57 protein-coding genes (1 of these 57 cut by a window edge) are annotated in these 57,671 nt (G+C 38.6%); 39 read left to right on the forward strand and 18 right to left on the reverse strand.

Annotation, left to right across the window (positions count from 1 at the left end; all coding sequences use genetic code 11):
* Positions 1 to 296: 296 nt before the first annotated feature.
* Complete coding sequence (locus ACWNMY_RS13305; RefSeq protein ID WP_449538747.1) at positions 297 to 1,436, reverse strand: coiled-coil domain-containing protein; 1,140 nt, start codon at positions 1,434 to 1,436, stop codon at positions 297 to 299.
* Between the two features lie 255 nt (positions 1,437 to 1,691).
* On the opposite strand from ACWNMY_RS13305, the gene ACWNMY_RS13310 reads away from it, so the two are divergent.
* On the forward strand, positions 1,692 to 2,186 hold the full coding sequence (locus ACWNMY_RS13310) for an N-acetyltransferase family protein (RefSeq protein ID WP_449538748.1): 495 nt from the start codon (positions 1,692 to 1,694) through the stop codon (positions 2,184 to 2,186).
* A gap of 140 nt (positions 2,187 to 2,326) precedes the next feature.
* Here ACWNMY_RS13310 and ACWNMY_RS13315 read toward each other — a convergent pair whose 3' ends face one another.
* Positions 2,327 to 2,749, reverse strand: coding sequence for an acyl-CoA thioesterase (locus tag ACWNMY_RS13315; protein WP_449538749.1), 423 nt, complete (start codon positions 2,747 to 2,749; stop codon positions 2,327 to 2,329).
* A 99-nt stretch (positions 2,750 to 2,848) separates the two neighbouring features.
* Between ACWNMY_RS13315 and ACWNMY_RS13320 the strand changes: the two genes are divergently transcribed.
* Positions 2,849 to 3,925, forward strand: coding sequence for an AbrB family transcriptional regulator (locus ACWNMY_RS13320; RefSeq protein WP_449538750.1), 1,077 nt, complete (start codon positions 2,849 to 2,851; stop codon positions 3,923 to 3,925).
* Positions 3,926 to 4,195: 270 nt separating this feature from the next.
* Here ACWNMY_RS13320 and ACWNMY_RS13325 read toward each other — a convergent pair whose 3' ends face one another.
* On the reverse strand, positions 4,196 to 4,672 hold the full coding sequence (locus tag ACWNMY_RS13325) for a DinB family protein (protein ID WP_449538751.1): 477 nt from the start codon (positions 4,670 to 4,672) through the stop codon (positions 4,196 to 4,198).
* Between the two features lie 164 nt (positions 4,673 to 4,836).
* Here ACWNMY_RS13325 and ACWNMY_RS13330 point away from each other — a divergent pair, with 164 nt between their 5' ends.
* The 3 genes from ACWNMY_RS13330 to ACWNMY_RS13340 all read left to right on the forward strand — a co-directional run bounded on the left by ACWNMY_RS13330 (position 4,837) and on the right by ACWNMY_RS13340 (position 7,579).
* Complete coding sequence (locus ACWNMY_RS13330) at positions 4,837 to 5,481, forward strand: LytTR family DNA-binding domain-containing protein (RefSeq protein WP_449538752.1); 645 nt, start codon at positions 4,837 to 4,839, stop codon at positions 5,479 to 5,481.
* A 153-nt stretch (positions 5,482 to 5,634) separates the two neighbouring features.
* A complete protein-coding gene (locus ACWNMY_RS13335; RefSeq protein ID WP_449538753.1) occupies positions 5,635 to 7,146 on the forward strand; it encodes an acetyl-CoA hydrolase/transferase family protein in 1,512 nt (503 codons plus the stop codon).
* A gap of 148 nt (positions 7,147 to 7,294) precedes the next feature.
* Positions 7,295 to 7,579, forward strand: a complete 285-nt coding sequence (locus ACWNMY_RS13340; RefSeq protein WP_449538754.1) for a hypothetical protein — start codon at positions 7,295 to 7,297, stop codon at positions 7,577 to 7,579.
* Between the two features lie 31 nt (positions 7,580 to 7,610).
* Here ACWNMY_RS13340 and ACWNMY_RS13345 read toward each other — a convergent pair whose 3' ends face one another.
* A complete protein-coding gene (locus ACWNMY_RS13345) occupies positions 7,611 to 8,066 on the reverse strand; it encodes a DUF2269 family protein (RefSeq protein ID WP_449538755.1) in 456 nt (151 codons plus the stop codon).
* A 186-nt stretch (positions 8,067 to 8,252) separates the two neighbouring features.
* Here ACWNMY_RS13345 and ACWNMY_RS13350 point away from each other — a divergent pair, with 186 nt between their 5' ends.
* Positions 8,253 to 8,678 carry a YbaN family protein gene (locus ACWNMY_RS13350; protein ID WP_449538756.1) on the forward strand — a complete coding sequence of 142 codons (426 nt, stop codon included), beginning with the start codon at positions 8,253 to 8,255 and terminating at the stop codon, positions 8,676 to 8,678.
* Between the two features lie 65 nt (positions 8,679 to 8,743).
* Here ACWNMY_RS13350 and ACWNMY_RS13355 read toward each other — a convergent pair whose 3' ends face one another.
* From ACWNMY_RS13355 to ACWNMY_RS13365, 3 genes are all read right to left on the reverse strand, one after another.
* Positions 8,744 to 9,088: an ASCH domain-containing protein gene (locus ACWNMY_RS13355; RefSeq protein WP_449538757.1), complete on the reverse strand. Its 345-nt coding sequence runs from the start codon at positions 9,086 to 9,088 to the stop codon at positions 8,744 to 8,746.
* 93 nt (positions 9,089 to 9,181) lie between these two features.
* Positions 9,182 to 10,075, reverse strand: a complete 894-nt coding sequence (locus tag ACWNMY_RS13360; protein ID WP_449538758.1) for an ABC transporter permease — start codon at positions 10,073 to 10,075, stop codon at positions 9,182 to 9,184.
* A gap of 13 nt (positions 10,076 to 10,088) precedes the next feature.
* A complete protein-coding gene (locus ACWNMY_RS13365) occupies positions 10,089 to 11,006 on the reverse strand; it encodes an ABC transporter permease subunit (protein WP_449538759.1) in 918 nt (305 codons plus the stop codon).
* 237 nt (positions 11,007 to 11,243) lie between these two features.
* Between ACWNMY_RS13365 and ACWNMY_RS13370 the strand changes: the two genes are divergently transcribed.
* The 5 genes from ACWNMY_RS13370 to ACWNMY_RS13390 all read left to right on the forward strand — a co-directional run bounded on the left by ACWNMY_RS13370 (position 11,244) and on the right by ACWNMY_RS13390 (position 16,151).
* Positions 11,244 to 12,068, forward strand: coding sequence for a basic amino acid ABC transporter substrate-binding protein (locus ACWNMY_RS13370; RefSeq protein ID WP_449538760.1), 825 nt, complete (start codon positions 11,244 to 11,246; stop codon positions 12,066 to 12,068).
* A gap of 268 nt (positions 12,069 to 12,336) precedes the next feature.
* A complete protein-coding gene (locus tag ACWNMY_RS13375; protein WP_449538761.1) occupies positions 12,337 to 12,993 on the forward strand; it encodes an amino acid ABC transporter permease in 657 nt (218 codons plus the stop codon).
* Entirely contained in the window at positions 12,990 to 13,712 is a 723-nt protein-coding gene (locus ACWNMY_RS13380; RefSeq protein ID WP_449538762.1) for an amino acid ABC transporter ATP-binding protein, read from the forward strand. The genes ACWNMY_RS13375 and ACWNMY_RS13380 overlap by 4 nt, the downstream gene beginning before the upstream one ends.
* 119 nt (positions 13,713 to 13,831) lie before the next feature.
* Complete coding sequence (locus tag ACWNMY_RS13385; RefSeq protein WP_449538763.1) at positions 13,832 to 14,377, forward strand: HD domain-containing protein; 546 nt, start codon at positions 13,832 to 13,834, stop codon at positions 14,375 to 14,377.
* A 361-nt stretch (positions 14,378 to 14,738) separates the two neighbouring features.
* Positions 14,739 to 16,151, forward strand: a complete 1,413-nt coding sequence (locus tag ACWNMY_RS13390; RefSeq protein ID WP_449538764.1) for an MFS transporter — start codon at positions 14,739 to 14,741, stop codon at positions 16,149 to 16,151.
* 63 nt (positions 16,152 to 16,214) lie between these two features.
* On the opposite strand, the gene ACWNMY_RS13395 is transcribed toward ACWNMY_RS13390, so the two are convergent.
* Entirely contained in the window at positions 16,215 to 17,390 is a 1,176-nt protein-coding gene (locus tag ACWNMY_RS13395) for an ROK family protein (protein WP_449538765.1), read from the reverse strand.
* A gap of 422 nt (positions 17,391 to 17,812) precedes the next feature.
* Here ACWNMY_RS13395 and tkt point away from each other — a divergent pair, with 422 nt between their 5' ends.
* The 3 genes from tkt (at position 17,813) to ACWNMY_RS13410 (ending at position 21,599) form a co-directional block, all read left to right on the forward strand.
* Positions 17,813 to 19,822, forward strand: coding sequence for a transketolase (gene tkt / locus ACWNMY_RS13400; protein WP_449538766.1), 2,010 nt, complete (start codon positions 17,813 to 17,815; stop codon positions 19,820 to 19,822).
* A 204-nt stretch (positions 19,823 to 20,026) separates the two neighbouring features.
* Positions 20,027 to 20,692: a fructose-6-phosphate aldolase gene (fsa, locus tag ACWNMY_RS13405; protein ID WP_077620530.1), complete on the forward strand. Its 666-nt coding sequence runs from the start codon at positions 20,027 to 20,029 to the stop codon at positions 20,690 to 20,692.
* 724 nt (positions 20,693 to 21,416) lie between these two features.
* Positions 21,417 to 21,599, forward strand: a complete 183-nt coding sequence (locus tag ACWNMY_RS13410) for a hypothetical protein (protein WP_449538767.1) — start codon at positions 21,417 to 21,419, stop codon at positions 21,597 to 21,599.
* An 83-nt stretch (positions 21,600 to 21,682) separates the two neighbouring features.
* On the opposite strand, the gene ACWNMY_RS13415 is transcribed toward ACWNMY_RS13410, so the two are convergent.
* From ACWNMY_RS13415 to ACWNMY_RS13425, 3 genes are all read right to left on the reverse strand, one after another.
* Positions 21,683 to 22,588: a nuclease-related domain-containing protein gene (locus ACWNMY_RS13415; protein WP_449538768.1), complete on the reverse strand. Its 906-nt coding sequence runs from the start codon at positions 22,586 to 22,588 to the stop codon at positions 21,683 to 21,685.
* 209 nt (positions 22,589 to 22,797) lie between these two features.
* Positions 22,798 to 23,904 carry a PAS domain-containing sensor histidine kinase gene (locus tag ACWNMY_RS13420; RefSeq protein ID WP_449538769.1) on the reverse strand — a complete coding sequence of 369 codons (1,107 nt, stop codon included), beginning with the start codon at positions 23,902 to 23,904 and terminating at the stop codon, positions 22,798 to 22,800.
* Complete coding sequence (locus tag ACWNMY_RS13425; RefSeq protein WP_449538770.1) at positions 23,897 to 24,550, reverse strand: response regulator; 654 nt, start codon at positions 24,548 to 24,550, stop codon at positions 23,897 to 23,899. The genes ACWNMY_RS13420 and ACWNMY_RS13425 overlap by 8 nt, the downstream gene beginning before the upstream one ends.
* A 201-nt stretch (positions 24,551 to 24,751) precedes the next feature.
* Here ACWNMY_RS13425 and ACWNMY_RS13430 point away from each other — a divergent pair, with 201 nt between their 5' ends.
* From ACWNMY_RS13430 to ACWNMY_RS13460, 7 genes are all read left to right on the forward strand, one after another.
* The gene (locus ACWNMY_RS13430; protein ID WP_449538771.1) at positions 24,752 to 25,837 is read left to right on the forward strand and encodes a hypothetical protein; all 1,086 of its coding nucleotides are present in this window, start codon (positions 24,752 to 24,754) and stop codon (positions 25,835 to 25,837) included.
* Complete coding sequence (locus ACWNMY_RS13435) at positions 25,824 to 27,992, forward strand: molybdopterin oxidoreductase family protein (protein ID WP_449538772.1); 2,169 nt, start codon at positions 25,824 to 25,826, stop codon at positions 27,990 to 27,992. The genes ACWNMY_RS13430 and ACWNMY_RS13435 overlap by 14 nt, the downstream gene beginning before the upstream one ends.
* Positions 27,993 to 28,550, forward strand: a complete 558-nt coding sequence (locus tag ACWNMY_RS13440) for a 4Fe-4S dicluster domain-containing protein (protein ID WP_449538773.1) — start codon at positions 27,993 to 27,995, stop codon at positions 28,548 to 28,550. It begins immediately after the preceding gene.
* A 36-nt stretch (positions 28,551 to 28,586) separates the two neighbouring features.
* Positions 28,587 to 29,114 carry a QcrA and Rieske domain-containing protein gene (locus ACWNMY_RS13445; RefSeq protein ID WP_449538774.1) on the forward strand — a complete coding sequence of 176 codons (528 nt, stop codon included), beginning with the start codon at positions 28,587 to 28,589 and terminating at the stop codon, positions 29,112 to 29,114.
* A gap of 180 nt (positions 29,115 to 29,294) precedes the next feature.
* Positions 29,295 to 29,606, forward strand: a complete 312-nt coding sequence (locus tag ACWNMY_RS13450; protein WP_449538775.1) for a hypothetical protein — start codon at positions 29,295 to 29,297, stop codon at positions 29,604 to 29,606.
* A complete protein-coding gene (locus tag ACWNMY_RS13455; RefSeq protein WP_449538776.1) occupies positions 29,593 to 29,880 on the forward strand; it encodes a hypothetical protein in 288 nt (95 codons plus the stop codon). Before ACWNMY_RS13450 ends, ACWNMY_RS13455 begins: the two co-directional genes overlap by 14 nt.
* Positions 29,873 to 31,378 (forward strand): nitrate/nitrite transporter, encoded by a 1,506-nt coding sequence (locus ACWNMY_RS13460; RefSeq protein WP_449538777.1) that lies wholly within the window; start codon positions 29,873 to 29,875, stop codon positions 31,376 to 31,378. Before ACWNMY_RS13455 ends, ACWNMY_RS13460 begins: the two co-directional genes overlap by 8 nt.
* A 33-nt stretch (positions 31,379 to 31,411) precedes the next feature.
* Here ACWNMY_RS13460 and ACWNMY_RS13465 read toward each other — a convergent pair whose 3' ends face one another.
* Positions 31,412 to 31,867: a GAF domain-containing protein gene (locus ACWNMY_RS13465; protein WP_449538778.1), complete on the reverse strand. Its 456-nt coding sequence runs from the start codon at positions 31,865 to 31,867 to the stop codon at positions 31,412 to 31,414.
* 295 nt (positions 31,868 to 32,162) lie between these two features.
* Here ACWNMY_RS13465 and ACWNMY_RS13470 point away from each other — a divergent pair, with 295 nt between their 5' ends.
* The 3 genes from ACWNMY_RS13470 (at position 32,163) to ACWNMY_RS13480 (ending at position 34,834) form a co-directional block, all read left to right on the forward strand.
* Complete coding sequence (locus tag ACWNMY_RS13470) at positions 32,163 to 32,894, forward strand: Crp/Fnr family transcriptional regulator (RefSeq protein WP_449538779.1); 732 nt, start codon at positions 32,163 to 32,165, stop codon at positions 32,892 to 32,894.
* A gap of 274 nt (positions 32,895 to 33,168) precedes the next feature.
* Positions 33,169 to 33,303: a hypothetical protein gene (locus tag ACWNMY_RS13475; RefSeq protein WP_449538780.1), complete on the forward strand. Its 135-nt coding sequence runs from the start codon at positions 33,169 to 33,171 to the stop codon at positions 33,301 to 33,303.
* A 19-nt stretch (positions 33,304 to 33,322) separates the two neighbouring features.
* A complete protein-coding gene (locus ACWNMY_RS13480) occupies positions 33,323 to 34,834 on the forward strand; it encodes a sodium:solute symporter family protein (protein ID WP_449538781.1) in 1,512 nt (503 codons plus the stop codon).
* Between the two features lie 77 nt (positions 34,835 to 34,911).
* Here ACWNMY_RS13480 and ACWNMY_RS13485 read toward each other — a convergent pair whose 3' ends face one another.
* The gene (locus tag ACWNMY_RS13485; protein ID WP_449538782.1) at positions 34,912 to 36,111 is read right to left on the reverse strand and encodes an MFS transporter; all 1,200 of its coding nucleotides are present in this window, start codon (positions 36,109 to 36,111) and stop codon (positions 34,912 to 34,914) included.
* Positions 36,112 to 36,321: 210 nt separating this feature from the next.
* Here ACWNMY_RS13485 and ACWNMY_RS13490 point away from each other — a divergent pair, with 210 nt between their 5' ends.
* Together ACWNMY_RS13490 and ACWNMY_RS13495 are read left to right on the forward strand one after the other, a co-directional pair.
* Entirely contained in the window at positions 36,322 to 37,758 is a 1,437-nt protein-coding gene (locus ACWNMY_RS13490; RefSeq protein WP_449538783.1) for a DEAD/DEAH box helicase, read from the forward strand.
* Between the two features lie 149 nt (positions 37,759 to 37,907).
* Positions 37,908 to 38,351 carry a YueI family protein gene (locus tag ACWNMY_RS13495; protein WP_449538784.1) on the forward strand — a complete coding sequence of 148 codons (444 nt, stop codon included), beginning with the start codon at positions 37,908 to 37,910 and terminating at the stop codon, positions 38,349 to 38,351.
* Between the two features lie 78 nt (positions 38,352 to 38,429).
* Here ACWNMY_RS13495 and ACWNMY_RS13500 read toward each other — a convergent pair whose 3' ends face one another.
* Genes ACWNMY_RS13500 through ACWNMY_RS13515 form a run of 4 tightly spaced genes read right to left on the reverse strand, consistent with a single transcriptional unit; the run spans position 38,430 to position 41,812 of the window.
* Complete coding sequence (locus ACWNMY_RS13500; RefSeq protein WP_449538785.1) at positions 38,430 to 39,032, reverse strand: response regulator; 603 nt, start codon at positions 39,030 to 39,032, stop codon at positions 38,430 to 38,432.
* Positions 39,029 to 40,165 (reverse strand): sensor histidine kinase, encoded by a 1,137-nt coding sequence (locus ACWNMY_RS13505; RefSeq protein WP_449538786.1) that lies wholly within the window; start codon positions 40,163 to 40,165, stop codon positions 39,029 to 39,031. The genes ACWNMY_RS13500 and ACWNMY_RS13505 overlap by 4 nt, the downstream gene beginning before the upstream one ends.
* A 5-nt stretch (positions 40,166 to 40,170) precedes the next feature.
* Positions 40,171 to 40,911, reverse strand: coding sequence for an ABC transporter permease (locus tag ACWNMY_RS13510; protein WP_449538787.1), 741 nt, complete (start codon positions 40,909 to 40,911; stop codon positions 40,171 to 40,173).
* Position 40,912: 1 nt separating this feature from the next.
* Positions 40,913 to 41,812 (reverse strand): ABC transporter ATP-binding protein, encoded by a 900-nt coding sequence (locus ACWNMY_RS13515; RefSeq protein WP_449538788.1) that lies wholly within the window; start codon positions 41,810 to 41,812, stop codon positions 40,913 to 40,915.
* Between the two features lie 303 nt (positions 41,813 to 42,115).
* On the opposite strand from ACWNMY_RS13515, the gene ACWNMY_RS13520 reads away from it, so the two are divergent.
* The 12 genes from ACWNMY_RS13520 to ACWNMY_RS13575 all read left to right on the forward strand — a co-directional run bounded on the left by ACWNMY_RS13520 (position 42,116) and on the right by ACWNMY_RS13575 (position 55,622).
* Entirely contained in the window at positions 42,116 to 43,630 is a 1,515-nt protein-coding gene (locus tag ACWNMY_RS13520; RefSeq protein ID WP_449538789.1) for a nitrate/nitrite transporter, read from the forward strand.
* Between the two features lie 273 nt (positions 43,631 to 43,903).
* On the forward strand, positions 43,904 to 44,353 hold the full coding sequence (locus ACWNMY_RS13525; protein WP_449538790.1) for a hemerythrin domain-containing protein: 450 nt from the start codon (positions 43,904 to 43,906) through the stop codon (positions 44,351 to 44,353).
* Positions 44,354 to 44,386: 33 nt separating this feature from the next.
* Complete coding sequence (locus ACWNMY_RS13530; protein ID WP_449538791.1) at positions 44,387 to 44,704, forward strand: hypothetical protein; 318 nt, start codon at positions 44,387 to 44,389, stop codon at positions 44,702 to 44,704.
* A 75-nt stretch (positions 44,705 to 44,779) separates the two neighbouring features.
* A complete protein-coding gene (locus ACWNMY_RS13535) occupies positions 44,780 to 45,073 on the forward strand; it encodes a hypothetical protein (RefSeq protein WP_449538792.1) in 294 nt (97 codons plus the stop codon).
* On the forward strand, positions 45,048 to 48,734 hold the full coding sequence (locus tag ACWNMY_RS13540) for a nitrate reductase subunit alpha (protein WP_449538793.1): 3,687 nt from the start codon (positions 45,048 to 45,050) through the stop codon (positions 48,732 to 48,734). The genes ACWNMY_RS13535 and ACWNMY_RS13540 overlap by 26 nt, the downstream gene beginning before the upstream one ends.
* Positions 48,724 to 50,226, forward strand: coding sequence for a nitrate reductase subunit beta (gene narH, locus ACWNMY_RS13545; protein ID WP_449538794.1), 1,503 nt, complete (start codon positions 48,724 to 48,726; stop codon positions 50,224 to 50,226). The genes ACWNMY_RS13540 and narH overlap by 11 nt, the downstream gene beginning before the upstream one ends.
* Entirely contained in the window at positions 50,223 to 50,825 is a 603-nt protein-coding gene (gene narJ, locus ACWNMY_RS13550; protein WP_449538795.1) for a nitrate reductase molybdenum cofactor assembly chaperone, read from the forward strand. Before narH ends, narJ begins: the two co-directional genes overlap by 4 nt.
* 377 nt (positions 50,826 to 51,202) lie before the next feature.
* On the forward strand, positions 51,203 to 51,910 hold the full coding sequence (narI, locus tag ACWNMY_RS13555) for a respiratory nitrate reductase subunit gamma (RefSeq protein ID WP_449538796.1): 708 nt from the start codon (positions 51,203 to 51,205) through the stop codon (positions 51,908 to 51,910).
* 231 nt (positions 51,911 to 52,141) lie between these two features.
* Positions 52,142 to 52,360 (forward strand): heavy-metal-associated domain-containing protein, encoded by a 219-nt coding sequence (locus ACWNMY_RS13560; RefSeq protein WP_449538797.1) that lies wholly within the window; start codon positions 52,142 to 52,144, stop codon positions 52,358 to 52,360.
* A 155-nt stretch (positions 52,361 to 52,515) separates the two neighbouring features.
* On the forward strand, positions 52,516 to 54,432 hold the full coding sequence (locus ACWNMY_RS13565) for a heavy metal translocating P-type ATPase (protein WP_449538798.1): 1,917 nt from the start codon (positions 52,516 to 52,518) through the stop codon (positions 54,430 to 54,432).
* 10 nt (positions 54,433 to 54,442) lie between these two features.
* On the forward strand, positions 54,443 to 55,159 hold the full coding sequence (locus ACWNMY_RS13570; protein ID WP_449538799.1) for a Crp/Fnr family transcriptional regulator: 717 nt from the start codon (positions 54,443 to 54,445) through the stop codon (positions 55,157 to 55,159).
* A 4-nt stretch (positions 55,160 to 55,163) separates the two neighbouring features.
* Positions 55,164 to 55,622 carry a flavodoxin gene (locus ACWNMY_RS13575; RefSeq protein ID WP_449538800.1) on the forward strand — a complete coding sequence of 153 codons (459 nt, stop codon included), beginning with the start codon at positions 55,164 to 55,166 and terminating at the stop codon, positions 55,620 to 55,622.
* Between the two features lie 22 nt (positions 55,623 to 55,644).
* Here the strand turns inward: ACWNMY_RS13575 and ACWNMY_RS13580 are convergent, their stop codons facing one another.
* Complete coding sequence (locus tag ACWNMY_RS13580) at positions 55,645 to 56,538, reverse strand: VanW family protein (RefSeq protein ID WP_449538801.1); 894 nt, start codon at positions 56,536 to 56,538, stop codon at positions 55,645 to 55,647.
* Positions 56,539 to 56,965: 427 nt separating this feature from the next.
* Here ACWNMY_RS13580 and qoxA point away from each other — a divergent pair, with 427 nt between their 5' ends.
* Positions 56,966 to 57,671, forward strand: the 5' portion of a protein-coding gene (qoxA, locus tag ACWNMY_RS13585; protein ID WP_449538802.1) for a cytochrome aa3 quinol oxidase subunit II. Its footprint extends 230 nt past the window's final position; 706 of the gene's 936 nt are visible here — the first part of the coding sequence; it begins with the start codon at positions 56,966 to 56,968; the stop codon falls past the right edge of the window.

The raw sequence follows: 57,671 nt of genomic DNA on the forward strand, positions 1-57,671 counted from the left end.
TTTATAAGGAAGACTTACCTGCATTAACTGGTACTAAGCCCTCTGTTAGGTTAACTACCAGTAAATTCTAAATAAGATGAACAAATAAAAACGCCATGTCTTACGGGAATGTCTTTGTGATTCACTTCCTATTGGCCTAAAATCTATGCACAAAACACCAAGGCGCATTTGATTAGCTTCCTTTTCTATAATAAATTAAATGAAACTATTTTGCGAGTTATCAGGGGAAGGAGATAAAAAATATTCAACAAAAAAAGCATCTTCAAATGAAGATGCTTTCTGTATAGGCTTGTCCGTTACATAATACGTCTTACATGACCGCTGAAATGATTTTTCCAATAGCCAGTAGTCATTGTAGCAATGCCAACGCCTGTAGATGATTGAGATCCAATAAATTTACCGCCACCAATATAAATCCCAACATGGCCATCTGTCTTATAGGTATTAAAGAATACTAAGTCACCAGGTTTCATGTCATTAACTGAAACAGCTGTTCCTTGAGTTCTCAGAGCACTTGTGCTAGAACCAACACTTACCCCAGCTTGTGAAAATGCCCAAGAAACAAAGCCTGAGCAGTCGAATCGTCCGTTTGCAATGTCAGATGCACTTCTTCCGCCACCAAATACGTACACAGAGTTTCCAATATACTTATAACCTGCATTAATAACCGTGCTGATTGATCCACTCACCTTTGGTGTGGATGTCGGGATTGAAGCAGCAGCAACAGAATTAGTTGATGAAGAAGCAGGAGTAGAAGCAGCAGCTACAGTTGGTGCAGGAGGCTCCAAGCTAGCAAGAATTTCGTCAATATTCGCTTTTGTATCTTTCTCTTTTTGCTCCAAGGCTGCCTTTAACGCATCATTATGTGCTTTTTGTTCCTCTATTTGACCCTGCATTAACACTAATTCGCCCTTTTTCTCTTCTAAAGAAGTAAGTGTTTCTTGAAGGGTATCTTGTTTTTCTTTTACTTGTTTAATATCTTTTGCCTGCGCATCAATTATATCTTGGTCAGCTTTGATAATCGTAGTTACTGCACTCACGCGATTAATAAGGTCAGTAAAGTTTGATGCACCAAAAATAACGTCCAAATAACTGATAGTTCCGCCGGATTCTTGCATCATACGAGCACGTTCTTTTAGTATATCGTTTCGAGCTTCTATTTGCTTTTCAACATGGTCGATCTCAGCTTGAAGGCTTTGAATCAATTCTTCAGTCTGTTTAATTTCTTCTTCAGTTTGAGAAATCATTTTTCGATTATCTTCAATCGCCTTATCAGCCTTTGTAATCTGTTCATTTAATTGTTGAAGTTTATTTTGAGTTTCTTGAAGCTCGCTTTTTAGTGAACTAATAGAAGTTTCAGCTTTAGTTGTTATTACATATGGTGAAAAGGCACTTATCATTAAAGTAGCACTTAAGGTTACAAGAGTCTTCTTCAATATTATTCCTACTTTCTTACTAGATTCTTCATTATAAACACTCGTCTTTTATTCTATCATATTATCATATATTTCTATCAAATTCCTCATTTGTCGCGAAATTGTTACATTTTGTCATAATTGTAATCTTTCAAAACTGAAGTAAATCAAGGTTACGAAATAAAGGAGTCTCGCATTTTCGTGTCGAAATAACGTTTTAATAGATTGATTAAATAGTAGGCAAGCTCCTACTAAAGTAGCATTGGAGGAAACATCGTGAATATAAGAGAAATCAAAGTAAGTGATGTTGAGGAGTTTCTTGATTTATGCAAAACTGTGGATGAATCAAATGTTATGCTTTATGAGCCAGGAGAACGAAAAACAACAACTGAACAGCAGAAAAAAATGATTGAAAGAGTGTTAAGTGAAGAAAATTCTACAATATTGGTAGCTGAATTTGACGGACAGCTTGTGGGTTATATGTGTGCGTTCGGGGGCGGGGCGAAACGAAATCGCCACTCGGCATACCTTGTATTAGGTGTACATGCTGGTTATCAGGGAAAAGGAATTGCGACAAAGCTGTTTGAGCAATTATTTATATGGGCGAAGAAAACAAGAATTTCAAGGCTTGAACTAACAGTTATAAAAAGTAATTTGAAAGCCTTCAATCTATATAGGAAAATGGGGTTTGTAATCGAGGGAGAGAAAGTGCACTCTTTGGTGATTGAGGGTGTGCCAACGAATGAATACTATCTTTATAGATTGGTATAGGAAAAGACAATTCGAATTACACATTACATTAAACAAACGTTTGGTTAATTTTTGCACCCCTTGGGAGAGTAAAGTAAAGGCGCTAAACAAACGTTTGATTGAAAATTATTATGTAAACTAGCGCCGTGGTAATCTTCTTTTTACAAGTTCTCAAACTCTCTAATTCTACGTTTTATTTCTTCAGGTATGGGTGCAGAAGACTTTGAAACATTATTGTAGTTAACTTGAATCGTTTCAGCTTCAAGTAGGACATCACCGTTACGCTTGATGAGGCTTTCAAGAGAAAGACTAGAATTACCTACTGTGTGGACTCGAACATATACTGTAACTAAGTCATCCAACATGGCTGGTTTTATATATTGCACTGTGCTTTTAACAAGTACTGGCTCAAAATTAGATGAATGCTGATTCTTTAGCCAATCAGGTCCAAGGATTTCACGCATATACTCTGTAAATGCGATATCTAAGTACGTCAAATAATGAGCATTAAATACAATTTTCTGTCCATCAATTTCCGAATATCTAACACGGATGGTATGAGAGAAATTAAATACTTTTTCCATGTAGTAACCCTCCTTTTTAAGAATATATTCTGCAAAGAGGGATCTTTTCCTGCATATACAGAAAGAGGAGTAAATACAATGAAGGGTTGTACATAAGAAATGGGAATTACACAGATTATAAAAATTTTTGAAACCTATGCGGTGGCAGGTATAGGAGGAGTATTGTTTTATTTTGGTCATTTTCCAATACCTTGGATATTAGGGCCGATGACATCCATCATTTTGTACAAGGCCCTTACAAACCGAAAAATGGTTGTAGCACCTCCTTTGTATAACGGGGGACTTATCACACTAGGAATCTACTTTGGATCATCGTTTACAAAAGAAACGTTTATCACAGTGTATCCATATATCATCCCGTTTTTAATCACGACCATTTTGTTACTAGCGGTTAGTGTGATCAATAGTATCTTTGTGACACGATTTATCAAAGTTGATCCTATGACAAGTGTATTTGGCTCAATTCCTGGCGGGTTATCTGAAATGGTGGCAGCAAGTCAGTCCCTACGTGCAAATTCTGCTATGGTAACTATTTTTCAAACTGTTCGTTTGTTAACTGTTGTATTTTTGGTGCCGTTTATTGTAACACACTTATTTTTAGTAGGTGACGTAAAACCATATGAACTAACAAATCGAGTGGCGAATGTACCATACTATGCATATATGTGGTTCGGGTTAGCTATTTTGGCTGGTTGGCTACTGAGGAATAAGGTTCCAGCTGCATATGTAATCGGCCCACTTGCTGTTACAGCACTGTTAGGTATACTAGGAGCAGAATTACCCAGTATTCAACCTTGGTTTCTACTACTAGCGCAAATCACTGTTGGTATGAGAATGGGAAATAATATTAACATAAGAGACTTAAAAATTGGTGGAAAGTATTGCGGAGTTTATTTTGTACTAAGCATTTTACTGATAGCCATTTCCTTCGGTTTTGGATATGTTTTTTCGTTGCTATCTGATTTGAATTTGGCGACCGCCATGCTAAGTTTATCACCTGGTGGATTGGTTGAGATGGTACTAACAGCCTCTGCAATTGGTGCTGACCCAGCGATAGTAAGTGCTTTGCAGCTTATTCGTCTCCTATTTATCATACTCTTTGTACCAAGCTTCTTGAAATGGATGTTTACTAGAAAAGAAAAAATAATAACGGCAGGCCAGGCGAAAGAGGGGTAACTCCTTTTTTAAATAAGTCTCTCAGGGTAAAGAGGCTTATTTCTCTTTTTTATGCCAAAATTGGCCGAGATAAGTTAGCATTTGTTTAATTTTGTAACACTACATGTTTTGTAAGCAAGAATTCAAACAAACGCTTGTATGATTTTAGAAAGCCTTATGTGTCAAGGGTTATATGTATAAACAAACGTATGATTGAAAAGTATTATGTAAACTAGAACCGATATTTTGAAAAAAGAAAAGGAGCCATTGACTGACTCCTTACTAAACTACTTACGCGCCCCATTCTTCCTTAGAAGGGCCATATATACCTGGTACCTTTAGATTAGCTTGGCGCATCAAAATTGTCATTTGACCACGGTGGTGTATTTGATGGGTATTGACCATTTTGAGTGTTGCACCAATTGGCATTTGTTGACCAAAGATATCTTTGACTTCATGTAATGTTTCATCTTTCCATTGGTCTTTAATAGCAGAAATCAAATTTTCATTTGTTTTACGATAACTCTCAGCAATTTCCTTTGCGGTAGCGGGCACTGTCTCTCCAGTAGAACCTTCAAATTGAAGACCAGTTAGTGAAATTATTTGATGAAGGGAAGTAGCGACATGCCAGGCTAATTCTCCTAATGTACGATGACCAGGGGCCACTGCTTGTGCTAATGACTCATCGGTTAACGCATCTAGTATTTTTTGAGTGGCACTTCCCTCATAATGCCAGTCTTGAACAAATTCTTCAATTGTACGGTACATGATATTCCTCCTAGTAATGATCTTTCTTTCATTATACTTCATACACAACTAATTTCCATTTTAAACACTTTCGCATTTGTTTTTTGTAAAGAGGTGTTTTCTCCTTGGATAACTTGTAAAATAAAGTAGAATACTAGATTTTTTACAACAAAGGATGTTGCAAGGTGAAAGATATAACAATTAGCTCACTCTTAGATGTAATAGGAGAATTATTCTCTGATGAAATCTCAATTGCTGTTTCAAATACGAAGGAGTATGTTTATTACCGACCGAGTAAACGCATTGACTTGAAGATTAAACCAGGTAATGAAGTGAAAGAAGGAACCATTGCATACAAGGCTCTTCATACAAGACAGAAAACCTCAGAATTTATCAATCGGGATGTGTTTGGAGTTCCTTATCATGGAATGGCTGTACCTTTTTTTCATAATGAAGAACTAGAAGGATGTGTGACAGCCATTTATCCTGCCTTAACAGATGGGAAAACTGTTGTAACTGTAAAATCTCCTGATGGATGGGTACCAATTCCTTTTTCGGAGGTCATTTGTGTCGAAGCTAAAGATAAAAAAACTAATGTGTATACAAGCGGATTCTCAGGAACACATAAATACTCGTTACAGCAATTCGAATATACATTGCCAAAAGACTTTTTCATACGGTGCCATCGATCATTTATCGTAAATGTGAATCATATTAAAGAGATACATCCTGATACCCATTCTACTTTTTTATTAGAGATGGACAATGGGACTCGGGTTCCTGTAAGCCAAAACTATTCGAGCTATTTTCGGAAATTACTGGGTTTTTGAAATCCTCTAAAGTAGGATAAATCTTCTGCTTTGGAGGCTTTTTTTTCTTTTTTGTCTAAATTCTTTGTTCTTTGCTCCAAAATTCCCTTTCCATGCTAGGAAAATAGGTAAAATTATCTTACTATTCAATATATCGTGAGAGGGATGAGAGATATGGATAACAAACTTGAACGTATTAAGGATACCCGTCTTCATAATCGTGTTGTGACACCAGAAGAAGCGGCAGAATGGATTCAAGACGGCATGACGCTAGGGTTAAGTGGGTTTACTCGTGCAGGTGATGTGAAAGCGGTACCATTTGCGCTTGTCAAACGTGCAGAAAAGGAACCACTAAAGGTGAACGTGTATACAGGTGCTTCATTGGGGTCTGATGTAGATAAATTATTTGCTGAAGCAGGAATTTTAGGTAAGCGCTTACCGTTTCAAGCTGATCCAACAATGAGAAAAGGCATTAACCAAGGGGACTTCTTGTTTGTTGATCAACACTTATCACATACTTCAGAGTTAATTCGGGGAAATGTAATGGATATAGATGTCGCTATTTTGGAAGCGATTGCAATAAATGAGGATGGCGTCATTATACCGACTACATCTATAGGGAATTCATTAACATTTGCACAGCACGCAAAAACAATTATTGTTGAAATTAACTTAGCGCAAACAACCGAGCTGGAGGGAATACATGATCTGTATGCACCTGGTAAGCAAGGGGAAAGGGAGCCGATTCCTTTAACAAAACCACATGATAGAATTGGTTCACCTGGAATTAAGGTGGATATTGAAAAAATCAAGGGAGTCGTGTACACAAACCAAACAGATTCTCCATCCACCATTGTACCACCAGACGAGGAAACACAAGTTATGGCACAACACCTACTAAGCTTTTTACGGACAGAAATTGAAGCAGGTCGCTTAACAGAAAAGCTTGCACCACTTCAATCCGGTATTGGATCAGTAGCAAATGCAGTTCTTCATGGAATGCTTGACTCAGAGTTTACAGACTTAGAGGTTTATTCTGAGGTATTACAGGATGCTGTGTTTGATCTAATGGATGCAGGGAAGGTGAACTTTGCTTCCTGTTGTTCGATTACCTTATCCGAAGAAAAAATGAAAAAGGTATTTTCTAATTTTGACGAGTATCGAGATCGTTTACTTATGAGACCACAGGAAATTTCAAATCATCCAGAAATCATTCGGCGTTTAGGACTCATTTCTATTAATACAGCTCTTGAGCTAGATATTTACGGAAACGTAAATTCTACTCATGTGCTTGGTACAAAGATGATGAATGGTATTGGTGGCTCTGGGGACTTTGCGAGAAATGCACGTCTAGCGATTTTTGTAACAAAATCGATTGCTAAAGGTGGAAACATATCAAGTATTGTTCCATTTGTTTCCCATGTTGACCATACGGAACATGATGTGGATGTTATCGTGACTGAACAAGGATATGCGGATATAAGAGGACTTGCTCCAAGGGAACGTGTAGAGCTTATTATCGAGAATTGTGTGCACCCAATGTACAAGGGACAGCTTCGTGACTACTATCAGGAAGCACTAACAAGAGGTGGCCAAACACCACATGTTTTAGAAAAGGCCTTTTCATGGCACACAAATTTTGCAAAACATGGAACAATGCTTCAAAAAGAACTAGTGGAAGCATAACATTATCTGAAAGCCGCAAAAGGTTACTACTCTTTTTGCGGCTTTTTTTCTGTGAAAATTAACAGTATATAGGAACAAAGTAATATATATCACCATCTAAAATCATGGTACGATTAACGAAAAGTGTATCAAGAGAAGAGGGATTATAATGAAACAGATTCAAGCATTTGTTGGCTGCTTTTTTGTTGGTGTAGCAGCATTCTTGTATGCAACAAAGCACATTACAGCGGCTATTATTTCTTCTAACATAAATACCCCTAATGTAAATTATTATGAAGGTGCCTATCAATTAGTTGGTTTTGGTATGCGATTTTGGATGATTGCTGCTCTATGTATTGGAATCGTCCTAATTGGTAGGAGTTTGATTGGGAGTCGGCTTTCATTTATCAAGAAACAGGCTGCACAAAAAAATACCGACACCATTCAAGGGTAGGTATTGTAAAGTCTGGTCTTATCCAATTAAGTTAAAAAGGTTTTAAAATCATTAATGTAATAACAATCAAGAAGATTGTGTTTTCAATATGTTCTACACGAAAAAGGGCCTTAGCCAATGGGTAGTATTCCGCTGGTATATCTTCACCCTGGTGGGATGCCAATAATTCTTTTACAGGCTTTGATCTAGGTGTTAGAGCAAATGGTCCCATTGCTAATGCAAGTAAAAATAGGAGCAGACTTGTCACATACCAACCCATCTTAAATAAATACGGGTTTATAGCACCCATTAATAGTCCAGTTACGAGTAAAAGAATGCCACCAATCATGACAAATATATGAAGTCTATGCCTTATTGCATAGGAATGTCTAAGCTCTGTCATCGTATTCCCCGACTTCACAACTGTAGTTAAAATAAAGCCTGGCCCCATCCCAAGAATGGCTGAAAAAATATGTATGAAAACAAGTATCTTATATACTATATCCACTTGCTCGGAAACCTCCATTCAAGACATATCCTATTAAGAAGGATAACACGAACACGGAAATGGTAAGTGTGATAAAACTCACATTTCCGTCCCTATTATCTTACTATTTTGTGACAACATTTTTCTAGTTTAAAATAAATGATATAATGGAAAAGGTTCTCATACATCTGGAAAGGGGGCAATTTTGTGAAAAGTATCACGAAATTCTTATTTATTGTCTTGGGTTTTATTTTCTTAGGACTTGGAGTAGTAGGAATTGTTCTACCAATCATACCAACCACGCCCCTATTATTGCTTGCTTCGTTCTTTTTCGTAAAAGGATCGGAACGTTTTGATCACTGGTTTAAAGGGACAAAATTATATAAAAAACACCTAGAAGGCTTTGTGAAAAGACGGGAAATGACATTGAAGCAGAAGCTAACAATCTTACTAACAGCGGATGCGATGATTGCAATTCCTTTCTTTATTTTAGACGGTATTCCCATCAAAGTCATGTTACTTGTGATTGTCATCTATAAATACTATTATTTCATTACGAAAATAAAGACGGTATCACCTGAAGAGTATCACGTAAATGAACAAGCACTTGTGGGCAAAACAAGGTCTAAATAGATCGTAATAAAACAACCCCCTGTCACGATTTAAGACAAGGGGTTTTCTATTAAGTGAAGCAAGTATTATTCGCCTATCTTACTGAATTCATGGACCCAAACTTTCATATGAGGAAGCCAAGGCATGCCAGGGTGATAAGATAAGATCGATTCTTTGTATTCATCTACTGTAGCAAAACCTTCTTGTTTTGCATCATCGTCTGTTAATTCACCGAGAGATTGCTCGTATACACGGTCTACTTTAAATTGTTGTCCTTCCAGCGTCATAATCTCACCGACATCTGCGTATCTTCCATTTCGTCGAGTTGCTGTTTTTTTACCATCTAATACCTTTTGGATATCTGCAGGCATTGTAACTAGTCTTTCTATGGAACATGTTTTAGGCGGTAATTCATTATTTTGTGTAGTCATTTGATAGCTCCTTTCAATAGACAACTACCATTATGGGGTTGTCCGTCCTTTACTATACCCTACTTTACCATAGAAAATGATTCCATTAAAAACTTAACTAGTCTTTTTATCAAAATATCTTCGCAGGCCTTCACCTAAAATTGTAAAGGTAAACATCGTAAAGGATATTGCAATACAAGTCCAGAAAGGAATCCATATAGAGCTTAGCATGTCTTTTCTTGCCAGACCAAGTAAGGTAGGCCAATTAAGACTAGTGTTCACCATCTCGCCAACCCCATAGTTTAATTGAACGAATACTTGGGAAAGAAATACACCAAATATTCCTAGCTGTGCAATTAAGAGGCAGGTTCTGCCGATATCAATAAAGAAATTCACCATTATTGCTGGATATGTATTCGGTAGGATATTTCCTAATGCAAGTCTTAGGGGTGATATCCCAACGGTTATGCCTGCCTCAATATAAGGCTTCCTCACAATTCGCTGAGTCTCTTCGCGAATGACATGACTCACTTTTCCAACCTCAATCAAAGCCAATAGTAAAATCGACCACCATAAACGATTTTCATTCATAACTAGAGCGGGTATGGCAAGCAAGAGTAACGCAGAAAAGATAATAGGAATACTAGAAAATACATTGTTCCAGGTTGTAACAATCCAAGAGAAGGGATTGTTTTTTCGTGTAGCCAATAACCCCAGAGGTATTGCAATGAGATAACGAATGAAAACAATTCCCAAGATAATTTTCATCGTATCCTTCGCACCTACAATTAATACGCTAAATAGATCACGGCCTTCATGGTCAGACCCAAAGGGAGGTTGTTGCTCCGGGGTGAAAGGTGCTTTCAATAAACCACCACCCTCTAGAAAACGAATTCTACCTCCTTCAACGCCTTCTTTCACATACGGGATATGTGGACCAATGAACATAACAAGTAATAGGATTCCTAACATTGCTATCCCCGTAATTAAAAACCAATTTCGATTCAATGCAAACACCTCCTTATTTTGGATCTAATCTCACCTTAATGAGTTGACTTATGATATGTGCCCCCATAACAAGCATAAGAAAGCTTATACAGATTCCAATAATCAAGCCACGTTCATCGGCACCCTGGCCAGGAGGAATCGCATTTGTATAGCCGATAGCGGTAAATAACCGGTAGGCTGCACCGCGGTATCCTAGCAAATATTCCACAACTAAAAGATTTGAAAGGATAAATACCATAATAGATTGCAAGTGGCTAGAAACAGTAATAAAACAAGTTCTCATCATATGATTAATCAGTACTTTGTTCTTCGTAAAGCCCTTCGCAAATGCAACTTGAATATACGGTTCTTTATCCTGGGTGAGGAGTGAAACAGACGTTATTCTTGCAACGTACAACATTGGTGCAATTGATATAAGAATACTAGGTGCAATGAACTTCCACCATGCCTCGGTACCCATAATGCTAAAGTCAGGAACATACATTAGTAAGAAGTAACTTAAACAAATAATGATAAAGAAGTCAGGAACACCTGAGAAGAACCAGGTTGCACCACTTCCTAAAAAGCTCTTTTTCGTATTGGTCAACCGATAATCCAAAATTCCTTTAAGAATCCCGAAAACAACACTAAGAATGAATCCAATTACAATAATTTTAAAGCTCTTTGGGAAAAGCTTCACTAACTCATCTTCAGCTGAAACTGTTGCGAATTTTGTTTCACCTAGACTCTTATTCTCATAAACATCCTTTAAAAAAGTGATGATACTCATTCCATAATCTTTCAAATTGAATTGATAAGAATATTCAACTGTAAGAGCTTTACCAGAATAATCAATACTGGGTTCGCGAGGGAAAAGTACAAATAAAATCACACAAAAGAACACACATAAATAAATCATTAAAATCTTTAAAAACTCCTTAACAACCCCCACAAAGGTCACCGCCTTTTCGAAAATATCAACTATTCTAAATATATTCTATATTGGTGAGCCTGTCACCACCCGAAATATGTCGATTGGAATAGTACTATTGTTCAGTATTGAATTCATAGAATGTATGAGAGGGTTGCTGTAGTCATGTTGATGTCGAAACTATATTTCTTTTGAACTATTATTGTGATAATATATTAAAAAGTTCAAATTTTATAAAAATGGGAAGGGGTTACATAAATGAAGAAGTTATCTATTTTTTCAATGATGCTCGTTTTGCTATTTTTAGCAGCCTGTGGAACGAGCGAAACAAATGGAACTGGTGAGAAAGAAGAGGGAGAAGACTCAAAGACACTTAAAGTAATGACAGATGCTGCATATGCACCGTTCGAATTTATGGAGGGTGACAAGATTGTCGGCTTTGAAATTGATGTAATTAACGCAGTAGCAAAAGAAGCAGGTTATGAATTGGATATCAAACATACAGGTTGGGATCCGATATTTGTTGAATTAAATAAGGGTTCATATGATCTAGCGATTTCATCTATTTCAATTACGGATGAGCGAAAAGAGGAATATGATTTTACGATTCCATTCTTCCTATCAACAAACAAAATTCTTGTTCCTGAGGATAGCGATATCCAAGGTGCAAATGATCTAGTCGGTAAGGTAGTCTCTGTCCAAGCATCGACAACAGGGCATTTTGCAGTAGAAAAGGTACTGGGTGAAAAACACCCAGACATTAAACCGTTTGAAAATAACAATCTAGCAATTCTTGAACTTGAAAGTGGAGGAGCAGATGCTGTTGTAGCGGACAATGGTGTTATTGAATATTATGCTGCTCAAAATCCGGATAAAAATCTAAAGGTTGTAGGAGATAAAGATACCTTTGATGCTGAATTTTACGGAATGATGTTCCCTAAAGGTAGCGAAGTAAAGGCCGATTTTGATAAGGCAATCGAGACGATTATTGAAAACGGGAAATACACAGATATCTATAAAGAGTGGTTTGGAGAAGAGCCGGATTTAGAAGCTCTTAAAGCAGAACAAGAAGCATCAAAATAATAAAATCAAATACGCTTGGGTATTTGCCGCCCGATTTTTAGGCCCACACGGGGTGGGTCATGAAGACGTTGCCACAGGATGTGGCGTTCTTAGTCTTCGGTCCTATGCTCGAAAGATTACCTTTGAAAAATCGTGGCATTCGTCTGAGGCTCTTTCTTTATTCGGGGGCTTAAACGCCCACTAGATAAAAAAACAAATTGCGTAACACCATCAATGTGTTACGCAATTTTTCACCTTAGGAGATCTAAAAAATACAGGGGGACGCGTGATGGATTTTAAGTTTGACATAATAATTGACTATGCACCTTATTTTTGGGAAGGGACGCTACTTACAATCGGCTTATCTATCGCTGGCATTTTACTGGGGACGATCTTAGGCTTATTTATCGGACTTGGGAAAATGATTCGTAATAAATGGTTGGCGTTTCCATTTGTGTGCTATGTTACATTTTTTCGGGGAACTCCACTACTTGTACAAATTTTTATAGTTCATTTTGGAGTAGTTCCTTTGTTTTTAGGTGGCACAAATGGGATTGTTGCAGGTATCATAGCACTTACTTTAAATGCGGCCGCGTACATAGCAGAGATCTTTCGTGCAGGTATCCAATCTCTTGATCGTGGACAGATGGAGGCTGCACGCTCATTAGGGATGACACATGTACAAGCCATGAGATATATCATTATTCCACAGGCTTTTAAACGAATGATTCCTCCGTTAGGAAATGAATTTGTCATTCTCATCAAAGATTCATCCCTCTTATCGGTAGTGGCAACACCTGAAATTATGCACTGGGGTCGAATGATGATGGGACAACATGCACGTGTTTGGGAGCCATATTTAATGGCAGCATTTATCTATTTAATACTGACTCTATCCCTAACGCTACTGCTAAACTATCTAGAAAAGAGGCTGAAAACTGAATGATTAAGATTGAAAATATAAAAAAATCGTTTGGGAAGAATGAAGTTCTGAAGGGAATCTCAGCTTTTATTCAGCCGCAAGAGGTTGTTGTGGTGATTGGTCCATCTGGTTCTGGAAAATCAACCTTTTTGCGCTGCATTAATCTACTAGAAACGATCAATGAGGGGCATGTATATATAGAGGGAATTGACATAACAGACAAAAAAACAAATATCAACCAAATTCGTACAGATGTAGGAATGGTGTTCCAACAGTTTAATTTATTCCCACATAAGACGGTGATGGAGAACATTACACTTGCTCCAATGAAGGTGAAAAATGTCACTCAAAAAGAGGCTAATGAAAAAGGAATGGAGCTTCTTAAAAAAGTAGGGTTAGCAGAAAAGGCAGACGCCTATCCAGATTCATTATCAGGGGGTCAAAAGCAACGTGTCGCAATTGCAAGAGCGCTCGCGATGGAACCAAAAATCATGCTTTTTGATGAACCGACATCCGCACTAGATCCTGAAATGGTCGGAGAGGTATTAGAGGTAATGAAACAGCTAGCACGTGAAGGAATGACCATGGTTGTTGTTACACATGAAATGGGCTTTGCTCGAGAGGTGGGAGACAGAGTGTTGTTCATGGATGATGGATATGTTGTAGAGGAAAACCAACCTAAGGAATTGTTCGAGAATCCGCAGCATGATCGAACAAAAGCATTCTTAAGTAAAATTTTATAAACAAAGAGTTTATAATAAAACTATCCGGTAGAATTCTAAATTAAAACAATCCTACACATGAAAGCCGAGAAAAGTTAGGATTCACATGCCTTAAATTGCATGACTTTTGGAGGGTAATGATGGATATTATCGAACAAGCAATCATTGTTGCAAGTAAGGCTCACGATGGGCAATATCGAAAGCTAACGAAGACTCCATATATCACTCATCCGCTGGGCGTTGGTCTTATACTGATGAAAGAAAACGCGCGTGCAGAATTGATTGCAGCGGGGATACTCCATGATACAGTGGAAGATACTGAGCTCACATTAGAGGAAATTGCGACTAGCTTTGGTCCAGAAATTGCGAAACTAGTGGAAGGGTGCTCTGAGCCAGATAAAACACTCTCATGGGAAGAAAGAAAAGAGCACACAATTTCGTTTCTGCGCACAGCTTCAGAGGATATACGTACTGTCGTATGTGCAGATAAGCTCCATAATATTCGTTCAATTCTCCGTGACTACAACGACCAAGGAGATGAGGTGTGGAGTCGCTTTAGTCGAGGAAAAGAAAAACAAGAGTGGTACTACCGAAATGTAGCCGAAAGCCTAGCTCAAGCTTCAATGTTTCCGCTAGTTAAAGAGTTAAAACAAGAGATCAATACACTGTTTGGCCCAAAAGAATAAGTACTGGTAATGTCTCAAAGAATAGCTTTGGGGCTTTTTTGGGGAACACAAAGGAAAGTCAGTATTTTTTAATTCGTAACCTACTAGTGTGAAAACAATCACGTGTAATTGATTGATAGACTCAAATGGACGAATTCCTCAAAATTGAGGAATTTTTTTTATGTGTATAAATAACAGGTTTCAACTTGGTAATAAGGTATGTAAACGTTGTCACGTTGGGATTTTCTACTTGTAAACGCATATAAAAATTGTTGACGTAATTCGACAGAAAGTGCTATCATTCAAATATAAATTTAATTAATTTGTTAAGCCAACTAACAAAATATATGAAATGTTAACTCTAATTATTGGGGGAATTAAAATGAACACAGCTAGGAAGTTGGAACCTACAGAATTTAATGAAAGCGGAAACGAAGCACGTCCTTTTGGGATAAAGGATAAACTTGGATATTTATTTGGTGACTTTGGAAACGATTTCTTCTTTATCCTTGTAGCAATATTCTTAATGGTATTTTATACAGATGTATTCCATATCCATCCTGCAACTGTTGGGGCTCTATTTGCTGCCGCTCGTCTCTGGGATGCTTTTGCTGATGTAGCCTGGGGACGTTTCATCGATTCAAGAAAGACAACACCTCAAGGAAAGTTCAAACCTTGGATTTTAAGAATGTCCGTCCCACTCGTTATTACTGGTGTGTTAATGTTTGTTAAAATTCCAGGAATGTCTGATGGGTTCTATCTTGCGTGGGCCTTTGTAACCTATATAGTCTGGGGTACTTTATATAGTACAGTTAACATCCCTTATGGATCAATGGCTTCTGTCATTACTGATGATCCTGTTGAACGTACTTCTCTTTCTGGTTGGAGAACAATGGGTGCTCAAGCAGCTGGCCTGATCATCGGTGTTGGCGGTCCAATGTTAATATTCGTTGATAATAAAATTGAACCTAACCGCATGTTAATGGCCTCGATTATTTTCGGTGTTCTTGCGCTTGCTTGTTATATTGCATGTTATAAATTGGTAACTGAACGAGTTGTGTCACCTGAGAGGCCAAAGCAAAAAGGTTCTTCAAAAGCAACAATGAAAGGGCTTGTAAAAAACAAACCATTAATCTGGATTCTTGTATCATCTTTAACTTTTATGGTATGTACGATGCTCATTCAGTCAGTAAATATCTTCTTATTTAAGGATTATTTTGCAAACGCTAAAGCAGTAAGTATGGTGAACTTAGTGACATCAGGTACAGTCTTTCTTCTTATGCCAGTCTTAAGTCCACTTGTGAAAAAATTTGGTAAGAAGGAATTAGCGGCAACTGGAATGCTACTTGCTGGGCTAGTTTACTTACTGTTATTCTTCTTAAAAGATATCAGCGCCATGCAATTTGTTGGTATTTTGACGATTGGAATGTTGGGTAATGCGATTTTCAATCTTGTTATTTGGGCTTTCGTAACAGATGTTATTGATTATCATGAATATCTAACTAATTTACGTGAGGATGCGACAGTCTACTCTATTTATTCAATGGCTCGTAAAATTGGACAAGCTGTTGCTGGTGGTCTTGGTGGCGTATTGATTGGAGTAGTTGGATATAATTCAGCTTTAGAAATTCAAACGCAAGAGACTTTAAATGGAATTCATGCTTTAGGTACGTTATTACCAGCCGTAATCTACTTGATTATTTTCTTAGTAATCGTTTTCTTCTATCCTTTAAATAAAAAGCGTACACTTCAGCTAGCGGCTGATTTAGCTGAAAAAAGACAGAATAACAAATAAAGTTTAATCAAAAACCCCTTCGGCTATTTGCCTGAAGGGGTTTTCAGTATCAAGATGAGTCACTTACTTCTGTGAGTCATCTTGATATGTTAAATTAAGCATTGGAACTCCTAAGAATCGTTTAATCGCGAGGGCGCATGCCCCCATTCTTACTGATCTTTCACCTAAGGTTGAGATTGATAATTCACGATAATGACTAATAGAAGAAGTTAGATGTTCCTCTATCTTTTTTATCGAATCCGGGTACAACCTAAGAATCTCACCGTCGAGGACAATTGTGTCAGGGTTGTACATATTAATCATATTATTTAAACCAATCGCGAGGTAATAAATATAATTTTCTAGGCGTTCGTAAATATCTTTATCACCAGCTGCAATTAATTTTTGTAAATCTCCGTAGGTAAAGGAATCAAGGTTCCTGTCAGTCTTTACGTTTTGTAAAAAGACTAATTCAGAAGCGTATTGCTCTAAACAGCCCTTATTTCCACATGAACATGGCTTTCCATTTGGAACCACAATCATATGTCCAACTTCACCAGCAAAGCCATCATTACCTTGAAAAAATTCATTATCCATTATGACCCCAAGACCAATCCCGGAATAAATCGTCGCACATAATAAATTGTCTGTATCATGATAACGGAAGACTCTTTCGGCAAAGGCAGACATATTTGCATTGTTTTCTATGTAAATAGGTAGATTACATAGTTTTTCTAAGTCCTGCTTGAGTTGAACAGATCGCCACTGAAAACGAGGGACAAAGAAAACTTCCTGATTCTTGCTAACAAGCCCATGAATGGCAATAACAATCCCAATAATACCATAACGACTATTCTTGTAGTCTTTTTCAAATAATTGAATTTGTTCTATTACTAATTGTAGGATGGAATCATAGTCTGTTGTTTTACTTTCAATTGTCTTTTCGGAAATAGGGCTACCTAGCAAGTCTGTTAATGTAAAGGAAATTTGCTCATATTCCACGTCGATTCCAAGCGCGTAGCCTGCCTCTGCATGTAAAGAAAGCATTATTGGTTTTCGACCAACAGTATTATGCTCCTGCTGAGTTTCAATGATTAAGCCATCTTCTAATAAATCGGCAACCTGAGCAGAAACAGTTGCCCTTGTAAGTTCCGTTGCTTTGGAAATGTCAGCTCTTGAAATCATACCTTTTTCTACTATTTTCTCTAAAATAAGCGAGCGATTTATTTTTTTTATATATGCTGCATCTCCAGTGATCATACAAATCCCCCATTTGTTAGTAGGTACATGTAGTTAAATTGTGACTTTGTATTTCTTAGCCTTTTGATATTTGTTCATTTTCATGTAAAAATAGCAGAAATTTGTATTATTTCATACTTGTCAGCAGTTACCTTTTTTTATCTTTAAGGTATGTCATTTTAAATAGGTAAGGAAAAATTGAAGTCAAGTAGGAGAAAAAACCATTTTGTTTCCGCTTTCACGAAAATAATTTTATATTTTGAATAATTGTTTCTAGTTAGCTAATTGACGAATAAAGCTAAGGGTGGTACATTATAAATGGTTATAATTTGTTTAGTGAACGAATTAATTATACAACTAATTTTAACGATTGAAAAGATTCGATTTTTTCGGTAGGGTAGAACAATAAGATTACTATTTTAATAGTTTAGGAGTGTGGTTACATGAAGACAGCTTTAAATAACCAAGAACTTGATTTATTAGCAATTAACACAATTAGAACATTATCTATTGATGGTGTTGAGAAAGCGAATTCTGGACATCCAGGAATGCCGATGGGCGCTGCTCCAATGGCTTATACTCTTTGGGCAAAAGAAATGAATCATAATCCTTCAAACCCGAACTGGTTCAATCGTGATCGTTTTGTTTTATCAGCTGGACACGGTTCCATGCTTTTATATAGCTTGTTACATTTATTCGGTTATGATGTAACGATTGAAGATTTGAAAAACTTCCGTCAGTGGGGAAGCAGAACTCCAGGACATCCTGAGTTTGGCCATACTCCAGGGGTTGAAGCAACTACTGGTCCATTAGGACAAGGTATTGCTATGGCTGTTGGTATGGCAATGGCTGAAAGACATCTTGCAGAAACATATAATAAAGATAAATATGAGCTAGTAAATCACTATACATATAGTATTTGTGGTGACGGAGATTTAATGGAAGGTGTATCTGCAGAAGCTGCTTCACTTGCTGGACACTTAAAATTAGGACGACTAATTGTTATGTATGATTCAAACGATATTTCATTAGATGGTGAACTAAATCTTTCTTTCTCAGAAAGTGTTGAAGATCGTTTCAAAGCATATGGTTGGCAAGTAATCCGTGTTGAAAACGGAAATGATACAGAAGAAATTCAAAAAGCGTTACAAGAAGCGAAGGCTGATTTGAATCGTCCTACTCTAATCGAAGTGAAAACAGTGATTGGTTTCGGTTCTCCTAATAAGTCAGGAAAATCTGCTTCACACGGTGCTCCACTAGGAAAAGACGAAGCAACTTTAACGAAGGCAGCATACGGCTGGAATTATGAAGAGCCATTCTTTGTTCCTCAAGAAGTAAGAGAACATTATAGCCAATTTGTTGAAGCTGGCAAGCAAAAGGAAAGTGCTTGGAATAGCTTATTTGCAGAATATAAGAATGAATATCCAGAATTAGCTAAGCAACTTGAAGCAGCTCTAAAAGGCGAGTTACCGGAAGGCTGGGAAGCTTCACTTCCAACATTTGAAGCAGGTTCTTCAGTAGCAACTCGTGATGCTTCAGGGAAAGCATTAAATGCTGCAGCTACTGCAATTCCACAGCTTATTGGTGGTTCTGCTGACTTAGCAGGTTCAAACAAAACGTTAATCACTTCTGAAAAGAACTATGCAATTGATAGCTTTGCTGCTCGTAATATTTGGTTTGGTGTAAGAGAATTTGCTATGGGTGCTGCTATCAATGGTATGGCACTACATGGTGGAGTAAAAGTATTCGGTGCAACATTCTTCGTTTTCTCTGATTACCTACGTCCAGCAATTCGTCTTGCAGCATTAATGAAGTTGCCAGTAACATATGTATTTACACATGATTCAATTGCAGTTGGTGAAGATGGTCCAACTCATGAACCAGTTGAACAGTTAGCAGCATTACGTGCAATGCCTGGACTTTCAATTCTACGTCCTGCAGATGCAAAAGAAACTGCTGCAGCTTGGCGCTTAGCTCTAGAAAGCACAGATACACCAACAGCACTAGTATTAACTCGTCAAGGCTTACCTACTCTTGATCTTGATGAAGCTACTGTATATGAAGGTGTTAAGAAAGGTGCATACGTTGTATCAGAAGCTAAAGGAGAAGTATCAGGTCTATTGCTTGCTACTGGTTCTGAAGTATCGTTAGCTATTGCTGCACAACAAGAATTAGAAAAAGAAGGCATCTTCGTATCAGTTGTAAGTATGCCAAGCTGGGATCGCTTTGAAAAGCAATCAGCTGAATACAAAGAAAGTGTTCTTCCAAAAGCTGTGAAAGCTCGTGTTGGTATCGAAATGGCTTCTCCACTTGGATGGAAAGAATTCGTTGGCGACGAAGGAAAAGTTCTAGCAGTTAACACATTCGGAGCATCAGCACCTGCTGGTAAATTATTAGCAGAATACGGATTTACTGTTGAAAATGTAGTAAAGAACTTTAAAGAATTAGTCTAATTTGATTTCGAAAACGAGTAAGAAATTGCGATAGCGCAATTGATTGAATAAATAATGCGGGGTACTATAAAGTAAAGGCTGTTTTCTTGTAGTTTTTACTAACGACATTTGACCACCTGTGTGAATAGGTAGGTCAAATGTTTCTAAAAATAGTACAAGCATGAAAATATCCAAAACCAATTAGATGCTGGAGGGAAAAAAGAAATGAAATTTTTTATCGATACAGCTAATTTAGATGATATTAAAAAAGCGTACAAAATGGGTGTACTTTCTGGTGTAACTACAAACCCATCACTTGTTGTTAAAGAAGGCGTAAAGTTTGAAGATCGTATTGCTGAAATTCTTCAATCTGTACCAGAAGTAGAAAGCGTATCTGCAGAAGTATCTCCAGATGCTGAAACTGCTGAACAAATGATTGCAGAAGCAGAAGAACTTCTAAAAATCAACGGTGGCGACAAAAACATCACTATCAAAGTACCTATGACTGTTGCTGGATTAGAAGCAACTCGTTACCTTTCTAAAAAAGGTGTTAAAACGAACGTAACATTAATCTTCACTATGAACCAAGCTCTATTAGCAGCTCGTGCTGGTGCAACATATGTATCTCCATTCTTAGGTCGTTTAGACGACATTTCTGAAGATGGCGTACAGCTTGTAGCAAAAATCGCTGAGCTATTCCGCGTTCATAACTTAGATTCTCAAATCATTGCTGCATCTGTAAGACACCCAGACCATGTTACTCGTGTAGCATTAGCTGGTGCTCACATTGCAACAATTCCATACTCTGTAATTGAGCAACTTACTAAGCACCCACTTACAGACCAAGGTCTTGAAAAGTTCGCTGCTGACTGGGTAAAAGCTGTAAAATAATATAGTAATAATATGTAAGGCCCCGATTCGCTTTATTGCGGATCGGGGTTTTTATTGTTATGGCGGTTATTGGTTTGAGGTTGCTGTGATAAGATCCCAATCGTAGCCTACTCAAGCTTGGAATGTCCTTCATCAAGTAGATGAAGGCCCGAGTGAGTCGAATGCACGCTCAGAAAGTCCTTCATCGGTATGATGAAGGACCGAACGAAGTCAGAGGTCTGTCGGAAAGTCCTTCATCGGTATGATGAAGGACCGAACGAAGTCAGAGGTCTGTCGGAAAGTCCTTCATCGGTATGATGAAGGACCGAACGAAGTCAGAGGTCTGTCGGAAAGTCCTTCATCGGTATGATGAAGGACCGAACGAAGCCAGAGCCCAGTCGGAAAGTCCTTCATCGGTATGATGAAGGACCGAACGAAGCCAGAGCCCAGTCGGAAAGTCCTTCATCGGTATGATGAAGGACTGAACGAAGCCGGAGCCCAGTCAGAAAGTCCTTCATCGGTATGATGAAGGACCGAACGAAGTCAGAGCCCAGTCGGAAAGTCCTTCATCGGTATGATGAAGGACCGAACGAAGCCAGAGCCCAGTCGGAAAGTCCTTCATCGGTATGATGAAGGACCGAACGAAGTCAGAGGTCAGTCGGAAAGTCCTTCATCGGTATGATGAAGGACCGAACGAAGCCAGAGCCCAGTCGGAAAGTCCTTCATAGGTATGATGAAGGACTGAATGAAGTCAGAGGTCTGCTGGAAAGTCCTTCATCAGTATGATGAAGGACCGAATGAAGTCAGAGAGGTCAGCTGGAAAGTCCTTCATCAGTATGATGAAGGACCGAATGAAGTCAGAGAGGTCTGCCGGAAAGTCCTTCATCGACCAGAAGAAGGATTGGATATGATAAGAGCACAAAAATAGTCATCCACCAATTAGTGAATGACAAAATCAAAACAAAGAAACAAGAATTCCAATAGCAACCATCTCGTTTAGTTACTAATTTATTATTCAAAATAAGCCCATTGGTGCACCCCCACAATTTTGAAATTTCTAGCCAGTATTTGGCGAATCCACTTTTTTGTAGGTACTACTCGACACCAATCATAAATTATATTGGTTGAAATTTTTTGCTCAGGGAATAATATCTGATACTCATTAACTGCTCTTAGTACAGCATTTGAAACCAATTCTTTATGCCTACATTCTTCGCATAGATACTTTCTACCTTCTATTAGTATGGAAAATGATTGGCACAATTCACAAGTAATTCCTTTTCGAAGTTGTTCATAAGTATATCTAGGAATTTTATTATAAGGGGATTTGGTGATGTGCAACGATAATAATAGGTTAGCGATTTTTTGATGTTTTTCATTTAGTTTTGAAGTTATTTTATTTTGTGTTTTTATGTAATTATTAATTTGTGTTGGTAAGATGGCTTGTAAATTTAGAGGTGCTTGGTAAAGGGTGAAATTAGGGTTGATAAAAACAACAGAAGCATCAATGGGGAGTTGACAACCGTGACTACGAAGTAACTGGTTTAATAAGGATTCGGCTCTACTTAATTGGAGTATAGGATTACTAACTTCATGCTTTGGTTTCTTGAATAACTTATTAGATTCATAATAGTAGTCACCTTCAAAATTTTTCACTTCATAAAAGTTTATCTTTCCATCGATAAGAATAAGTGTGTCAATTTGGAAGGTTGTATTATTAACCTCTAGTAACAAATCGTTCAATATAAGACATTCACACTGAAGTTTTTCTGTTAAAGAATCGAATAATAGCTCTCCTTCATAACCTTTTTTCAAATTAGTAAAGTACTGCCTGTCCTTGCTTGAGAAATCTGTTCGTGTGTTTAATATTTCAAAAACAATTAATTCGTCTGATTTAGTACGAGGTTTAAAAATCATAGTCCACATCCTTTTCTAGTATGTAAGTTAATTATATTTGAATATTTAGTAGATCCAAAGAAAAACTTCCCTAAGAATCCCAATTTATGTTGAGGGCATCACCGGCAATTCATCAGATTGATGAAAGGGCTGACCCTTAGTTCCTTGAAGCGATGAGGGTCAGCTTTAGGTTACTTATTTTCTTAACTCTTTCCTAAGGTTGTAACACCTTATTTCGGCACAACTAACGTCAACGTAGTACCTTCCCCAACCACAGATTGTAGGGTGATCGTACCTCCGATGCTTCTGGCTCGTTCTTCCATACTGAACAGTCCGACTCCATTTCCTTTTTCATCTGGAGCAAAGCCTTGGCCTTTGTCACTCACTTCGACAGTGACTGCTGACTCACTCTCGTCAATTTTCACAAGGGCTTCAGAGACATTTGCATATTTTGCGATATTTGTTAATGCCTCTTGTACGACACGATAGATTGTAGTCTCAGTTTGAATCGGTAGGCGTGTTTTCAGTGTGCATGTAAATTCAGCCTGTATTCCGTAATGTTGTGCATAATGTTCAATGTACTTTCGAAGAGCAGGAACGACACCAAGGTCATCCAATACAGAGGGACGAAGCTCCCATGCAAGCACGCGGATATCCTCCATTACAAAGGATACGTCTTGCCGTAACCGGTGCAGTCGTTCATCAGGTTTTTCACTAATTAGCTGGTCGAGCTGAATCAGTAACGAAAACATGCTTTGTCCAATTCCGTCATGAAGCTCACGTGAAAACCTTTTTCTCTCATCTTCTTGAATACTAATCACTCGGGTCATCATATTCTTTAGCTCTTCCTGTGTCTCCTTAAGTGCGGTGACCTCATGTCGGACGGCTAAATATTGATCTGGTCTCCCGGCGTCTGACATTAGAGGAACAATCGTTGTATCTACCCAATAAAAGGAGCCATCCTTTGCCTTGTTCTTGATCTCACCCTTCCAGACATGACCAGAACCAATTGTTCGCCACATGTCCTTCCAAAATTCCTTTTCATGATATCCAGAATTAATTATCCTATGGTCTTGTCCAATTAACTCTTCTTTTGTATATTTCGATATCTCACAGAACTTATTGTTGATATATTGAATTTTACCTTGGCGATCCGTAATGGCGACAATGGATGATTCATCCAAAGCAAATGTTAAATCAGCGAGATGGCGGAGGGATTTCTGAACATCGACACGAAAGGAGGGGTCCTCAATGTGATTTTCAAGCTCTGTAAGGAGCTTCGCAACATTTGGACCGCCAATTTCCGATTGATGTTTAAGTCGATCAACATTATTCAAAATGAAGCAATCCTTTCTTCATTGCGTATTTTACTAGTTCTGGGCGGGTTTTTATCCCTAGTTTCTCCATTAAGTTACTTTTATGAGATTCAACTGTTTTTACACTAATGATTAGACGCTCAGCGATTTCTTTATTTGAATACCCCTTTGCAATCCATTCAAGTACTTCTTTTTCACGCTCAGAAAGCAAAGCAAGTGTATCCGAGCTGTCCCCATTTTTCACTCGATCTAAATATCCGCTCATTAATACTTTTGTTGCAGATGGTGTTAAATAGGCATTCCCAGTAGAAACAGATTCAATCGCACCTAGCAAATCATCGTGGGGAGCGTTCTTTAATATATACCCAGACGCTCCAGCTTTAATGGCTCTAAATAAGTATTCTTCATCATCATGCATGGTCAAAATTAAAACCGCCACATCTGGTAAAAGGTCATGTAACTCTTGTGTAGCCGTTAATCCATCCTTCCCGTGTGGCATACTTAAATCCATAAGAACGACATCAGGACGTAGTTCCATAGCCATTTTAATTGCTTCGTCACCCTCAGATGCTTCACCAATTACTTCTATATTATTCTTGCCGTTGAGTAACATCATAAGTCCTGAACGCACAACAGCATGATCGTCAACAATCAGTAATTTAACCACAATACTCCCCCTTAAAAATAAATCCGGTTGCACAATAGTTTAATTATAACATGTTTACACTACGTCTTCGGAAGAATCAATCTTCAATAAATTGTTAGAAATAAGGACTTTTCCCCTCAAAGATAGGGGGGTTCCCTGATATGTTTAAAATCACACTTCTTCTACAATTAGTAGTAGTTAATCGATTGAGGAGGAGTTCGTATGCAGGTAAAAGCTGCTGCAATCCAAAAGAAGCAAATTCATTCTTATAACAATGCCTTTGCTTCAAAGTTTGCTAAGTCTATGTTTCTTTCAATTATGGGGCTGGCAGTCTTAACATTTATTGGAACGAGAATGTTTACACATGTTGATTTAAATCTTTATGGCTATATGGTTGGAACGATTGTTTTTCTAGGAGGTTTCTTTTACCGCTTTATTGCATGGGGAGAAAGGCCACCAACAAAAATTATTATTAAAAAGGGAATAAAGCTTTTATTTAGAAAATCAACACCGAAAACGTCGGTTGAACATTTGGCTACGTACAATTTTATCTGGAATCGGGGAATTTACCGATGGACTCAGCATATTTTGATTGGCTGGGGCTGTATCCTTTCTTGTTTCGTGACATTTCCACTCGTGTTTGGGTGGATGTATTTCACGATGGATGACAATGGCTATTACAACATTATCGCAATGGGAATGAAGGTCATGACTGTTCCAGCAGACGGTATAATCGCAAATCTGTCCTATAACGCGTTGAATATTACTGCCGTTATGGTAATTGCAGGTGTTTGTATGGCGCTTTATCGTCGATTGAAAAACTTTCAAGCAAAGGCAGAGCAAAAATTCATTTATGACTTACTGCCTTTATACATGCTGCTGCTAGTTAGCATAACAGGTTTACTTTTAACATTTATGAATATCTTTTTACATGGTGCAGGTCATCCCGTAATGTCACTTATTCATCAATGGTCTGTAATTATTACCTTAATTTATCTGCCATTTGGAAAGTTAGCACATATTCCATTCCGTCCAATGAGTGTGTTAGCTAGAAATTATCGTGAACATTATGCAGAGCAAGAAACGAAATCCTGCAAGGTTTGCGGAGAAGGATTTGTTTCAGTTGAGCAATCACAGGACGTAATCAATGTGCTTGGTGTGAACGATATTCATTTTAAAACTAAGGAAGGTCACCATTTAGCAGAAATGTGTCTTCCGTGTCGTAGAAAATACCGGATCGCTCAATTTTCCGGCTTCCCAACCCATGAGGTAAAAGTCAAGGAGGCAAATCAGAATGCAAAGGGATAAGTTTTTTAAAGAAGTGAAAAATGTGATACATCCAAATGAAAAACTGATAAAGACTCACTGTAGTTATTGTGGAATGCAATGTGGAATGAACTTACGAGTCAATACTGTAACAAATAAAATCGTCGGTGTTGAACCGCGCTACGACTGGCCAGTAACGGTTGGAAAGATGTGTCCAAAAGGAGTTACTGCATACCAGCAGACTAATCATAAGGACCGCATTCTAAAACCACTGATTCGTGATGACGCCTCACTAAAAGGGACAAAAGAAGGCTTTCGTGAAGCAAGCTGGGAAGAAGCTTACGACCTAATTGCAAAGAATTTTACTAAGCTCCAAGAGAATTATGGTAAGGATACATTATCTGTATTTAGTGGCGTTTCGATGACAAATGAAAAATGCTATTTAACAGGCAAGTTTGCTCGTGTGGCATTAGGAACACGTTATATTGACTACAATGGCCGATTCTGTATGTCAAGTGCAGCAGGCGGATTCCTTCGTTCATTTGGTGTTGATCGTGGCTCTACATTGCCTTGGACAGATATTCACGAAACAGACTGTTTGTTTATAGCAGGAAGTAACACAGCTGAGTGTCACCCAACGTCCATGTTCCGTGTGTGGAACGTACAGGAAAGAGGAGGATACATCATTGTTGTGGATCCGCGTGAGACACCTTTAGCAAGAAGAGCAGATCTCCACCTGGACCTTAAACCAGGAACAGATTTAGCTTTGGCAAATGGAATCTTACATCAGCTTATTGAAAATGGATATACAGACGAAGAATTCATTACTAAACATACAAATGGTTTTGAAGATACAAGGGAACTTGTGAAAGAATTCACACCTGAATATACGAGTCAGATCACAGGCGTTGCACCAGAAAAAATCATTCGTGCAGCAGAAATCTACGGGAAGGCTCCGAATGCAGTGGTCATGTTTGCACGTGGTATCGAACAACAGCACAAAGGGGTAGACAATGTTTCAGGTTATACCAACATGGCGCTTGTAACCGGAAAAATTGGCCGACCAAAGTCAGGAGTAGCCACTTTTACTGGTCAAGGTAACGGACAAGGCGGCCGTGAGCATGGTCAAAAGTCAGACCTACTACCAGGATACCGTAAGCTGACAAATCCAGAGCATGTAAAAGAAGTCTGCGAAGTATGGGGAATTACTCCAGAGGAAATGCCGCAGCCAGGAGTTTCTGCTTACGAAATGTTTGAATTAATGGAAGAAAAAACAATTCGTGGATTATATCTACTCTGTTCAAATCCTGCAGTATCAGCACCGAACCTGAATTTTGTCAGAAAAGCATTGAAGAATCTTGATTTCATGGTTTGCGCGGACTTCTACCTATCAGAATCAGCGGAGTTTGCAGATGTCGTACTTCCTTCTGTGACGTGGTCTGAGGATGAGGGGACTGTTACAAATCTTGAAGGCCGGATCATTAAAATTAATAAGGCTCAAGAACCGATTGGAGAATCAAAGCCTGATTGGCAAATGCAGGTAGAGCTTGCAGAGCGACTTGGAAGAGGGAAATATTTTTCACATCTAAAGACAGCAAGGGATGTTGCGGATGAATTCCGTCTTGCAAGTAAAGGCGGCTATGCGGACTACTATGGAGCGACATGGGATAAAATCGACAAGCAGGATGGAGTTTTCTGGCCTTGCCGTGATGAGGAGGACAAGGGAACACCACATATGTTTTTAGATAAAAAATTCTATCATCCAGATGGAAAGGCAAAGATTTGTGCACTTCCATACCGTCCACCAGCTGAGGAGCCGGATAAAGAATATCCATTGAGACTCACAACAGGACGTGTCGTGTACCACTACCTATCCGGTAATCAAACAAGGAGAATATCATTCCTACATGATATGTGCCCTGAACCATATGTAGAGGTTCATCCGGAAACGGCTGAAAAGTATGATATTCAACATGAAGACAGAGTTCGTCTTTATACAAGAAGAGGCGAAAGTATTTATAAAGTAAAAATTACAGAAGCAATTCGAAAAGATACAGTGTTTGTTCCATATCATTTTGGACATGAAGAATCTATCAATCTATTGACTATTGCAGCGCTAGACCCAATCTCTAAAATGCCAGAATTTAAGGCGTGTGCCGCACAGATTGAAAAACTTGTTGTAAAGAAGGTGCAGTAAATGCAAAAGAGGCTTTATTTAGAACTAGAAAATTGTATTGGTTGCCGTTCCTGTCTTGCGGCTTGTACACAGTGCGGAGGGCATGAGGAGCGAAATAGAAACTATGTATATGATGTAAATCCACTTGTGAATAGGCAGACAATGCCTCTTATGTGCCTTCATTGTGTCAATCCAGCATGTGCAAGGAGTTGTCCGGCTCAAGCGATTCAAATCCATGAGTCAGGTGCAGTACTCTCTGCTCTTGTTGAAAAATGTATTGGATGTCAAAACTGTACAATCGCCTGTCCATATGGAATTCCGAAATTTGATACAGAACAAAATCTCATGTACAAATGTGACTTATGTATTGATCGTTCAAAGGATGGCATTCCACCCATGTGTGCAAGTGTATGTCCTTCAAACACGATTCAATGGCTTTCAGATGATGAGATTGAGGCGAAGAAGCATCAACATAATCTCGATAATGGAAAATGGGTCACAAGCATGGAGCTTGAAAATGAAACAAATGTAAAAATTAATCTACCTGGTATTTTACAAGGCATTACGAAGTTATTTTAGAAACGAGTTTGTAGATCCACTTTAGGAGTGATTGGAATGCCGTCTGATAAAAATAATCAAATTCCGTTTAACGAAGACAATTATACGCACAATATCAATCGTAATAATGAACGAAGTCTCGACCGCCGAGGCTTTATGAAGACCTTGGTCGGAGCAGCTGGTGTTTTCGCCATCTCTTCTCTGCCGTGGGGGGCAGTTGCTGCGAAGGAATTGATGGGACTCGGAGATAAGGAGTATCCACATAAAAAGATTACGGATATAAGCAAGTTAGGGATTGGAGAGTCAATAGATTTTACATTCCCTGGTGACCATGATGATGCCATACTAATTAGATTGTCCGAAGACAGATATGTTGCATACCAAAATGCATGTACACATCTTCGTTGTCCCGTTTTCTGGGTGAAGGAAGAGGGAGAAATGGTTTGTCCATGCCATCATGGGAAGTTTGATGTTCAAACAGGTGCACCTACAGCGGGACCTCCTCGTCGTCCATTGCCTGAAATCCAAGTGAAAGTGGATAAAGGCACGATCTATGCGGTAAGGGTGAAACGATATGAAGCCTAAGTATCTGGGAGTAATCATCCTACTTGTCATCTTGTTTTTGAATATCGTGTTTACCCAAAAGATGGTTCATCAATTTTTTTATGAAAACTATGTAAATACGCTTATATTCTGTGGCCTAAATTTAGTTTTATTTCCTGTCGCATGGATAGCGTATAAAAAGGTAAAAAAGGCGTGATGGTTATGAACAGTGAAACCTATCTTGATTTTTGTTTCATAAGAGGAGCAACCGGTGAATTTGCAGAAGAGATTAACCAGTTGCTGACTAAGCTATTTAAAGGCATTCGTGTCGATTGGTATTTGGAAGAAAAGATGAAAGATGGAGCTGAAATTGTTATTGCTGAAATAAAGGGAATGAGCAAATGGCAGTCAGAGGATGAAGCCATTGAATTTATTGAAGCACATGCAGAGGAAGACTTTTGGTCCTATCTTCAAGGATATAAAATGTTCATCTATCCTGTTAAGAGAGGGTGCAATAGCTGTGGAGTTAACTGAGATTAAAAGCTTGGAATCTTTTATTTTAGAGGACGTGGAAGTCGCGATTTTGGATGAAAATGGCGAAGATTTAGCTCCCTTTATAAAAAAAGCGGTTTTCAAAACAGAACTTTGTCCAGATGGGACTCACCTTCGTATTTATTTTAATCTCAAGCAATTCTTTGCTGTTCCGTTAACAGCAAAGGTCGAAAATAGTGATGATACATGGTCCGCCTTTGACGAGCAAGCGGGGCTAACATATGTAATAAGAAGAGAGTGTGGTCCAGATGCATAGAAAAATTCAACTTCCCTTGCAAACGTTAAACCTTGTCGTTGGTTTTATGGTATGGGTATTGATTTCATCTTTATTGCCTTTTATGAAAGAGGACATATCCATTCCGAGTAATCAATTGGCGCTAGTAACAGCTGTACCCGTTATACTTGGCTCCATTTTACGGATACCATTAGGGTATTATGCAAACCAAATTGGGGCTAGAATAATTTTCCTAATTAGCTTTCTGCTATTATTGTTCCCAGTTTACTATATTAGTATAGCAAATTCGGTAGCGGACTTACTTATTGGGGGACTATTTCTAGGTATTGGTGGTGCGGTTTTCTCTGTAGGAGTTACGTCACTGCCGAAGTACTATCCAAAAGAAAAGCACGGGTTTGTTAATGGGATATATGGAGCAGGTAATCTCGGAACCGCTATATCCACCTTTGCGGCCCCAGTCATTGCGACAAAAATTGGCTGGACCTCAACTGTTCAGTTATATCTAATCATACTTGCTATTTTTGCTCTTGCGAATTTCTTTTTAGGAGACAAGAAGGAAGTTAAGGTAAAAACCCCTCTTATGGAGCAAATCAAGGGTGTTTATAAAAATGAAAAACTTTGGTTGTTCAGCTTATTTTACTTTATAACGTTCGGATCTTTTGTTGCGTTTACAATTTATCTTCCCAATTTCTTGGTTGAGAACTTTGGGCTAGATAAGGTGGATGCAGGGATAAGAACAGCTGGTTTTATTGTTCTTGCCACAGCGATGAGACCAATTGGTGGTTGGCTGGCAGATCGCTTTCATTCTCTTAAACTATTAATGTTTGTATTTGGATGCTATACCATATCAGCAATGATTCTTTCATTTGCACCTTCAATCGGGTGGTATACAATCGGGTGTCTAACAATTGCATTCTGTGCGGGAATGGGTAATGGCGTTATTTTTAAAATGGTACCTATGTACTTCCAAAAGCAAGCAGGTATTGTAAATGGTATTGTTTCAGCGATTGGAGGACTTGGAGGATTTTTCCCTCCTATCATTCTAGGTATTCTTTACAATGTGAATGGACATTACGCCATTGGATTTATGGCATTATCTGAAGTGGCGCTAGCAAGCTTAATCCTAGTGGTTTGGATGTATTTTCATGGCAAAATGGAGTTGTCCAAACAGGTCATTGATCATACAGCTGAAGGTATAATGGTAACCGATTTGAATGGGAAAATCATTTCCGTGAACCCTGCTTTTACTACTATTACTGGATATAGTGAAGAGGAGATTATTGGCAAGCAACCTAATGTTCTTAAGTCTGGAAAACAATCCAAAGAGTTTTATGAAGACTTGTGGAGAACAATCGAATCTGAAGGAAACTGGCAGGGCCAAATCTGGAACAAACGGAAAGATGGCTCAACTTACTTACAGTGGCTGACGATTAGTGCAATAAAAAATGATAGTGGTGATATCGTGCAAAATGCAGGAATGCTTAGTGATATGACAGGGAAAAATATGAAAGAAGTATAAGAGTAACGAAAAAATGAATCCTTTCAAAAGGATTCATTTTTTTATTTCCAACAGACCTTGGTTATAAAAGCTAGATATTTCAATTGAGATAGCCTTTAGCTGATTCATCTGTTCCATACAGTATTTTGTTTCGGTACGTGAACCGATCAGAAGCACTCCACTTACTTTGCCCATAAAATGAATCGGGACTGCTGCAGCTGAAACTAAGTTCTCAGCTAACATAATGGGATATTGAAGTCTTGTTTGTGTGTGATTGGGTGTATCTTGGTCGATAACCATGGGTGTACCAAACCGAACCACAGAGCCTGACAAACCCTTACCGGATCGTATCACCATATTTTTAAACCGATTATTTGTATATCCATACGCATATTCCCAGCGTATGGTCTGATTTCTTTGATCGACATTTGCAAATGCAGAGAAATCACTTGAGGTGTTTGTACATAATTCATGAAGTTTTTGTTCCATTTTGACTTGTATCGTTTCCATGAGTTTCTCTCCCCGAGAATGATAGTGATTTCATCTTTAGAATAAACATCTTCTTACATATTGTAATCCTTTTTTTAAAGTTTGTATCTCAGGGAATTCCCTTAACTTTTCACCAAGAAAATAGTAAATCTACATATTTTAGTACCTGAAAAAAGATGAACCACCACTTCGATAGGAAGAAAACGAATGAATAAATAGGGGAATTTACAGGGGAATATCAGGAATTCCCCCGATACCTAGTTTTTACTATTAGTCGTATGATTATAGTATAAAGTCAAGTCGGGGGGATTCAAAAATGGCAATGGTTATGGAAGAACTGAAAAGCGAGATTCCTCATTTAGAATCAATTAATGAAAGCATTGATCAATTTCTATCAAAAGATAATTTAAATAAATTGCACAATATCATGCATACGAAAAAGGTAATGGCTGGTTCTCATCTGTTTTGGGAGGGTGAAGAAGCTGAAAAAATGTACTATGTTGTCTCTGGAAGAGTGAAGCTGCGAGCTTCTTCAGAAAGAGGTAAGGACTATTTACTATCTATTAAAGACAAGGGAAGTTTTATCGGAGAGTTCGGTGGTTTTACAGATAAATTATATTTCAATTATCGTGCTGAAGTAGAGGAAGACTCTGAGATTGGAGTTATCCATATTAGTGATTTGAAAAAGCTGTTATATCAATTTGGAAACTTTGCTGTTGAATTTATGAGTTGGGTTGGGTGGACGCAACGTATTATGCAAAATAAATTATACGACCTTTTGTTCTTTGATAAAACAGGAGCATTAGCATCAACGTTAATCAAATTAACAACTACGCATGGAGTTAAATGTGCAGATGGTATTCTACTTGCGATTGAATTAACAAACAAGGACTTAGGTGATTTTATCGGTACCACTCGTGAAAGTGTAAATCGACTTTTAAATAGCTGGAAACGGGAAGGTATTGTTGAAATGTATGACCATAAAGTGGTCATCCTTCGCATTGAACGTTTATATGAAATCTGCGAATATACTGGTGGAATTCATTAAATCAGAATAATATTTTACAATATTTATTATTATCCTAGTAGGAGGGACAGTGGGCAAAGCTGTCCTTTTTTTATGTGTTGAGTAATCAGATATTTGCGATTGTTTGATAATTTTACATTGACAAATTATTTTAACAATAATAATATTACTTTTATTATTCTATTGTTTAAATAATAAATTTGGAGAATGGTATCTTGATCAAATCATATTCCTTGGTGGAGCCTGTTACTAGTAGATGGGCCACTGAATCATAATTCCGGAAGGGGGATTTCTTATGTTTATAGCAATGATGTTCTGGGTAGGAGTTATACTCTTTAGTACGGCATTAAATATATTTCTCTGTTACCGAGTCGAAAAATCAGGTGTTAAACGTTGGGGTGCAACCGGAAAATTATTTAAATATAAATAAAAGAAAGTGAGGGAAATGGATGGTTTGGTACATAGCAGTATTCGCTTTTTACATTGTATTTTTGATTTGGGCAAATCTAAAAGCACTAAAAGCTGCCGAATCTATTGATGATTTTGCGATTGGCGGCCATAGAATGGGCTTATTAATGAGTATCGGCACAACAACTGCCACCTGGGTGAGTGTAGCATCGGTAATTGGTATACCAGGTTATTTATATAGTACAGGGGTTGCAACGATAATAGGTTGGGTAGCTGGTTGGGCATTTGGTGGAGCACTACTACCAATTGTTGCGTACAAAGTTAGAAGGCCAAAAGTGCCTGCACGAACATTCCCGGAATTTGTTCGATTCCGCTTTGAACCATTTAAGAAGAAGAGTGGCCTTCAAGCATTAGTTGGTTTATTAATGTTTGTCGGTTATTTGCTTCTAGTTAATATCCAGGTTACTGGCTTCGGAATTGTGTTTTCACAGATTACAGGCATTAAATATGAAATTGCTATTTTTGGATTCTTACTTTTTATTCTTTTGACAAGCCTGGGAGGATTCTGGTCAGTTGCGATGACAGATACACTAAATACAATTTTAATTACAATCGGTGTTATCATAGCGGCTAGTGTTGTCTTAGTACTTACAGGTGGCATGTCTAATATTCTTGACACACTTGCAACAACGACAGCACCTACAATTGTAGGGGGGCCAGAACTTGAAAAGGGAATCCTTCTCTCACCAGTTGGATCGTTTGGTCTTGGAGCCCTGTTTTCTATATTTATTTCAAATTCACTAGGTACACCATCTTCTCCGCACTGGGTAGCAAGAATGGTAGCACCTAAAAATATCAAAATAGCTATCTTACAGATTATGGGTACTATTTTTCTGCTAATTTTTATTATGGGCCCACTCATTATAGTTGGCCTAGGGGCAAAAGTGTTAATCCCAAGTATGCCTGCAGGAAAAACAACAGATTATATCGTTCCGGTACTTATCCAAGAGTATATGCATCCATTTATTGGAGCGGTTATTTTAATCGCCATTTGTGCCGCAGCCATATCTACGGCTAATTCAATGCTTTTACACTGTGCAACGTCTCTTTACTATGACGTGTATTTAAATATCTTCACAAAAAAAGTATCTGACAAAGGCTTTCGAGTTTGGTTGCGTATAAGTATTTTCATCATTGCAATTGTTGCCGTTCTACTTGCGATTAAACCACCATGGTTTATTGCAATGGGATTCACGTATGTGTATGGTGGCTTTGGTGCTGCTTTCTTCTTAGTAGTTTTCTTAGGATTATATTGGAAGAGAATGAACAAGGCAGGAGCGTATGCAGGCATTCTAATTGGTGCTGTTGTGTATATGGCCGCTAAAGCCATGGGGGCAGTAAACCCGTTCGTCATCGCAGTAACAGTATCATTAGTTGGAGTATTAATCGCGGTGTTTACTACTAAAAAACCACCAATTGAAGCATACGAGCCTTATTTTAATGCAGAAGTCAGTGAATCTACAAACGAACTGTATGCGAAAATAAGAGAGTAAATAAAAAGTGCCTGTCATTGTGGCGGAAAAAATAAGAAGGTGACCAGACAAAAACTGTCTTGGTCACCTTCTTTGGTTTATTGATTTTGAACCTTTACCTGTGGTTTTGCTTTTGCGTTTCTTTGCCATAGTATTGTAATCAGTAACGTTACTATTAATAGTATAAGGCCTAAGACAAACGGGTAAGTGATTTGAACATCATACAATAGTCCGCCTAAAGTAGGTCCTAGTATATTACCAATACTCATATAAGCATTGTTCATACCCATTGCAAAGCCTTGTTCATTGCCAGCAAGCTTTGAGATTAACGTATTCAGCACAGGTCTTAAAATTGAGGTTGCAAGGAAAATGAGTAATGTAATTCCGAAAAAGAATGCGTAACTATCTGCAAACAATGTAAGTAAAAATCCTACTGCTGCTACAGAAATGAACACATTTAAAATCCAACCTTCACCAAATCGTGTAACAAGACGATCCACAACAAATAATTGAACAATTACACTTACGATTCCAGTTGAAGTGATCATTAGGGCTATATCTTGTGGTGTTGCTTGGTATTGATTATCAACAAATAAGCCAATAACAGACTCATAAGCCAATAGACCAAAACTCATGACAAGTGTAATCACCAATGGAATGAAAAATGGCATTCGCACTGAACGTACAATCTTTTTCGCCATTGATTCATCATCTGGAATAAATTCATCTGTGACGTTTTCTGGCTTGCTCTCTTTAAGGACGACAAGAGAGAAGAATACCGACACAAGTGAAACGAGTGCTGATACTAAAAACGGAAATTTTATACCGAAGTCAGCCAAAAACCCACCAATCCCAGGTCCTACAACAATTCCAAGAGACATAGCAGCTGAAACATAGCTATTACCCTTTGCACGTTGTTCAAATGTGGTTATATCTGCAACATACGCAAATATGGCAGGAACTAATAGTGCGGCACCAATTCCACCAATCACACGAGATGCATACAGCAGCCAAATCGAGTCTACAAAATAGAAGATAAACATAGAGAGTGTCAAACCTGACAGTCCATAAATGATCATTTTTCTACGTCCGTATTGATCAGTCCACTTTCCGGCAACTGGAGAGAATATAAACTGTGCCCCAGCGAATATCGCAATCATGAGTCCAGCTGCTTTCCCACCTTGGTCAATCGACTCTAAATAGGCAGGCAAAATGGGAATTATAATTCCAAAACTTCCAATAGCGATAAACATATTTATCATTAATATAATCATTTTTTTACGTTGGTCAACTGTCATCGCGACACCTCTTTTCATGTATGAGTAAAGATTTAATTTAGTAACCTATTTTTCTAGAACTATACTAAGTTATTACATAATCATGTGAAAGTCAAAGAGAAATAATAACATTTATTCGACATATTTCGAGTGGTGATAAATCAATTGCTATGGACTTTATGTATAAAGGTTATAATAAGGTACAAAAGAATGGAAAATGAGGTAAATGTTATGAATGGTTTTGATGCGTATCAATTAAGTGAGGAAATTGTTAGGGCACTTTCTGACTTACATTATAATACCCCAACAGATATCCAGGCAAAGGTTATACCAGTTGCTTTAGAAAAAAAGGACATAGTTGGTAAGTCACAAACGGGAAGCGGCAAGACAGCAGCTTTTTCGATTCCGATTTGTGAACTGATAAAATGGGAAGAAAACAAACCCCAAGCATTAGTCCTTACGCCTACGAGGGAACTAGCTGCACAGGTGACAAGTGATGTAATCAATATTGGCCGTTTTAAGCGGGTAAAGGCAACTGCAATATATGGAAAGCAGTCTTTTGAGCGTCAAAAGCTAGAACTAAAGCAAAAAACACATGTTGTTGTAGGGACACCTGGGAGGGTCCTAGATCACATTACAAAGGAAACTCTCGCAGTAGATCATATACAGTACCTCGTCATTGATGAAGCAGACGAGATGCTTAATATGGGATTCATTGATCAGGTCGAAGCTATCATTAAATCACTGCCTTCCGAACGGGTTACCATGTTATTTTCAGCTACACTCCCTTCAGATGTTGAACAATTAACTACAAAATATATGAAGTCTCCAAAATATATTGAGGTTGAACAGGTACAACTTGCAGAAGGTAACATTCAACATACCCTAGTCGAAGTCGAAGAAAAGGATAAATTTTTACTTTTAAAGGATATAACAATCGTTGAGAATCCTGATAGCTGTATTATCTTTTGTAGCACACAGGAGAGAGTGGATGGGTTGTTTGAAAAGCTAGATAATGCAAATTACTCATGTGACAAAATTCATGGTGGTATGATACAAGAAGACAGATTTGAAGTTATGGAAGACTTTAAAAAAGGGATGTTCCGTTACTTAGTTGCCACTGATGTTGCGGCAAGGGGAATCGATATCGAAAATATATCTCTAGTTATTAATTATGATGTTCCTTATGAAAAAGCAAGGTATGTTCATCGGATAGGCAGAACAGGTCGGGCAGGACAAACAGGGAAAGCCATAACGTTCGCTACATCAAGAGAAGGCAACCTTGTTAAAGAAATTGAGGAGTACATTGGAGAAGAAATAAGAATTAGAAAAATCCCCACAAAAGATGAGGTTTCTTTTGCGAAAGCGGCCTTTAATGAAAAAATGAATAAGTATCCTCAATTAAAACAAGACAGAGCAGAGCAATTGAACAAAGATATTATGAAGCTATACTTTAATGGAGGAAAGAAGAAAAAGCTTCGTGTCGTGGACTTTGTTGGGACAATTGCAAAGATACCTGGAGTTTTGGCAGATGATATTGGAATCATTACCATACAGGAAAATGCTACATATGTGGAAATTTTAAATGGAAAAGGACAACTTGTATTACAAACAATGAAGCATACTACGGTAAAAGGGAAGCAATTAAAAGTACATATTGCTAAGTAAAACAAAGAGGTTACAGCAATATTTAAAAGGTAGTAAAAGTCTACATATAAAAGATGAACATGGACGTGTGGTAAGGAATAATGATAAAGAAGAGAGATTTGTTAACAGTGTGGGTAGATATGGACAGTAAGTATTAGGGGAGGATGGGTATGGCAAACAAAAATGTAGATGATATCCTTCAGCAAGGAATACATGGAGTTAAGGAAACAAAGCCGGAAGAGCGAAAGAAATTTCTTGGAACAATTAGAGAACGAGTGCTTCTTGCACTAAAACAGCCACAGGTTAGAGAGAATAAGATATATCCTGACGTGGAAGAAGCATGTAAAAATAACTCCGGTGTACATATGTACCTTAATGGTAATATGAATTACCGTTTTTTATCCAAGTATGTAAAGTTAGCAGGCAAGTATAATGTCCAGTACACACTTGTAACAAATAAGGAACACAATTCAGAACTCGGCCTAGTCCTCGCGTACGACTATGCAATTGATAAGGAAGACATATACATCAACAAAAAAGTCCAACTAACCCCGCCAGTACAGAACCAAGCTCAAAAGAAAAAAGGATTCTTCTCATTCTTTAAACGAGGATGAGTCAGTTTTGGGACAGGGGGACAGGTTCCGTGACCCACCAACAATTGTGGGACAGTGGACCTGTCCCCCTGACCCAATTTAGATCCACCGTTTTTCCTTTGCGACAGTTACTGCTTCTGTGCGGTTTTTTACATCAAGTTTATTAATAATCTCAGACATATAGTTCCGTACAGTGCCTGCTGATAGAAATAGAAGGGAAGAGATTTCTTTTGAGGTTTTTCCTTCTGATGCTAGTCTAAGAACTTCCCGTTCGCGATCTGTAAGAGGGGAATCTTCTTTTATACTTCCAAAAATAAGTTCTGGAGCAAATTCACGCTTGCCCTTCATCACACTTCGAATCGATTCAGCTAGCTCATCAATTGAGCCATCTTTCAACATATAACCTTCTACGCCAATTTTTACAGCTCGTTCGAAGTAACCTGGGCGCGCGAATGTGGTTAAGATAATAATTTTGCATGATGCTCCTTTTTTTTGAGCCTCTTCGGCCACTTCGAGACCACTTTTATAAGGCATTTCAATATCCATTAGACAGATATCGGGGTTAAGTCGCAGGATCATCTCTAATGCTTCTCGTCCATTAGATGCTTCACCAACAATCTCGATATCCTCCTCAAAATCTAATAAAGAGCCTAGAGCACCCCTCAGCATTCCTTGATCTTCGGCTATCATCACTCTAATCAAGAACCAACACCAACCTTTTTCTCTTTTACGATGATGGGAACAGTGATGATCAATTTTGTCCCTTTTTGTGTCAGTATCCTCACACAGCCATCTAGTAATCGTAACCGTTCATTGATTCCCTTTAACCCATTGCCTTCACGATTTGATTCGGATAGCCCTCTTCCATCGTCGTGTATCGATAATTCAATTTCCCCCGATTTTTTTGAAAGGTGCACGAAGCAGTTTGATGCCTCACTATGTTTGACGACGTTTGTAATTCCTTCCTTAAGGCACAAACTAAGGATGTTTTGCGTGAGCAAAGGAACTTCTTCCAGTTTTGAGTCTCCTTCAAATCGAAATAAAATTCCAGCTGCTTGTAATAACGATTCTGTTTCAATTAACTCTTCCGCAATCGTAATGGCCCTCATATCGGATACGAGTTCTCTCACTTGCCTAAGGGTCGAGCGGGAGGTTCTTTCAATTTCTTTTGTTTCTAGCTTGGCTTTTTCAATATCTTTACTAATCAATCGATGGACGAGTTGACTTTTTAAGGTAATCATTGATAATGTGTGCCCTAACGTGTCATGTAGATCTCTAGCAATTCTCATTCTCTCTTCACGTTTTACAAGCTCCTCAATTTGTTCATTTGCCTCTTCAAGCTTTTTCTCCAGTTCCATACGACTATTCATTGAACGAATGCCAAATGGGGAGATCAACATGATAATAATAAAAATGGCATTATAGAATATGTTTTCTGTAGCTAATGTATTCCACTGTAGAAAAAAAGGAAAAACGATCGCTAATGCAAAGAATACTAGTGTTCTTCTGAACATTTGCTTGTTCGTATACCAGCCAATAAAATGGGCAGGAAAGAATCCAAGAAACGTATTATATAGATTATAATAGGTTGCGAGAATCAGAATGATAGAGATTTGCAAAACTAACCAAAAGGTAAAAGATGTAACTGTTGGAGAGTTATAGAGCTGGCGATACGTTAGTAGAAAAAGAAGTAGTAGACCGATGCCGGCAAGTTGTTTCCATCCATGTTCAATAAAAACATAATAGGCTGGCATTGCAAGGTAAATCAAAAATACATATGGGAAAAATCCGTATCTTGCTGGGAAGAACCTAAACTCCTTTATCTGTTGTATCATTTATCCTACACCGCCACTTCTTGTTTTCTCCTTGTATAACCCGATATTAACACGAATACGATGAGATACCCAATCAAAAGTGTGAAATTTTGCCAATCTGGTCCACTACCTCTTACGATTTGCCATGCTCCATTTCCGAAATGATAAGATGGTAGCCATTTCCCAATTTCCTGTACAAAGTTTGGCATGATTTCAAGTGGCATCCACATACCTCCACAAATGGCTAACATCATATAGATCATATTTGAAACCCCAGAAGCAGTATCTACCCTTTTCATCGTTCCAATCAAAGTTCCCAATGCGAGAAATGGCAATGAACCAAACAATATCCAACCCCCACACATTAACCATTCAACAGCTTTAAGGGAGACGCCATTTATAACTGCTCCTGCCGTAAAGATAATAAGAATTGAGAAAATATGAATGACAGTTTGACCGACCATTTTTGAAAAGAAATACACTTGGTCAGACAGGGGAGTAATTCGCATAAACATGGACCAGCCTTGTTTTCTCTCCTCAACGAGACGGATGCCAAGTGTCATAATTGCAGATCCCATCACACTGAAAGCTGTCATCGACATCAAATAATGTGCTTGCCACTCTTGTTGGTTCTCTAATGCAGAATTGAAAATTCTCGTAAAAACAAAGTAAAAAACAATAGGCATAAACAATGACCAGAATAAATAATAAGGATTTCTAAGTATTCTCAATATCTCAATCTTACATTGCATAAATAGTCCGCTCATATTATATCGCCTCCCTTTTTTCAACTAACTGCTCAAATGCATCTTCTAGACGACCACGTTCTATCTCAATATTTTGTACAGGTAGATTCTTAGTAAAGATTGCACGTAGAACTTCGTCAGTATGAGTAGTTATTACATAAATTCGACCATTTTTTTCATAAACATTAGACACATGCGGTATCGTTTTTAGCTCCTCACGATTTAGAGTTGAATCTGTTTTAAATGAGATGGATTGTTTGAGTAAAGTTGCTTTTATATTTTTCGGGGTTCCATCACGAATGATTTTTCCTTCGTGAAAAAGGACGACTCTTTCAGCAACATCATCAGCTTCCTGTAAATAATGAGTGGCAAATAGGATAGTCTTTCCGCGTTTTTTTAGCTCATTTACCGTATTCCAGAACTGCTTCCTTGAAGAAACATCCATTCCAACGGTTGGTTCATCGAAAAATAATACATCCGGGTTACCTGCCATTGCAAGTGCAAAGCCAAGTCGTCGCTTTTGTCCGCCTGAAAGTTTGTTTGCTCGTCTCTGAAGTTCTTCTTGAGTAAGACCTGTGAAGGTGACTAACTCTTTATAAGACAAGGGGTTTGGATAATAGCTTCTAAAGAGCTGAATAACTTCTTTCACCTTCAATGCATCGATTACACTTACTTCTTGTAGCATTGCTCCGATTTTCTCTCGTACGGTTTTTTCTGTCGGGTTCTTTCCAAATAACTGGACACTTCCATCTGTTGGTTCTAACAGTCCAAGCATCATCATCATTGTCGTCGTTTTACCAGCCCCATTCGGACCAAGAATCGCAACAACCTCACCTTTTTGAATCGACATAGAAATCTGATTAACAGCTGTTTTACTCTTAAACGACTTACTCACCTTATCCAACACAATAATTGGTTCCATTACGCCACCTCCACTAGATCTACCTCTATCCTACTAGCATAGAAGCAGTTGAATTAGTGGACTATGTCATCATATCGCATGACAATTGTCATCATTTTTTGGGATATGGGTCAGGGGGACAGGCTCACTAGTTTTGCATAGTTGTATTATGGGTCAGGGGGACAGGCTCCTTGTCCCACCATTTTTTTACAGATACATAAGCATACCAACAAAAATCAAAAAACTATGATTGAATTTCACGTTATTCCGTACACTAAGAAAAACTTTGAAAATGATAGAAAAATTGCTTGGAGGAGGAGTAAAATGAAAGCACAAAAATGGCAGTTACCACTTCAAACCTCAAGTTTGGTTGTTGGTTTTATGGTGTGGGTGATTCTTTCATCCCTCATGTCTAGTATTAAAGAGGATATACCCTTGACCGCTAACGAAACAGCAATGGTTACAGCAGTTCCAGTTATTCTAGGATCACTATTACGGATATTACTTGGATACTGGACTAACCTAGTTGGAGCTAGATGGTTGTTTTTCCTTGGCTTTTTAATCTTAACCCTCCCTATCTTTTATATAAGTATTGCAGATTCCTTGTTTGATTTGATTTTAGGAGGATTAATTCTTGGAGTTGGAGGGGCGTTGTTTTCAATCGGTGTAACCTCCTTACCCAAGTATTACCCAAAGGAACGTCATGGTTTTGTAAACGGAATTTATGGTGCAGGTAATATTGGAACCGCGATTACTTCTTTTGCAGCACCCGCACTTGCTGTTAGCATTGGATGGCAGAATACAGTTCGATTATTTTTGATTCCCGTTATTTTGTTCGCACTCTTAAATTTTTTATTTGGTGACCGTAATGAACCTAAATTCAACAAGCCATTAGGTGAACAAATCAAAAGTGTCTATAAAGACGAAAAGCTCTGGTTCATAAGCCTTTTTTATTTTGTTACTTTTGGTTCCTTCGTTGCGTTTACCGTGTATTTACCAAACTTTTTAGTCACTTATTTTGGACTAACATCAGTAGATGCTGGGTTACGAACTGCCGGGTTTATTACATTAGCTACGTTTATGCGGCCAGTAGGTGGATGGCTAGGTGATAAATTTAATCCATTTCTCATCCTCTTTTTTGTATTTAACTTCATTACATTTGCAGGGGTACTTTTGGCTTTTACGCCAGATATCGTCCTATATACTCTTGGTTGCTTACTTGTTTCCATTTCTGCGGGAATTGGAAACGGAACGATCTTTAAGCTAGTTCCGTATTATTTTTCAAAGCAAGCGGGTATTGTAAACGGAATTGTATCAGCAATGGGTGGTCTAGGTGGTTTCTTCCCGCCGATTGTTCTATCCATCGTTTTTGGAATCACAGGCCATTACGCAATCGGTTTTATGTCGCTAGCGATGTTTGCATTGTTATGCTCCGTATTCGTTGTGTGGATGTTCTATGTTGAACGATTGAGAGTAGAGGCGAAACTCATTGAAAATGTAGCACAGGGCATGATGGTTACAAATCCAAAAGGAGTTATTCAAAAAGTAAACCCAGCATTCACAGCTGTTACTGGGTACGAACCAAATGAAGCCATTGGAAAAACGCCAAGTATACTCCGATCTGGTAAACACGATGCTACCTTTTACGACCGTATGTGGGATTCCATCCGGGATAAAGGATTTTGGCAAGGGGAGATTTGGAATAAGCGGAAAAACAACGAGCTGTATTTAGAATGGCTCACCATAAGCGAAGTCAAAAACGAGGCTGGTGAAGTCAAATACTATGTTGGCTTGTTTAATGATCTAACTGAAAAAAATGAACCAACACCACAGAGCTAAGGAACTTTCTTAGCTCTTTTTTGTGTGTCTTTAATTGTTGAACCTGCATCGTAGAGGGTTTTAGTTGTACAGCATAGAGAAAAAATTCTAGCATGTGCGGGTTCTCGCGCTACACGCTCGATGAAAAAAGCCTCAACAGGTCCCGTGAGGTAGTCTAGCGCAGTTTAATATAAGGTCTCTTACAAACTGTCTTTGTGACATTTTTAAGGAATTATACATTTCGGAGTTTAACGAAATGTTGGATGGAAAGGATTATGAGGAAGAGTAAAAACTTTGTCAACAAATGAAAGGATGATCATGATGACTGGTCCAAGTTTAAAAAAACAAGATGCTCATTCGGCTATCCATGAGGCAGCGTTACATGAAGCGAAGGAATTAAGGAATATATTTCGGAAATGTATTGAAGATGGAGATAAGGAAAAAGCGTTACAGGTTGCGGAAGTGGCGATTGATCATTGGGAATCAAGAACCCTTAAGCATGCAGATTCAGAAGAAGAGGGCTTATATAAGGAAATGATTGAGGCGAATCCAAAGCTTGAAAAAATCGTCAATCAGTTAACTCGTGACCATGATTTAATGCGACGAATTGTAGCCACGATGAAAAAAAGCCTTGAAACAGAAGAGGCGGATCATCGATTGATTCCTCTATTAGACAGCTTAATTATTATTGATGAAATTCATAATGACGATGAGATGAATAAACTTTTGGGTAACAACGAATAATAACTTGAAAAATAAGGAAAATGAGGAAAGGGGATGAAAATGGGTAAAAAAGAAGCAATTGAGGAAAAATTGCTCCGGTTTGCTGCGCCGGTCCTATATCAAAAGATGGTGGAGACCTTTTCTGAATATAACATTCATTCGTATGACATTTATGCGACAACTGTAAAACAGGAAAAGGGATATGATGTGACATTGCGATTCTCACAATCATTTTCACAATCTGTTACAACCTTTGTTAGCTTTGAACAAGCGCAAAAACCGGATGATAAAATAGATTCATTTTTTAAGGAAACTGCAGAAAAATGTAAGAATCAACTAATATCCGACTATTTTAAAATGATTAAAGTGTAAGAATGACCTGCTACTAAGGTAATTACGAAATGTCAGGCTTGGCCTTTACAAGTCTAGCAAGAAAGGGATGGTCAATTGTTTTCACTAGAAAATGACACAATGTTAATCGATGACCGGGAGGATTTAATCGCTGTTCTTCGAATGAGATTCGGAGATGTACCTGGGAAGATGATTGAGCAAATTTACGAGATTCAGGACATGAGCATCCTGCAGCGTCTTATTTTAGCTGCTGCAAATGCGTCTAGCTGGAATGTTTTCTTGGAAGAGTTCCAAGCAGGTACACAAAGCTTCCGGTTAGTGGGTGAAGATTTTAACCCATTGGCAAATATGCTTAAGGGAAGGGATGGAGACAGTGGCGAAAAAAAATAGTCTCTTACACTCGCTAAAGCATCTAGTGCGAGGAGAGCGAATCAATCAAGGTTGGACAGAAGAAAATCCTAGACCACGTGATTGGGAATCTGTTTATCGCAATCGCTGGGCATATGATAAAATTGTCCGTTCTACACATGGGGTGAACTGTACAGGTTCCTGCAGCTGGCGAATCCATGTTAAGGACGGAATTATAGCCTATGAAACTCAGCAAACGGATTATCCATCAACAGGTGACGATTTTCCAGACTATGAACCTCGTGGATGCCCGCGTGGTGCGAGCTTTTCATGGTATACATACAGTCCTACTCGTGTGAAATATCCCTATATGAGGGGGGATTTACTGTCCCTTTGGAGAGAAGAACTTGAAAAAGCGGACAATCCTGTACAAGCATGGGAAAATATCGTCACTAACCAGGAAAAACGAAATCAATATGTATCCGCGCGTGGAAGAGGTGGATTCGTAAGAGGTACTTGGAAAGAAGTATGTGAGATAATCGCGGCTTCTACCATTTATACAATTAAAAAATATGGACCTGATAGAATTGTTGGTTTTAGCCCAATCCCCGCAATGTCAATGGTTAGCTATTCTGGAGGAACTAGATTCCTATCTTTAATCGGCGGAACGATTCTAAGTTTCTATGATTGGTATGCTGATTTGCCACCTGCTTCTCCACAGGTTTGGGGAGACCAGACAGATGTTCCGGAGAGTGGTGATTGGTACAATACAAAATACTTTATTATTTGGGGTACCAATATTCCTCAAACAAGGACACCTGATGCCCATTTTATGGTGGAGTCTCGCTATAACGGGACGAAGGTAGTTGGGGTAAGTCCAGATTATGCTGAATATGACAAGTTCGCTGATATTTGGTTGCCTGCCAAAGCAGGAACAGACGGCGCACTTGCGATGGCAATGACCCACGTCATTTTAAAGGAATTTTACATAGACAAAGAAACCCCTTATTTCACAGATTATGTCAAACAATATACAGATTTACCTTTCCTAATTACTTTGAGTAAAAAAGGTGAAAACTACCGATCAGATCGGTTCCTGCGCGCTTCTGATTTTTCGGATCAACACGAGCTTGGCGACTGGAAGACAGTTGTTTGGGATGAATCATCCAATCAAATTGCAGTACCAAATGGAAGTCAGGGCTTTAGATGGGATAGTAGCACCAAATGGAACTTAGATATGACAACCGAGGATGGAACAAGCATCAGTCCAAAGTTGAGCTTTATAGAGGCTTCTGACGAAGTGGCGATGGTTGAATTTCCTTATTTTGCGCAGGAAGCTGGCGGTAAGGTAGAGCGCGGAGTACCGGTTAAACGGTTGAAGGATAAGTCAGGTAATGAGCTCATTGTAACTACGGTATTTGATTTAATGCTTGCACATACTGGAATCAATAGAGGGCTAAAGGGTGACTACCCAACTGATTATAATGATGCTACTAGACCATATACACCAGCATGGCAGGAAAGTATAACAGGTGTTAAAAAAGAACATGTGATTCAAGTTGCGAGAGAATTTGCTGAAAATGCAGCTCTAACTCAAGGGAAATCGATGATTGCGATGGGTGGAGGAACGAATCACTGGTTCCATAGTGATCAAATCTATCGAGCTATTTTGAACTTGGTCTTACTAACCGGGTCACAAGGTGTGAACGGTGGTGGTTGGGCGCATTATGTTGGACAGGAAAAGGTTCGCCCATTAGAAGGGTTTTCTCAAATTGCATTTGCAAATGACTGGGTAAAAGCACCTCGATTTATGAATGGAACATCCTTCTTCTATTTTGCAACGGAGCAATTCCGCTACGAATATGATTTTGATGATGTTCAAACTGAATGGGGTAGTAAGTATACCAATATGCACCCTGCTGACTTTAACGCGTTATCTGCACGTTTAGGTTGGCTACCGAGTTTCCCATCACTGTCTCAAAATACGTTGGATGTCATGAAGGAAGCTCGTGCCAAACATAGTGATGACAAGGCAGTTACGGATTACATAGCCAAACAAATGGTGGATGGAGAGCTTGATTTTGCAATTGAAAATCCAAATGACCCACGAAACTTCCCAAGAGTCTTTTTTAATTGGCGTTCCAACCTATTAGGTGATAGTGGAAAAGGTCATGAATATTTTGTTAAGCATCTAATCGGGTCAAAGGATACTGTGTTATCAGATCCAGAACAGTCATGGCAACCGAAAGATGTAAAAATCACGGATAAACCACCGGAAGCAAAGACAGATTTATTTGTAAGTATGGATTTCCGTATGACAAGCTCTGGTCTTTTTTCTGATATTATACTGCCTGCTGCAACTTGGTATGAAAAGCAGGACATAAGTACAACAGATTTACATCCATTTGTACATCCATTTAACGCGGCGATTAGTCCGCCTTGGGATACTAGAAGTGATTGGGATGCGTTCCGTGAAATTGCAAAATCTTTTTCAGAACTAGCGAAGAAACATCTCCCAGCCCAAGAGGACCTAGTCATTTCTCCATTGGCTCATGACACGATTAATGAAATTGCACAGCCTTTTGGAAAAGTAAAGGATTGGCGAAAAGGTGAGGTAGAAGGTATACCTGGAAAAACAATGCCGAATCTAAACTTCGTGAAACGCGATTATCCAAATGTGTATGATATGTGGATAACAGTTGGTCCGAATATAAAAAATGGGTACGGAACAAAAGGGGTTAAGATTCCTGGGGATAAAGTATATCAATCCTTATTAGATCGACTAGGACCATCGAAGCATGAAGGTATCGGGAAAGGATATCCATCCTTATATAATGATGTTCAAGCGATCAATGCCATTCTTCTCATGTCCGGCGCAACCAATGGAAAGCGTGCGGTGGAAGGCTGGAAGTCAATGGAGCAAAAAACAGGTAAGAAACTTGGCCATATTTCAGAAGGTCGTGAAGATGAAGACTTTACATTAGACGCATTGACTATTCAACCGAGACAAACCATTTCAACACCAGTTTGGAGCGGACTTGAGAATGACAACAGGCGTTATTCACCGTTTACTGTTAACAAAGAGTATCATATTCCGTGGCATACACTCACAGGACGACAAAGCTTCTATTTAGATCATGAAGTTATGCTTGATTATGGGGAAGGACTTCCATTGTATCTTCCACCAATCAATAAGGGACCTTTTGTTAAGGGTGAGAAAGAAGTTGAGAACACTGGTAAGTCGATAACGCTTCGGTATATGACCCCACACCAAAAATGGGGGATTCATACTATGTTTACAGACACACGACATATGGTACAGCTGTTTAGAGGATGGCAAGTTGTGTGGATGAACGAAGAGGATGCTGCAGAAATCGGTATTAAGGATAACGACTGGATTGAATTATATAACCGAAATGGCGCCGTTGCGGCTAGGGCTGTGTTAACGTACAGAATGCCTCGAGGAGCTGTCTATATGCACCATGCCCAGGACCGTACAATGGGGGTGCCAGGTAACACAATTAACAAAAATCGTGGTGGAACACATAATAGCGTGACTAGAATTTATCCTAAGGCAACACACATGATTGGTGGTTATTCACAGCTTAGCTATGGATTCAATTATTATGGACCTACAGGTAGCCAGAGAGATACGCTTGCGATTGTTCGCCCATTAAAGGAGGTCGACTGGCTTGAGAATTAAGGCACAAGTGGCGATGGTGATGCACTTGGATAAGTGTATCGGCTGTCATACTTGTTCTGTCACATGTAAAAATGTATGGACGAATCGACCAGGTATGGAATACGTCTGGTACAACAATGTGGAGACACGTCCGGGACCAGGGTATCCAAAGGAATGGGAAAATACGGATCGCTATAAGGGCGGTTGGACATTAAGAAATGGAAAACTTCACTTACGAGCTGGCGGCCCAATTTCCAAACTTGCTAACATTTTTTACAACCCAAACATGGCAGAGCTTGATGACTTTTACGAACCATGGACATATGACTTCGAACACTTACATGAAGCAAAAAAAGGGGAGAACATCCCTGTTGCCCGTCCAAAGTCTATGATTACTGGAAAATATATTGACAAGCCTGAATGGGGCTCAAACTGGGATGATGACCTTGCGGGTGGTAGTGAAATCGTTCCGATGGATCCAAATGTTCAAAAGCTCCAGGAACACATAGCCATGGAGTATGAAAAGACTTTTATGATGTATTTACCGCGGATTTGTGAGCATTGCTTAAATCCATCCTGTGTAGCATCGTGTCCATCGGGCGCACTTTATAAAAGGGATGAGGATGGAATTGTTCTGGTTGACCAGGATGCTTGTCGGGGCTGGCGTTTTTGTACAAACGGCTGTCCTTATCATAAGGTCTACTACAATTGGAACACACATAAAGCGGAGAAGTGTAATTTCTGTTATCCACGTACAGAAGCGGGACTCCCAACAATTTGCTCGGAAACATGTGTTGGCCGTATTCGTTACATTGGAGTTGTTCTTTACGATGCAGATCGTATAAAGGAAGCTGCTTCAGTGGAAGATCCAAAGGATTTGTATGAATCACAGCTATCCGTATTTTTAGATCCATTTGATCCTGAGGTTATTCAAAAGGCAGAAGAGCAAGGAATCAATCATAGTTGGATTAAGAGTGCTCAGGAGTCACCAATTTATAAAATGGCGATAAAGTGGAAAATTGCATTGCCACTGCACCCTGAATATCGAACGCTACCAATGGTATGGTATGTACCACCACTTAGCCCAATTATGAACCATATCACAAATGAGCAAGCTCTGAGTGCAGATGGGTATATTCCGGCTGTGGATGATATGAGGATTCCCATGGAGTATTTAGCATCTATCCTGGCAGCAGATGATACGGCAGTCATTCGACGAGTATTGCTTAAAATGGCAGCAATGCGTGTTCATATGCGTGCGAAGACTGTAGGTGGAATTGACGAAGTGGAAAAGAGTAAGTTGCTTGCAGAAGCAAATACAACTGTAGAAGAGTTAGAAGAAATGCAACGTCTACTTGGAGTTGCTAAATATAATGAAAGATTTGTCATACCTACAGGGCGTCGTGAAATGGATGAAGACCTCCATTACAAACAAGGGGCATGTAGTATTGAGGATTTAGCACCGCCAGAAGGTATGGTGACTTATCCATTTGAAAGAAGTGGAAATCAATGACCAATGAAGCAAAAGCAATATTAGTAATTATGTCACGTCTTCTCGATTATCCGGACCATACCCTTTATGAAGGGTATCCGGAAATTGAGGAATTTGTGAATGAGCATGTAGGCTCTGTAAAAATGAGAAAAGAGATTTTTGAAAGAATTGCACCACTTTTTGAGATGTCACTTCTCGAATTACAGGAACTATATGTTGAAACATTCGATTACAAGGATAAAACTGGCCTATATTTAACATCGCACGAATTAGGTGACAGCCGAAAACGAGGCGCTGCTCTAATTAAACTGCAGAAACTTGTATGTGAAGCTGGCTTTGAATATGAAGGAAAGGAAATTGTGGATTATATACCGATGCTCTTCGAACTTTTAGCCCATGCACCTGAGGGCGAAAATTTTGTACGTTTATCTCGGCGACTTGCATTTGCCATTAATCGAGTTCTAAAGCATCTGCCTGAATCCAATCCTTATCAGCGAATTGTAGACCTATTAATGATGTTCGTCTTTGAAGCACCAGAAGCAGAAGAAATCACAATCCTTGAAAACCAACGTGAGGAAGCAGACCTAGAAGAGCTTCCATACCCAATGTTATACAAATAATGTTCATAACATGTGGACTATGTGGATAAAAACAGGGTAATTCTGTGGATAAAGTGGATATTGGGGATAATTAAAAATGGACAACGTTCAAATCTTTGCACGAAAAGGCTCAAGGATTGTCGAAATTCCTCGCATGGTTGTGGATAAGTGGACAACTAATTAAAAAAATGTGGATTGTTAATAAATATGAAAGTATAGAATTACGTACTTAGTTTTCAATGTCTAGCTCCAGGCGCCAAGCCCCTCGAGATCACAAGCCGTTCCGTCAAGAAGGTTAAAGAACAACCTACTAGCCGACTCGTCTTGTGCTTGTCGGGGCTGAGCAAGGCGCTTGCGCTTTTAATCTTTGCTGCATCATTTTGAAAGGGGGTCATTGAATGGAGTTGCATTTCTGGTGGACAGCATTTCCTTATTTATGTGCTGCTATCCTAGTAGTAGGGACTTTCTATCGTTTTGTTTTTCGCGGGAAAACTTGGACCGCCCCATCAACAGAAATATTTGAAAAGAAGTGGCTTCGAGTTGCCTCAGTTGTGTTTCACTATGGGATCATATTTGCTTTCTTTGGACATGTAATGGGGGTCTTAATTCCTCTTGAATTCTACAATGCAATTGGAATTGACGACCATACCTACCACTTCTTTGCAATAGCAGGTGGTGGCTTGGCAGGAATTATGGTTGTACTGGGTTTAATCCTATTCCTGATTCGAAAATTTGCAATTGAAAAGGTTCGTGTACATGCATCAGTCGGGAGTTATTTTACGCTTTTATTGTTGCTGCTTGTGGCAGGTTTAGGAACTTACATGACACTTGTGTACAACACAACCGTAGCGGCGTACGAATATCGAATATCCATTGGGCCATGGTTTCGCAGTTTATTCACATTGAATCCACAACCTGAATTAATGCTCGGTGTTCCAACATTGTTTAAGATCCATGTTGTGCTTTCATTCTTGCTGTTCGCATCGATTCCGTTTACAAAGCTCGTTCACATGTTTAGTTTTCCACTGCGATACCCAGCGAGGGCGCCACAGCAGTATCGATCTCGAGATGGCTATTCGAAAAACACAAGACAAAATAAGGTGTAAAAGAGGAGTTAGCTCCTCTTTTTTCATTTTTAAGGAGTATGGTTGGTGTGCTGATTTTTTTTGAATTGCACCCTCCCATTACAAAATTGCACATTACGAACCTTTTTTCGACAAAAACCGAGCAGTGTAACGTGTCAAAAAGTAAACCTACTCCTCATTTTTGACCCACGTCAAAGTTTCATTCCTAATCTCCTCGTACAATAAAGATGTAAACAAGAGGAGGGATATAAAGTGAAAACTGCTACTTATCAAATGGAAGAACTAACCTGTCCAAGTTGCATTGCTAAAATTGAAAAGGCCTTAACAAAAGAAAAGGGAGTCGACAAGGTCCATGTCTTATTTCATTCAGGAAAGGTGAAGGTGTCGTTTAAAGAATCGGAAACAACTCCTGCACACTTTGCTGGATTACTAAAAAAGCTTGGATACCCCGTAAAATCTATGAAAATATAAAGGTTTATCTTCATTTAGTAAGGTCATAGCCTGACAGAATAGGGTAAAGCCTCATTTTTAATTAGAAATTTATCAAGATCAAAGACTAAGAGCGCTGTCTTGTGGCAACGTCTTTATGTCCACCTAGTGTGGACCAGCAAGGCAATTGAATAGGGGTGATTTGGTTGAAACAAAATCGAAAAAAACAGATCGTTATAGTTACGGGATTATTTATCATAACAGCCCTACTATTAAGAGGGATGAATCAGATAATGATAGCCAATCTATTACTACTTGCTGCTAGTGTAATAGCAGGAACTCCTATTGTGACAAAGGCCATTCAATCTCTTCGTCTAAAACTAATCAGTATTGAGTTGCTTGTGACAATTGCGGTAATAGGAGCAATAATTATTGGAGAATATGTTGAATCTGCTGCGGTTACCTTTTTGTTCATTCTAGGGGCATACCTTGAGTCACGAACACTAGAAAAAACACGTTCATCCCTGAAATCATTGTTAGACCTTGCTCCACTACAGGCGAGGATATTCCAAAATGGGGATAAGGTAATGGTTGCGGCAGAGGATGTAGAAATTGAGGATATTGTCTTTGTACATTCTGGCGAAAAGATTCCAGTTGATGGAAAAGTTCTTAGTGGTAACGCAAGCGTCAACGAGGCTACTATTACTGGTGAGGCGATACCAGTTTCAAAGAGGAAAGGTGATAATGTATTCAGTGGCACCATTCTAGATAATGGTTACCTTGAATTAGAAGCAGTAAGAACAGGTGAGAATACGACCTTCTCAAAGATTATCGAGCTTGTGGAAGAAGCCCAAGAAACAAAAGCGAAAACACAAAAATATGTAGAAAGATTTGCGCAGTATTATACGCCCCTTATTATTGTACTGGCCCTAGTCGTATATCTATTCTCTAAGGATATTGAACTCACATTAACCTTTCTAGTCATTTCTTGTCCAGGTGCACTTGTTATTTCTGCACCAGTCTCTATCGTAGCGGGTGTGGGAAATGGTGCAAAAAGTGGCATTCTTGTGAAAGGCGGAGAAATTATGGAGCAGTTAGCAAAGGTAGATGTCATTGCCTTTGATAAGACTGGGACACTTACAGTTGGGACTCCTGAGGTATCTGCGATAAAAAGTTTTGGTGTCAGCGAAAACTGGCTTCTTGAAGTTGCGGCTGCTGCAGAACAATATTCAGAGCACCATCTAGGCAAGGCGATTCTTAAAGAAGCTACAAAAAGAAAATTAAGCAGTAACCATATTCTCAAAGACTTTGAGGTGTTCAAAGGAAAAGGTATTCAAGCCAAAGTAAATGGAAAGTTGATTTCTATTGGAAATCGTAAGCTAATGTCTCATAACCAGATTGCTTTATCAAAAGAAGTACGAGATTACGCCGAGTCGGAGGAAATGAATGGACGCACTGCGGTATTGATTGCTGAGCAACTAACTATCATTGGCATTATTTCGATTTCTGATCAGATCCGTCCAGAGGCAATCGCTGCTATTAAAAAGTTAAAAAAGACAGGAGTTAACAAAGTAGTTATGCTAACTGGGGACAATCAAGCAACAGCGGAAAAGGTTGCAACTGAGCTATCGCTTGACGGGTATTATGCAGAATTACTTCCGGAGCAAAAGGTTTCTATTATAAAACAACTTATTGACAAGGGACATCGTGTAGCAATGGTAGGAGATGGGATAAATGATGCACCCGCAATTGCCGCTGCCAATGTTGGAATTGCAATGGGTGGGACAGGGACCGATGCGGCGATGGAAACTGCAGATGTCATATTAATGTCTGATCGGCTTGATCGCTTATCATTGGCTACAGGCTTAGCAAAGGTAACTGTTAGGAATATGAAGCAAAATATGTATTTTGCAGTTGTAATTGTGACAATATTATTAATTGGCGTATTAACAAAGACAGTCTTCCTATCATCTGGTATGTTTATACATGAGGCAAGTGTACTACTCGTGATCCTAAATGCGATACGACTTGTCCATTATAAAGAAGATATAACAAAAGATTCGACTATAAATCTCTATATAAAACAGGATACCAGTACCAGAGGTGTAAGATAGGAGAGTTAGAATGTCTTGTCAATCATGTAATCATACTAATCATTCCTCATGTGTCTCGAAGGTCCCCATTTTTAACCATTTGAATGATACGGAAATGGCTGAAATCTCTAATCTGATTGTGAGTAGAAAATACAAAAAAGGAGAGCTCTTATTCCACTCAGATGAACTCTCCGAACACCTCTTTATCGTCCATAAAGGTCGGATGAAAATGTACCGAATTACAGAGAATGGTAAGGAACAAATTATAAGGTTTGTGGAAGAAGGAGATTTTATTGGGGAGCTATCGTTATTCTCGAAGTCAATGACTACGAGCTTCGCAGAGGCAATGGAGGATTCTGAAATTTGTACGATTCAGCAACAAGACATACATCAACTACTCTTGCGGTACCCTACTATCTCATTGAAAATATTGGAGGAATTCACACGAAGACTCCATGAAACAGAAAGTTTAATCGAAAAATTAAACTCGCAGGATGTTGAAAAGCGTGTTGCCAGTTATTTAGTTGAATTAATAGAAGGTCAAGGTGGAACCATTGCTGATGAACCATTGACTATTCAATTACCTATACGAAAAGCAGATCTTGCATCCTATCTTGGAACATCGCAGGAAACACTGAGTCGAAGACTTTCATCTTTCCAAGAACAAAATTTAATTGAGTTAAAAGGACAAAGAAAGATTATTGTAAAACAACTAGAACAGCTTAAAAAGAAAGCTAACAACAATTGAAAAGGTGAGAACATTGACCAATGCCATTCTTGTTTTTGCCAGTATGTCGGGGAATACAGAAACAATGGCCATGTCTATAGCTGAAGGTGTGAAAGAACGCGGGATCAATCTCGTGATAAGAGAATGTTACGAAGTAGAACCTAATGAACTGATTAACTATGATGGAATCCTATTAGGCAGCTACACCTGGGGTGAAGGCGAGCTTCCAGATGAATTTGTTGATCTATACGATGAAATGGAACATCTAGATTTCAGATTTAAGAAGGGCGCGGTATTTGGATCAGGGAGTACACTTTACTCGTGTTTTGGGGGAGCAGTGGACTTACTAAGTAAAAAACTAACAGACCGTGGTGCAGAAATACTAAATCCGCCCTTAAAAATGGAGCAGACCCCAAATGATAACGAAATTGAGAGATGTAAAGAGTTTGGCAGACAATTTGCGGAAAAGCTTATAGCTTTGTAAAAAAATGAAGAAAGAGACCGGTTTAGTTACTGGTCTCTTTGCTGACTCTTGGTGTAATTTTCCTAGGTTTGAAATTAATATCCTCTGACGAATAAATTGTTATGATTAGGGTTCCTCCATGTGTTTTAGCCCGGATCAAAATAGGTTGGTTATATGTATTTTTAAAAAGAAAATCTGGTCCGTACCAACTAACGGTCGCGTCACGGCCTGGAGGTACATAACCTACGCGTTTGCTATGTGAATATCGTTTTACAATTTCAACTCCCGCAAGGTCAACAGCATTAAACAATGTGGAAGAAACCTGGCAGATTCCACCTCCGATTCCTTCAATTAGTTCTCCCTTGATAATCTCAGGTGCAGGTTGGTACCCTTTTGCAACCGTACGCTTTCCCACAACCTTATTAAAAGAAAAAGTCTCATTTTGAAAGAGAACATGATTATCTATTGCGTCAGCTGCAAGACGAATATTTGTGGAACGCTCTTTTTTAGAAGAGTTAAAAAATGTTACATATTGTCCAATTCTTTTTACCCGAATTGTAGACAATAATTCGCTATCTACTCGAGGATAGATCCTTTGAATAGGTACCTCAAATGAATTCCTACTCCCAAAGAATGCTGAATAAAATGACCTTGTAAATCTGTCTTTATCTAGCTTAACTCCTACATGTTCTGGAATAATTTCACCCGACTTACCAATTGCTGCATCCTTAGGTTCCTCGTAAATCTGCTCGTCTACATAAGTGAGGAATTCCTCGAATTTATTACTGTTCAAGGTTGGAACTCCAAGTAACGGAACGGAATAATCAGCCCGGTTGACTGTTGCAATTGGATTTCCATTATAGGTTATGTAGAGATCATCATGCTGATGAACTTGTGAAACGGAAAGGAGGAGCATTACAGTCCAAATAAACTTCATATTCCCACCACCTTCATTCTAAACTTGCTGTTTCTCATAGTATGGATGGTTAGTATGATTTCCATTAAAAATGAGCTGATTTTAATTGTAACAATTTGTTCAAATTCAAAAAAACACCTGTGATTTGCATCACACCAAGGTTTAATGACTTTATGTTAAGATTATTTCTTTTTACAAATAATTCCTTCCCATTTTCGTAACATCTTTTTAATTTCACTCGTGTTATTATCATTTACACAGTGATAATGTTTTAAGAAAATAACTTTTTACAATAAAATTAGCTATGTTTTTCAGTTTCTTTACAGAAAAATTAAGTAGCTAAAAAATTTTTGACAACTTTGTGAAGTTGTACACAAATTCATGATGTCACACATAGTTGTTAACTAAGGTTACCTATTGGAAATGCCAAGAAGGAAGGAGTACTTTTATGAAAATCAAATGGTTTTTCTTATCAATGGTTATTACGATAACCACTGTATTAGCCGGTTGTGAACCATTACTAGTGTTAGATCCGAAAGGTCCACAGGCTGAAAGACAAGCAAATGATATCCTGCTCTCAATTGGGATCATGGCTTTTGTAGTTATAGTTGTTTTTATCCTGTTATTTTATATGCTCGTAAAATACAGAGCTTCTAATATGCCTGAGGATTATGAGCCACCTCATATTGAAGGCAATCCGTGGATTGAGGGACTGTGCGTTGGGATTCCGGTACTAATTGTTGCATATCTCTCTTTTGTATCTGTTCAAAGTAACTATATTGTAGAGTCAGCCCCAAAAGGATATGAAGAAGAACCCTTGGTAATCTATGCTTCTTCATCTGATTGGAAATGGCATTTTAGTTATCCGGAAGAGGATATTGAGACAGTAAACTATTTATATATCCCGACTGACCGACCACTTGAATTTAGACTTTATTCATATGGACCTATTACAAGCTTCTGGATCCCACAGCTGGGTGGACAGAAATATGCAATGGCAGACATGATTACGACCCTACACCTCGCTGCAGATGAGCAAGGTGAACTGATGGGAAGAAACGCCAACTTCAGTGGAAAAGGGTTTGCGGAAAATACCTTTAGTGTAAACGCCGTTCCTAAAAAGGACTTTGAAGAATGGGTAGACGAAGTAAAAG

The organism is Ferdinandcohnia sp. Marseille-Q9671, from assembly GCF_976954385.1.

Coding starts and splice junctions, on each gene's coding strand:
- ACWNMY_RS13315 (WP_449538749.1), bottom strand. CDS start 2,749: ATGGAAAAAGTATTTAATTTCTCTCATACCATCCGTGTTAGATATTCG.
- ACWNMY_RS13320 (WP_449538750.1), top strand. CDS start 2,849: ATGGGAATTACACAGATTATAAAAATTTTTGAAACCTATGCGGTGGCA.
- ACWNMY_RS13325 (WP_449538751.1), bottom strand. CDS start 4,672: ATGTACCGTACAATTGAAGAATTTGTTCAAGACTGGCATTATGAGGGA.
- ACWNMY_RS13335 (WP_449538753.1), top strand. CDS start 5,635: ATGGATAACAAACTTGAACGTATTAAGGATACCCGTCTTCATAATCGT.
- ACWNMY_RS13340 (WP_449538754.1), top strand. CDS start 7,295: ATGAAACAGATTCAAGCATTTGTTGGCTGCTTTTTTGTTGGTGTAGCA.
- ACWNMY_RS13355 (WP_449538757.1), bottom strand. CDS start 9,088: ATGACTACACAAAATAATGAATTACCGCCTAAAACATGTTCCATAGAA.
- ACWNMY_RS13370 (WP_449538760.1), top strand. CDS start 11,244: ATGAAGAAGTTATCTATTTTTTCAATGATGCTCGTTTTGCTATTTTTA.
- ACWNMY_RS13375 (WP_449538761.1), top strand. CDS start 12,337: ATGGATTTTAAGTTTGACATAATAATTGACTATGCACCTTATTTTTGG.
- ACWNMY_RS13380 (WP_449538762.1), top strand. CDS start 12,990: ATGATTAAGATTGAAAATATAAAAAAATCGTTTGGGAAGAATGAAGTT.
- ACWNMY_RS13385 (WP_449538763.1), top strand. CDS start 13,832: ATGGATATTATCGAACAAGCAATCATTGTTGCAAGTAAGGCTCACGAT.
- ACWNMY_RS13390 (WP_449538764.1), top strand. CDS start 14,739: ATGAACACAGCTAGGAAGTTGGAACCTACAGAATTTAATGAAAGCGGA.
- ACWNMY_RS13395 (WP_449538765.1), bottom strand. CDS start 17,390: ATGATCACTGGAGATGCAGCATATATAAAAAAAATAAATCGCTCGCTT.
- tkt (WP_449538766.1), top strand. CDS start 17,813: ATGAAGACAGCTTTAAATAACCAAGAACTTGATTTATTAGCAATTAAC.
- fsa (WP_077620530.1), top strand. CDS start 20,027: ATGAAATTTTTTATCGATACAGCTAATTTAGATGATATTAAAAAAGCG.
- ACWNMY_RS13410 (WP_449538767.1), top strand. CDS start 21,417: ATGAAGTCAGAGGTCTGCTGGAAAGTCCTTCATCAGTATGATGAAGGA.
- ACWNMY_RS13415 (WP_449538768.1), bottom strand. CDS start 22,588: ATGATTTTTAAACCTCGTACTAAATCAGACGAATTAATTGTTTTTGAA.
- ACWNMY_RS13430 (WP_449538771.1), top strand. CDS start 24,752: ATGCAGGTAAAAGCTGCTGCAATCCAAAAGAAGCAAATTCATTCTTAT.
- ACWNMY_RS13435 (WP_449538772.1), top strand. CDS start 25,824: ATGCAAAGGGATAAGTTTTTTAAAGAAGTGAAAAATGTGATACATCCA.
- ACWNMY_RS13440 (WP_449538773.1), top strand. CDS start 27,993: ATGCAAAAGAGGCTTTATTTAGAACTAGAAAATTGTATTGGTTGCCGT.
- ACWNMY_RS13445 (WP_449538774.1), top strand. CDS start 28,587: ATGCCGTCTGATAAAAATAATCAAATTCCGTTTAACGAAGACAATTAT.
- ACWNMY_RS13450 (WP_449538775.1), top strand. CDS start 29,295: ATGAACAGTGAAACCTATCTTGATTTTTGTTTCATAAGAGGAGCAACC.
- ACWNMY_RS13460 (WP_449538777.1), top strand. CDS start 29,873: ATGCATAGAAAAATTCAACTTCCCTTGCAAACGTTAAACCTTGTCGTT.
- ACWNMY_RS13465 (WP_449538778.1), bottom strand. CDS start 31,867: ATGGAAACGATACAAGTCAAAATGGAACAAAAACTTCATGAATTATGT.
- ACWNMY_RS13470 (WP_449538779.1), top strand. CDS start 32,163: ATGGCAATGGTTATGGAAGAACTGAAAAGCGAGATTCCTCATTTAGAA.
- ACWNMY_RS13475 (WP_449538780.1), top strand. CDS start 33,169: ATGTTTATAGCAATGATGTTCTGGGTAGGAGTTATACTCTTTAGTACG.
- ACWNMY_RS13480 (WP_449538781.1), top strand. CDS start 33,323: ATGGTTTGGTACATAGCAGTATTCGCTTTTTACATTGTATTTTTGATT.
- ACWNMY_RS13485 (WP_449538782.1), bottom strand. CDS start 36,111: ATGACAGTTGACCAACGTAAAAAAATGATTATATTAATGATAAATATG.
- ACWNMY_RS13490 (WP_449538783.1), top strand. CDS start 36,322: ATGAATGGTTTTGATGCGTATCAATTAAGTGAGGAAATTGTTAGGGCA.
- ACWNMY_RS13495 (WP_449538784.1), top strand. CDS start 37,908: ATGGCAAACAAAAATGTAGATGATATCCTTCAGCAAGGAATACATGGA.
- ACWNMY_RS13505 (WP_449538786.1), bottom strand. CDS start 40,165: ATGATACAACAGATAAAGGAGTTTAGGTTCTTCCCAGCAAGATACGGA.
- ACWNMY_RS13510 (WP_449538787.1), bottom strand. CDS start 40,911: ATGAGCGGACTATTTATGCAATGTAAGATTGAGATATTGAGAATACTT.
- ACWNMY_RS13515 (WP_449538788.1), bottom strand. CDS start 41,812: ATGGAACCAATTATTGTGTTGGATAAGGTGAGTAAGTCGTTTAAGAGT.
- ACWNMY_RS13520 (WP_449538789.1), top strand. CDS start 42,116: ATGAAAGCACAAAAATGGCAGTTACCACTTCAAACCTCAAGTTTGGTT.
- ACWNMY_RS13530 (WP_449538791.1), top strand. CDS start 44,387: ATGAAAATGGGTAAAAAAGAAGCAATTGAGGAAAAATTGCTCCGGTTT.
- ACWNMY_RS13540 (WP_449538793.1), top strand. CDS start 45,048: ATGGAGACAGTGGCGAAAAAAAATAGTCTCTTACACTCGCTAAAGCAT.
- narJ (WP_449538795.1), top strand. CDS start 50,223: ATGACCAATGAAGCAAAAGCAATATTAGTAATTATGTCACGTCTTCTC.
- narI (WP_449538796.1), top strand. CDS start 51,203: ATGGAGTTGCATTTCTGGTGGACAGCATTTCCTTATTTATGTGCTGCT.
- ACWNMY_RS13570 (WP_449538799.1), top strand. CDS start 54,443: ATGTCTTGTCAATCATGTAATCATACTAATCATTCCTCATGTGTCTCG.
- ACWNMY_RS13580 (WP_449538801.1), bottom strand. CDS start 56,538: ATGAAGTTTATTTGGACTGTAATGCTCCTCCTTTCCGTTTCACAAGTT.